Genomic DNA, 56608 nt, shown 5'->3' on the forward strand with positions numbered 1-56608 from the left:
CCGCTGCCGGGAGTCGGCCGGGCGCCGTCCCGCCAGGGGGTCGGCGATGTGACCGGTGTCGCTGACGTCGAAGACGATCCGGCGGTCCTCGGTCCAGATCCGCGCGACCCCGGAGCCTCCGCCGTGTTCGAGGCTGTTGGCGGCCAGCTCGCTGGCGATCAGCCTCAGGTCCTCCAGCCGCTCCCCGGCCAGGCCGATCCCGTCCGCGTACGCCACGGCGAAGGCGCGCACCCGCCACAGGTCGTCCGCGCCGAAGGCCAGGGTCTCGGCGCCGGCCGGCTCGGGCAGCGGCCCGCCGCAGTCCCGGATGACCCGCTCGGGCGCGTACCCGGTGCTGGCGCGCGTGTCCGTACCGTCGATGATGACCGGGTGGGTCTCCTCGGCGTGCCGGATGATCTCAGGGTCCAGCCCGTCGGCGTCGTACGGGCACAGGATGGTGACGTCCCGCCCGGAGAAGGCCAGGTTGATCAGCGCCTCGTGCTGCAGGCAGGCCACGTACTCGGTCGGCGAGCGGTCGGGCCAGATGGGCTCGCCGACGACGCGGACCCTGCGTCCCGGGTGCAGGTCGGTGAACGCCCACAGCACGGCGGGGATGATGCGTCCCGGGTTGCGGCCGGCCTGCTCCATGTCGACGAAGAGCACCTCGGCGTCCTGCGGCGCGACCTCGCCCAGCTCGTCCCGGATCAGCGCGAGGTTCCGCGCCGGGACGGCGACCGCGACCGGCTCGCCGGCCTTCAGCCCTTCCAGGATGAAGGGGACGGTGCCCTCCAGGTAGTCCCGGTCGCCGCGGTAGAACAGCGCGGGATGGACGAAGGGTTCCGTCTCGGCGGTCGTCACGCTCATTTGGTCTTCACTTCGATCGACACCGAATCCGATCCGATCAGGGCCAGCACGGATCTCAGGCAGTAGGGCGCGCTGTGCAGGAAGAGCCTGCCGCCACCGACGAGGGCCCGCGCGGACTGCTCCAGCAGCCAGGCTCCGCGGACGTCGATGAACGTCAGACCGGACAGGTACAGGTGGCGGTCGCCGCCTCCCGACACCAGCTCGCTCAGCGCCTCCTGCCAGAGGCGCCTGGTGGTGCGGTCGACCTCACCGCTCACCTGCAGGCCGGGCGGCGGCCCGAGCGCGTCGATCCGGAGACCACCCCCGCGGGGCGGGTCGCCGTCGTGCTCGGAGCAGGGATCGAGAGGTCCCGTCTGTGGCGAGATCGACACGCTGACCGTCCTGAAATAGACGCTTGACTCCCATAACGTACCTGCTCGTCACTCTCGGCAGGCACGCGCGGGACCGCCGGACCGGGTGGATCGCGGGCCGGAGCCGACGGGTGGGCACCGCCACCTGGGGCGGCGACAATGACGGGCATGCGAATTCTCATCGTCGGCGGTACCAGGTTCGTCGGCAGGCACATCACCGAGGCGGCGCTCGCGGCCGGCCACGAGGTCTCCCTGCTGCACCGGGGCAGGACCGGGGCGGAGCTGTTCCCGGGCGTCGAGCGCCTTACGGCCGACCGCGACGGCGACCTGTCCGTCCTGCACGGCCGGAGCTGGGACGCGACCGTCGACGTCAGCGCCTACTTCCCCGGCCAGGTCACCGCGCTGTCCGGGGCGCTGTCGACCGGCCGGTACGCCCTCGTCTCCACCACCGCGGTCTACCGGGTGCCCGTGGCGCCGGGGTTCACCGAGGACGCGCCACTGGCCGAGCTCCGCGAGCTCCGCGAGCTCCGCGAGCTCGACGGGCCGGTCCCCGAAAGCGTGACGGACGAGACGTACGGGCCGCTGAAGGTGCTCTGCGAGCGGGCCGCGGCGGACGCGTTCGGGTCCTCGACGCTGGTCGTGCGGCCCACGTACGTCATCGGCCCGCACGACCACACCGGCCGCTTCACCTACTGGGTCAACCGGATCGCCCGGGGCGGGGAGGTCCTGGCCCCCGGCGACCCGGACGACCCCATCCAGGTCGTCGACGCCCGCGACCTGGCCACCTGGATCGTCTCCATGGTCGAGGAGACGCGGCCGGGCGCCTTCCACGCGGCCACCCCCGCCCCGCCGTTCTCCTTCGGCGACCTGCTGGAGACGATCGCGGCCGAGGTCGCGCCCCCCGGCACCACCCTGACCTGGGCGGGGCAGGACTTCCTGCTCGCCGAGGGCGAGACCGGCCGGTCGCTGCCGCTGTGGTCGGAGGGGGACCCGCTCATGGCGATCAACGCCGCCGACCCCTCCGCCGCCCTCGCCGCGGGGCTCGACCCGCGCCCGCTACGGCGGTCGATCCGCGAGGTCCGCGAGGCGGAGTCGTCCTTCTCCACCCCGGGGGCCGTCGACGCGGGCAGGGAGGCCGAGCTGCTCTCCCGCTGGGCCGCGCGCTCCTGAGGGCCCCGCTCCCCGGCCGGAAGACCGCTCTGCGAGGCGCCGCCCGTCAGAGAGCCGCTCTCCGGACGCCGCCTCCAGGAAAGCCGCGCCGCGGGGCGCCTTTCCTGGAGGGCGGTGCCCTCAGAAGGGGTTGTCGGCGGTGAAGCGCACGCCGGAGAACCGGCTCCGCCACGCGGTGACCTCCGGCGCCACGGTGACCGGGTCGCTCCCCTCGTCCAGGCCGCGGGCGATGAACGAGGCCAGGGCGGGCATGTCCGCCTCGGTCATGCCGAGCCTGACGATCTCCGGGGTGCCCAGGCGCAGGCCGTTGACGTCCCCCTCGATGGGTTCCGTCGGCAGGCCGATGCCGCAGGCGAGCAGGTTGGCCTCGCGCAGCCGGCGGGCGGCCCGCTGCCCCCCGCCGTAGCGGTGGGCCGGGACGGCGAACTGGTGGGAGCGGGTGCACCCGCGCTCGGCGGCGAAGACCGGGACGCCGAGGGCGAGCAGCTCGTCGGCCAGGCGCCGCGCGGTCGCGGCCATCGTCCGCGCGTAGGCGGGTCCGGCCGCCTTCCAGTCGAGCATGGTCATGGCCAGCGCCGCGGTCTTGCCCGCGTCGAAGTTGGCGGTCAGCCCGGGGTAGGCGATCGCGTCGAGCCGTTCGGCCAGCTCGGCGTCGTCGGTCACGATGAGCCCGCCCGCCGGGCCGCCCAGGCTCTTGTAGGTGCTCATGGTGATCAGGTGGGCACCCTCCTCCAGCGGCCGCGGCCAGACCCCACCGGCGATCATGCCGCACAGGTGCGCGGCGTCGAAGAGCACCTTGGCGCCGACCGTGTCGGCGATCTCGCGGATCCGCGCCACCGGGTGCGGGAACAGGTTGAGGCTGCCGCCGACCGTGATCAGCGCCGGGCGTACCGTCGCGGCGAGCTCGGCCAGCGCGTCGACGTCCACCGTGTACCCGTCCGCGGTGACCGGGGCGGGGACGGTGTTCAGGCCGTACAGGCCCGCGGCGCCGGGGCCGTGGTGGGTGACGTGGCCGCCGATGCTGGCCGGCGGGGCGATGATCGTGTCCCCGGGCCTGCAGACGGCCATGAACGTGTAGAGGTTCGCGAGCGCCCCGGAGCCGACGCGGACCTCGGCGTAGGTGGCGCCGAAGACCTCGGCGGCCAGCTCGGCGGCGATGATCTCGATCTGCTCGATCGCCTCCAGGCCCATCTCGTACTTCTCCCCCGGGTGGCCCAGCGAGGGCCGCGACCCGAGACCGGCGGAGAGCAGCGCCTCGGCCCGCGGGTTCATGACGTTGGTGGCCGGGTTCAGGTTGACCGACTCGACGTCGTGGATGCGGTGGTTCTCGGCGACCAGTCGTTCGATCTCTCCCTGCACCCGGGATGGCGTCCGGTCCGTCACGGCCTTCAGGACGAACCGAACACGATCCTCGGTGACGGCGGGCACCCAGGGACGCTGGGCGAGGGTACGGGGCATCGGGTGATCTCCTGACCGGCAGGCAGACGGCTGCCGGGTGAGGCGGGGACGGTTCGTCTGCCACACGACGGTAGATCGAAGGTGACGCCCGGCGCATCGGGTGAAAGACGGGGTTTTCAATGCGCTTTTCCTACATCTGTTGCAAAAAACGGATGAAAGAAGGAACAAGGTGACACACCCGTCACACGGGTCACGGAGGCCACCGGACCGCGAGGGCCGTTCCGGGGCGGGTCCCCCGCCCGCCGAATAAGTGAGTGAGTAACTCACTCATTCGCTGTAGGGTTCCCCGGTGACCTCGATCCCGCCGCGGGCCGCGCCCCTCCCGCCGGACGAGCGGCGTGCGGCGCTCATCGCGTCCACCCTCTCGCTCGTGCTCGCCCACGGTCCCGACGTGAGCACCCGGCAGATCGCCCAGGCGGCGGGCGTCGCCGAAGGAACGATCTTCCGCGTCTTCGCCACCAAGGACGAGCTGGTGAACGCCGCCGTGTCCAGTGCCTTCGACCCCGCGCCGGTCCTCGCCGAGCTCAGGGACATCGACGGCACGGCCCCGCTGGAGGACCGGCTCGTCGCGGCGGTCGAGATCATGCAGCGCCACACCAGGCGCATCTTCCGCTTGATGAACGCGCTCGGAGCGGCGGGGGCCGCCGGGGCCGAACGCACCCACCGGCAGCGCACGGAGCACGCGGAGCTCACCCACCGGGCGATCGTGGACCTGATCGTCCCCGACCGTGACCGGCTGCGCTGCGAGCCGGCCGGCGCGGCACAGCGGCTGAAGCTGCTCACCATCGCCTCCGGCCATCCCGCGTTCGTCGGATGCGACCCGATGTCCCCGTCGGAGATCGTCTCCCTGCTGCTCGACGGAATCCGCCGGCGTCCCGACCCTGGCCCGCAGCCTTGACCTCAACAAAGGTTCATGTCGGACGCTGATCCCACCATCTCCCCTCGAAAGAGACCGCTCATGATTCTGGCCAACGGGGCGCCAGAGCAGGCCGGCCGGTACGCGGCCCCCCTGCACGACGTCCTCCTCCCCTCCGCCCGCGGCGCGGTGCCGCCGTGCTGACCCGCCTGCTCCGTACCTATCTGCGCCCCTACACGGGCGCGCTGGCCGCCGTGGTGGTGCTGCAGCTGGTCGGCACCATCGCCTCGCTCTACCTGCCAAGCCTGAACGCCGACATCATCGACCGGGGCGTGGCGGTCGGCGACACCGGATACATCCTGTCCGCCGGCGTCTGGATGCTGGTCGTCTCCCTGGTGCAGATCGCCTGCTCGGTCGCGGCGGTCTACTACGGCGCCCACGCCGCCATGGGGTTCGGGCGCGACGTCCGCTCCGCCGTCTTCCACCGGGTCGGCGGGTTCTCCGCCCGCGAGGTCTCCCAGTTCGGGGCCCCCTCGCTGATCACCCGGGGCACCAACGACGTGCAGCAGGTCCAGATGCTCGTCGTGATGACCTGCACCATGCTGGTCGCCGCACCGATCATGGGCATCGGCGGCATCGTGATGGCGCTCCGCCAGGACCTCGGCCTGTCCTGGCTGATGCTGGTCTGCGTACCGGCGCTGCTGATCTCGATCGGCCTGATCATCTCCCGCATGGTGCCCCAGTTCCGCGCCATGCAGACCCGCATCGACCTGGTCAACCGGGTGCTGCGCGAGCAGCTCACCGGCATCCGCGTGGTGCGCGCCTTCGTCCGCGAGCGCGAGGAGACGCGCAGGTTCGCCGAGGCCAACGAGGCGCTGACCGGGACGGCGCTGCGGGTGGGACGGCTCACCGCGCTCATCTTCCCCGTCGTGATGCTCATCCTGAACGCCTCCAGCATCGCCGTGCTCTGGTTCGGCGCCTGGCGGGTGGACGGCGGCGACATGCAGATCGGCGCCCTCACCGCGTTCCTCATGTACCTGATGCAGATCCTGACCTCGATGATGATGGCCACCTTCATCTCGATGATGATCCCGCGCGCCGCGGTCTGCGCCGAGCGGATCGCCGAGGTGCTCGACACCGACTCGTCGGTGGTCCCGCCCGCCGACCCGGTCCGCGAGGTACGCGGCCACGGCGAGCTGGAGATGCGCGACGTCGAGTTCCGCTACCCGGGCGCGGCCGCACCGGTGCTGTCGGGCATCACGTTCCGCGCGACCGCCGGGCAGACCGTCGCCGTCATCGGCAGCACCGGCTCGGGCAAGACCACGCTGCTGTCGCTGATCCCCCGGCTGTTCGACGCCACCGGCGGGACGGTCCTGGTCGACGGCGTCGACGTGCGCGAGCTCGACCCCCAGACGCTCTGGAAGCGCATCGGCCTGGTGCCGCAGAAGCCGTACCTGTTCAGCGGCACGGTCGCGAGCAACCTGCGCTACGGCAACCCCGACGCGAGCGACGAGGAGCTGTGGGAGGCGCTGGAGGTCGCCCAGGCCCGCGACTTCGTCGAGGAGATGCCCGGCGGCCTGGACGCGCCCATCGCGCAGGGCGGCACCAACGTCTCCGGCGGCCAGCGCCAGCGGCTCTCCATCGCCAGGGCGCTGGTCAGCAAGCCCGAGATCTACCTGTTCGACGACTCGTTCTCGGCCCTGGACCTGGCCACCGACGCCCGGCTGCGCGCCGCCCTGCGCCCGCACACCGCGCGGGCGGCCGTGGTCATCGTCGGCCAGCGCGTCTCCACCATCGCCGACGCCGACCAGATCGTCGTCCTGGACGACGGGGTGATCGTCGGCCTCGGGACCCACGACGAGCTGCTGGAGTCCTGCCCGACGTACATCGAGATCGTCGAGTCCCAACTAGCCGCGGAGACCGCAGCATGAGCGACCGGCCCACGACCACGACGCCCCCGGCCGGGCCTCCGGCGGCCTCTGCGCCCGCGACGCCCGCGACGCCCTCGGCGACCCCGGCGGCCCCGGCCGCCCCGACCCCGCGGCCCCCGGTGGGCGGCGGCCCCTTCGGGCGCGGCCCCATGGGCGGGATGGGCATGCCCGCCGAGAAGGCCATGAACTTCGGGCCGTCCACCCGCCGGCTGATGCGGCGGCTGAGCCCGGAGCGCCCGAGACTCCTGCTGGTGATCGCCCTGGCCGTCGTCAGCGTGGTGTTCTCCGTCATCGGGCCCAAGGTCCTCGGGTACGCGACGGACCTGATCTTCACCGGCGTGATCGGCAGGCAGCTCCCGGCCGGGACGACCGCCGAGCAGGCGGTCGCCGCGGCCCGCGCCGCGGGCAACGACAACTTCGCCGACCTGCTCGCCCGGATGGACGTCGTCCCGGGCCGGGGCATCGACTTCGGCGCGCTGGGCACGGTCCTGCTCTGGGTCCTGGCCCTGTACGTCGCGGCCTCGCTCTTCGCCTGGCTGCAGGGGTACATCCTCAACGACGTGGTGCAGCGGACCGTCTACCGGCTGCGCGAGGACGCCGAGGAGAAGATCAACCGGCTCCCGCTGCGGTTCTTCGACGGCCAGCCGCGCGGCGAGCTGCTCAGCCGGGTCACCAACGACATCGACAACGTCTCGCAGACCCTGCAGCAGACGCTGAGCCAGCTCCTGGTCTCGCTGCTGACCGTGATCGGCGTGCTGGCGATGATGTTCGTGATCTCGCCGCTGCTCGCCCTGATCGCCCTGGTGACCATCCCGGTCTCGATGGTCGTCACGGGCATGATCGCCAAGCGCTCACAGCGGCACTTCGTCGCACAGTGGGCCCACACCGGCACCCTGAACGCCCACATCGAGGAGGCGTTCACCGGCCACGAGCTGGTGAAGGTCTTCGGCCGCCGCCCCGAGGTGGAGGAGGTGTTCCGGCAGCGCAACGAGGAGCTGTACAAGGCCAGCTTCGGCGCGCAGTTCGTCTCCGGGATCATCATGCCGATGATGATGTTCATCGGGAACCTCAACTACGTCGCGATCGCGGTCGTCGGCGGCCTGCGGGTCGCCACCGGCACGATGAGCCTGGGCGACGTTCAGGCGTTCATCCAGTACTCGCGGCAGTTCACCCAGCCGCTCACCCAGGTCGCCTCGATGGCCAACCTGCTGCAGTCGGGGGTCGCCTCGGCCGAGCGGGTCTTCGAGCTGCTCGACGCCGTCGAGCAGGACCCGGACCCGGCCGACCCGGTCCCGCCCACCGTCCGGCAGGGCCGCGTCGAGTTCGAGCGGGTCTCCTTCAGCTACGACCCCGAGCGGCCCCTCATCGAGGACCTGTCGCTGGTGGCCGAACCCGGCCACACGGTCGCGATCGTCGGCCCCACCGGCGCGGGCAAGACCACCCTGGTCAACCTCGTCATGCGCTTCTACGAGCTGGACGCGGGAAGGATCACCCTCGACGGCGTGGACATCACCGCGATGCGCCGCGAGGACCTGCGCTCGCACATCGGCATGGTGCTCCAGGACACCTGGTTGTTCGGCGGGACCATCCGGGAGAACATCGCCTACGGCAACCCGGAGGCCACCGAGGAGCAGATCCTCGCCGCCGCGCGGGCCACGTTCGTCGACCGCTTCGTCCGGACCCTGCCCGACGGGTACGACACCGTGATCGACGAGGAGGGCGGCAACGTCAGCGCCGGCGAGAAGCAGCTGCTGACCATCGCCCGCGCCTTCCTCGCCGACCCGTCGCTGCTCATCCTGGACGAGGCGACCAGCTCGGTCGACACCCGTACCGAGGTCCTGGTGCAGCACGCGATGGCCGCGCTGCGCTCGGACCGGACCAGCTTCGTCATCGCGCACCGGCTCTCCACGATCCGCGACGCCGACCTCATCCTGGTGATGGAGGAGGGCAGGATCGTCGAGCACGGCACCCACGAGGAGCTGCTCGCCGCCCGGGGCGCCTACCACCGCCTGTACTCGGCCCAGTTCAGCGGCGCCCTCGTCGAGGCGGAGGAGGAACTCGTCGAGAAGTGAGGCCGGGCCGGGCGGCGGCCGGCCGGGAAGACGGCCGGGTCAGGAGAACCGGGTCGAGAAGACGGCCGGGTTCTGCGCCATGCTCTCGGCGGTGGAGTCCGCGGAGTTCTCGGTGCTCCGCGAGACCCTCGCGGTCAGCGACTCGGTGCTGAGCAAGCACGTCAAGGTCCTGCAGACGGAAGGGTACGTGGAGGTGACCAAGACCTCGGGCAAGGCCGCCAGGAGCACCTGGATCGCACTCACCGCCGAGGGCCGGCAGGCACTGGCCGGGCACCTGGCCGAACTCCACCGCCTCAGCGACCTGGCGAACGTCGACGGCGGATGACCCCCGGCACGTCCCGCCCGGCCCCGGGGCGGCGGTCCGGGGGCGTTCCCCGTCCGGTCAGCAGGTCGTCCCCGCGGCCGGCAGCACACGGTCGGCCAGGTAGCGGTCGATGTGGCCGCGGGCGCAGGGGTTGCTCACGTACAGCGTGTGCCCCGGCCCCTCGTGGCGGACGACGGTGCTTCCCGGGACCTGGGCGACCACCCGCTGGACGGCGTCGGACTCGCCCCAGGCGCCCGCGCCGAGCAGCGGCGGCAGCCCCTTGGGCAGCGGGGCCGGCGGGTTGGTGACCGGGACCGGCCAGCCGACGCAGCCCAGGGTCCCGGTCGCCAGCGTGTTGGCCGTCCCCGCGTCGGGCGCGGCCCTGCGCAGCCGGGCGATCGTCGCGTCGAGCTCGGCCCGGTTCGCCGGACGGGGCCAGTCGAGGCACTCGGTGACGCCCGTGGACTGGTCGGGGTAGCGGGCGCCCCGCTCGGGCAGGAAGCCGGAGGCGTCACCGGCGAGCGCCCCGCGGACGTCCCTGGCCAGCTCGGGCCATGCCGTCTCGCCGTCCCGGGCCGCGCCGAGCGCGAACGCCTGCAGGTCGCGGCCGTCGTAGGCGATCCCGGCCCGCTTGGCGGGGATCGGCGTACGGTCGGCCCTGGCGACCAGCCCGCGCCACCGGGCGCGCACGTCGCGGCACTTCCCCTCGGCCGCACACCAGTCGAAGAACCGGCCGAGGGCCTCGTCGTTGCTCCTGGCCATCTTCTCCATCTCGGCGCCCCAGTCGGCGGTGGCGTGGTTCCAGGTGCCGTCGAGCACCATCGTGCGCACCTTGGAGGGGAAGAGGCGGGCGTAGTCCTGCCCGTAGAACCCGGCGTAGGAGGCGCCGTAGTAGTTGAGCCCGGCGCTGCCGAGCGCCTTCCTGATCGCCTCCATGTCCCTGGCGTTGTCGGCGGAGCTCATGTTCGCGAAGAACTCGGGATCCTTGTTCCGGCAGGCCTCGGCGTAGCCCCGGTTGGTGTCGGAGAGCCGCCCGAAGTCGGCGTCGTCCCGCGGGAACTCCGGCAGCGGGACGCGGGTCCAGGTGCACGGCAGGCCGGTGCTGAGGCCGCCGAACTGCTCGCCGTAGCCCCGGGTGTCCCAGGTGACGATGTCCATGCGCTTGCGCAGCCCGGCCCACCAGTTCCCCGACCGGGTGATCGAGATCCCCGGCCCGCCCGGCCCGCCGTAGGCCACCAGGGCGGAGCCCTCGGAGACGCCGGTGGCCTTGAGCCGGCCCAGCCTCAGTGTGATCCTGCGGCCGTCTGGCTTGCTCCAGTCGACCGGGACGCGCAGGTCTGCGCATTCCATCCCGCTCGTGTCCTTCGGGCAGGGGGCCCAGTCCAGGGGCTCGGCCCGCCCCGCCTGCCCCGCCTGTACGCCGGAGCCCAGCAGGCTCAGGGCGACCACGATCGATGTCATCATGCGGCCACGATCTCCGAACGGGCGCCCCGGCCGCGTCGGCCCCCGGTCCGATCCGCGGAGGGCGGATCATCCCGGGGGATGTCATCCCGGCGCGCGACCGGGCGTCCCGTCCCGAGGGCCGGGACGGGTCACCCCGCGTCACCCGTGACACCTCGCGTCACCCGGCGTCGTCCGGCGACGTTCCCCGGAAGGATCCCGGAAAGTGCCGCGACGGGCCACCGCGGAACGTTCCAGGAAAGGGGCCGGGGACGTACCCGGGCCGGTCAGGAGGAGGCGCCGCCCTCCCCGTCCGCGAGGAGGATGTTCCGCAGCCGCAGGACGCTCGTCCTCCACAGGTCACCGGCCCCCTCCGCCGACCACAGCTCCAGCAGCTCCGAGGGCTCGGCCATGACCCGGTCGAGCGCCTGGACGGCGAGGCCCCCCAGCTCGGCCGGGAGCACCGGCAGGGGCTTCTTGGGGCCGTACGGGCTCAGCACGGCCTCCCCGCCGGGACGCTGCGCGGCGACCAGCGCGGCCGCGGCCAGGGCCTCGGCCGCGTCGTCGGAGTCGAGATAGTCGGTGGTGCCGGCCGCGCGGGCGAGCGCCTCGCGGATGAGCTTCTCCCGCTCGTCCTCGTCGGCCTTGTCCAGCCTTCCGGAGAAGTCGGCCGCCGTGTCGTTGTCGAAGGGGCCGAGGTCCCAGGTGCCCATGTACGTCTCCAGGTCGTCGTGGTGCGCGGGTACCCGGACATCGTGGCAGGACGCACCGACAGACCGGGCACCGGCTCCTCGCCACCCCCCTGCCCACCTCGTCCCCGGCCTGCCACGGCCTCCCCGGGCGTCGCCCCGGCCCGGTCCCGGCGCCGGTGCGGGACGCCGGTGCCGACCGGTCCGCGGGGTGAGGCAGCATGGAGGGGTGAACGAGGATGCGAACGCACTGGCGAAAATGCTGGCCGCGGGCGGCGTCGTGGTGCTGAGCGGTGCCGGCCTGTCGACGGAGTCGGGGATCCCGGACTACCGGGGGCCGAGCGGCGCCCTGAGGCGGCACAGCCCGATGACCTACCAGGCGTTCCTGTCCGGCCCGGTGGCCAGGCGGCGCTACTGGGCCCGCAGTTACGTCGGGTGGCGGGCGATGGCCGGGGCGAGGCCGAACAGCGGCCACCGGGCGGTCGCGGACCTGCAGCGGCGGGGCCTGGTGACCGGCGTCGTCACGCAGAACGTCGACGGCCTGCACCAGGAGGGCGGCGCCCGGGACGTCATCGAGCTGCACGGCAGCCTGCACCGCGTGATCTGCCTGAACTGCGGCGACCTGACCTCCCGGGAGGAGCTGGACGCCCGCCTGACCCTGGCGAACCCCGGGTTCGCCGCCCGCGCCGTCGCGGTCAACCCCGACGGTGACGCCGAGCTCGGGGACGAGGAGATCGACGGGTTCGAGGTGGTCGGATGCCGGGCCTGCCCGGAGGGGATCCTCAAGCCCGACGTCGTCTTCTTCGGGGAGAGCGTCCCGGCCGGCCGGGTGGGCGAGTGCTTCGCCCTGGTGGAGGGGGCGCGCCTGCTCCTGATCCTGGGGTCGTCGCTGACGGTGATGTCCGGCCGCCGGTTCGTCCTGCGCGCCGCGAAGCTCGGCATCCCCGTGGCGATCGTCAACCAGGGCCCGACCCGGGGGGACGAGCACGCGGCGCTCACCGTCGACGCCCCCCTGGGCGAGATCCTTCCCGCGCTGGTCGACCTCACCGGCCCCCGGGCCGCGACCGCGCGGTGATCAGCGGCCGCTCCACCTGATCTCGTACGGCCCGAGGGCGAACTCCCTGCCGTCCACGGTCGCGGTGACCTTCGCCCCGGTGGTGTTGACCATGACCATCTGCTGCGGCTGGGCCAGCACCCGGACCCCGGGGACGGAGGAGGTGACCGCCTCCAGCCTGGCACCGGCCGGGAACCACCGGGTGAAGTCGGCCATCAGCCGTCCGGTCGGCTGCTCGGCCCCGGTCCGCGGATCCCACATGCAGGGCAGGCAGGTCCCCTGCTTGACCTGCGGGTTCCAGTACAGCGCCGTGGCGGCGCCGCTCTCGGCGAACTCGATCATCGAGGCGGCCTGGACGGCGAGCCGCATGGGCTCGGGCCACACGGTCTTGTCCTCGGGGACGAAGTACCACTCCGACCACCAGACCGGCAGGTCGGTCTTCTCCCGCAGCCAGGTGGTGACCGCGCTGAACTTGCCCAGTGCCCCGAACGCGTCGGGCAGCAGCTCGTGGGCGTCGGTCACCGAGGCGCCGTCCACCACGACGAAGTCGGCGCCCTTCTTGTTCTCGAACCAGTACTCGAAGGCGTCCAGGGCGTTCTGGTTGACGACCCCCCACGGGCCCCGCAGCTCGGAGTTCCCGGTCCTGTTGCTGTCGAAGCCGAGGTAGGGTCCGCCGACCTGCGCGTCGGGCCTGGCCGCCTTCACCGCGTCGTAGACCTTGTTGTACATCGCGGTGTAGCCCTTGTAGTCCGCCGGTTTGGAGTGGTCCTTCCAAAAGCCCTTGAACTCGTTCCAGACCATGAAGTACTTGACGTCGCGGTACTTCGTGGCGACGGCCGCCGACAGCCTGGCGAAGTCGTCGAAGTGCTTGGGGTAGGGGGCGTCCTCCAGGTGCTCGGCCCAGGCCGAGTCCTGGGTCGGCCCCTCGGGTCCCCCCTTCATCCAGTCGGGGGCGCAGCAGAGCGTGATGATCTGCGTTCCACCGGACCGCCTCATGAGGTTCGTCCGGCTGTCGAGGTCCTCCCAGTAGAACTCCCGCGGGCGGGGCTGGGGGTTGAGCGCGCCGAACCCCATGATGTGCTGGTTCTGCAGCATCGGGGTCTGGGCCAGCCGCTGGGCCACGGTCTGCTCGAACTGCGGGGTGACGTTGTTGGCGCTGACCCCGGTGTGGGTGAACCCCCAGCGGGGCCAGGCAGGGTCGACCTCCGGGGGCTCCTTGATGTCCGCGGTGGGCGCCGCGGACGGGACGACGGCGGGCCGGCCGTCCTGGGCCGCCCGGTCCACGCTCTCCCCCGAGGAGCAGCCCGCGACGACCAGTGCCATCGCGACCATCGCCGCCCCGGAGACGACCCTCCGGCCGGGACGCCGCCACATCGATCCCCATCCGAGCGCTGACACCTGAAATCTCACCCGATCCTCACCGTTCGCCGTGCCCCGAGCGTTCCACGAGCCGTGTAAGGACGGCATACAGGAGTACGGTCCACGGGCGGGCGTCATGCGCCCGCGTGTCGGGGAGCGGGACGACACCCGGGCCGGCGCCCCGGACGGCGTGGCCGACCGGACGGCGTGGTCGATCGGACGGCGTGGTCGATCGGACGGCGTGGTCGATCGGACGGCGTGGTCGGCCGGACGGTCCGTCACGTCGCCTGACATCGCCCGCCGGCGCCTACCGCTCGCCGACCGCCCGGTCCGTCACGCCGAGGACGGCCCGTACGACCGTCTCGGTGTCGGTGAGGTCCTCCAGCACCAGTTCCGGACCGGCCGCGTCGAGGACGGCGGCGTCGTTGAAGCCCGTCGCGACCGCGATCACCCGCGCCCCGCCCTCGTGACCGGCACGGACGTCGTTGGGCGTGTCCCCCACCAGCACGGTGTCGCGCGCGCCGAACGGCCGCCCGTACTTGCCCGCGGCGCGCTCCTGCGCCAGCGCCACCAGCGCCGCCCGGTCCTCGTGGTCGGTGCCGTACGCGCCCACCTCGAAGTCCACGAAGCCCTCCAGTCCGAACACGGTGAGCTTGCCCACCGAGACCGGCTCGGTGTTCCCGGTCAGCACCGACTGCACCACGTCCGGGCGCTCCCCCAGCGCCGTGAGCACCTCGCGCACCCCGGCCAGGGCCCGCCCGCGCTCGCGCATGACGGCCTCGCGCACGACGAACGCCTCGGCGAGCGCCACGTAGAAGGAGTCCAGCAGCCGATCGGAGACCTCCACCCGGTGGGCCCGGAGGATCTCGGTGACGATCGCCCGTTCGGTCCGGCCGGCCACCTCCACGGCGTGCTCCATCCGCCGGCCGGTGACGGCGTGCAGCGCGTGGTCGTAGGTGTCGGCGGTGACGCCACCGGCGTCGATCAGCGTGTGGTCGATGTCCCACAGGACGAGCGTCATCGGAGAACTCACCGGCCGAGCATAACGAGACCGCCTCGGCGACGCGCCCCTCCCTCGGCCGTGAAACAGCGGGAAAGCATGGGAGCGTTCGTTTCGGATCGACGCCCCCTGGGCATCGAGATGCCGCGAGCGTCCCGTCGAAGCCGAAGAGACTCAGGAGCGATCATCGGTCTTCCGTTCCACGGCCGGAGCGAAAAAGGCTCACCTTGTGAATCGGGAGAGAATGATCGTCATGCGGTAATCTCCGTTTCCCGAATCGCGGCTCTGGCGTTCCGGCGGAGAACATTATTAGAGTCTTTCCGTCAGGATCCCGTACCGTCACGCGGCCCTACCCCGCAGAGAGCAGCGTCCAAGGGAGGTTCGGGGTGACCCCCGCCGATCTGGCCCAGTGCAGGGCGGACATGTCCGCGGTCACCACCGCGATGAACGAGATCCTCGAGGCACTGCGCGCCGTACCACCTCTGTTCGGCAAGGAGACCTGGCAGGGGTCTTCGGCCGACGCCTGGAGTGACGAGTGGAACGCCCGCCGCGCGCATCTCCTCTCACTGCTCGACGCGGTCGCCAAGGAACAGCAGGCGATCGTCACCCGGATCGAGAAAGCCGTGGAGGCAGGCGGGAACACCCGATAGGAAACCCGCTCCATACGTGGAACGTACCGAGAGGACGGCATGGGCGAATTCGTGGGCGTCGCTCCCGACAGGCTGGAGAAACTGACCGCTCAGCTCAAACGGCTCCACGAGATATTGGCCGACCGCGGTTCGGTGATCCAGCGGAAAATGGAGAAATGGGACGCGCAGGTCGGCTTCGGCGCCCTGCCCCGCCTGGTCGACACCGCGCGGGACGACGCCCGCGACATGGAGACCCGCACCGAACGGGCCTACGAACTGGCCCGCCTGAAAGGCTGGGACCCCAAGGCACCCGTCATGGGCATGCCTGGCCACGTCCCCGGCCCGATCCCTCCCCCCGTCGTGCCGCTGGACTGGAAGGCCACCGGCCGGAGCGGCTTCCAGGCGGAACGCGACGCCACCGCGCTGGTCACGGCCATGGACGGCGAGAACCCGGAGGGGAAACGCGCCGCACTGCGCGAGGCGGCCGAGAAGCTACGGCTGCATCCCAAGGACAACGACTACCTCAGGACCTTCCTGCAGATCGCGGGCCCGACCACGGCCCAGGCCGCCCGAGTGCTCAGCGACGGGGACCACTCCGAGGGCACGCTGTTCTCCTGCCAGGACCAGGGTGTCCTCACCGCCCTGGCGGGCGCCCTGGCCGCCGCCGGCAGCCTGCGCACCGGCAGCGGCAAGGACGCCAGGCCACTGATGTCCGACGCGACCCGGGCGGCGCTCACCAGGGCCAAGGACCCGTGGTCGGTGGGCATGCTCCTCAAGCACGGCCCGTCCGGCAAGAACTGGGACTCCCGGCTCCTGGCCGACATCACCCGCTCCCTGCTGGACGCGCGCAAGGCCGGCACGATCTCCTTTCCTCCCACGCGATCCGGCAACGGGTCGTCCGACCTGGGCGGGGACGTGTTCCGGTTCCAGAAGGTCCTGGCCGACCACGACCCGGTGATCGCCGCCCTGAACCGGTCGGCCGAGAACGGCAAGGCGGCCCGCCACGTCCTCGGCGACCCCGACAGGGGCCTGACCTACACCCGGATGCTGGTCGACGACTCCTGGCGGACCCCCGGGGCCGACTCGTTCCACCGGCGACCGGCACCGCCCGGCGGCATGACCGACCCTTCTCCCAAGATCGGCCAGGTCGACCTCTCCTCCCACGTCGGCACCTTCCTGGAGGCCGCCGCCTCCGCGAAGCGCGGCGGAGGCACCGACGCCAGGGAGTCGGCCTGGTCGGTGGTCAACATCGCCAAGGCCACGGCGGAGTTCTCCAGGTTGAACCCGGAGAAGGTGCTGCCGGCGGAGACGCGTAGGGCACTGAACTTCGCGATCGACCGCTACCTTCCGGACTTCGCCGCCTCGGCGCGTCTTGGGGTTCCTAGTGAAGCAGTTCTCAGCAAGCGCTCCGCGAACGGACTTTGGGTTTCCTATTTCTCTCACAGTGAGCTCAAAGGGCTTCTTAAGCAGGCGCTCCATGACGAAAAAGACCTGGGAAAGCTTCTGGGTTCCATGGACGCGAGGCTCAGTGGAGCCACAAAAGCTACCGTTCTAGACCCCTCCGATCAGAACTACCTTTCAGAGATGGCGGCACTCTACGGCTTTGTCTCCAAGATCGAAGCAGATCGGAATTTCACCGAGGCCGAGAAGAAGGACGCTCAGAACAAACGGGACGCCACCTTCCTGTCCATGATCAGCGGAGGTTTTGGGGCCCTGAACTTCACCAAAGCCGTAGGTCCGACGACCAGTGCTCAAGTCTTCACCTCCCTTGCCCAGCCACCTCTGAACCAGGCTCTTGACACCGACCACGCGACGGACGCCATGAAGAGCAACGCAGAGGTTTTCTACGACCGGGTCCTGCGCGTGAAAATCCCGGTGGTCCAAGGGCTGATCAATGCCGGTGCCATAGACGTGGAGCGCGATGCATCATGGTTCCGCGACGGAGTGCTCACTCCCAATGCGGAGTTCGCCAACTGGTACAGCATGAACGCACAGAAGAAGGTCGCCGGAAAGGAACTCGAGGAATGGGTCCGGATCACCGAGGCCGACATGCAGACCCAGCGAGGGATGACACCCTGATGAAGGCCACGGTAAGACTGGTCACTTTGATCATAATCTTCGCTGCTACGGCTTGTTCGGACAAGCCCTCCACTCCGCCTCAGAGCGAGCCGTGGGAGATACGAACAAGAGCCATACACAGCGTCGTCGAATGTCTTGCTGGGCATGAAAAAATTCCCGAAAAGGAGATCGAGGGAGCTTCTTGGTTCGTAGACGGTCGCATTCGTCCAAACGGAGAGTTCGCCGACTGGTCCAGCCTCCACGCGCAGACAGAGTATGCCGGGAAAGAACTTGAGGAGTGGACCGCGGAAGCCGAGAAGGCAGGCGGCTCCTGGAAGTGCCCGTTCGCCACCCCCTGATCCACCTCCCCCTCCACTCCCCGGCCCGGACCCACCCCCGGCGGTGCCGTGCTCTGCCGGACGGTGAGCGTGGTCGCGAGCTCGAAGCCGACCTGCGACATCTTCTCCGCACGCCCCAGGCCGAGCGCGGCCGCGTACCCCTCCTTGCGGGTGAGACCGGCGTGCACCACGAGGGAGGACTCGGCCGTCAGGCCGGCGGTGTCCATGGCCGAGTGGTAGCCGTCCAGCCTGGCGCGGCAGCACAGGACGCGGTCCGGGCCGCACCGAACGGAACGGCGAAGGATGCCGTACCTTGACAGCTTCCGTCGCGAAGCCCTGTAATGACGGGCATGTCGCGTGCCACCGGCCGGGAGGACGGCGGTGGCATGGAGGCGCCGTAGCAAGGGATGACGTCGTGAGTTCACACTTCACAGGCAGCGGCTGACCGCACAGCGCCCGCGCGCCGTCCCCGCGCCCGGTGGCACCGAACACCACCGTCACCCGCGAGCCCTCCCCGAATCCGGCGGGCTCGAATTCGACGGGTTCGCATCCGACGGGTCGATGACCGGCTGACGTCCCGCTGTTCTCGCGTGCTCATCGGGACCCCGCGTCCTTCAGACCCGCGGCCGGTTCGGCCCGCGACGGCTCCGCGCCGCCCGCACCACGGGCGACCACCACCGCGCGCGTACGCACCACCTACCACGACCGCGTGCGCCCGTGCCGCAAAGCACCGACCACCACCGCGCGTACGCACCACGGGCCACCGACCACCACCGCGCGCGTCCGGCGTCCTCACCGACGCCACCGTCGCGCGCGTCCACCGACCTCACCCGTGCCCGGAGCAGGCCCGGCACGCCGATGCCACCTGCCCGCCCACTCCCGGAAAGGGACCCCGCATCGTGAACGTCACACGCATCCCCAGCACACCCGGCGACAGCGCCGAGGCCCTGTCACGGCTCATGACCCTGCACACCAGCCCTCCGGCCCTGCCCGGCGACGCCCGCCTCACCCCCGTCCTGCCGCACACCGGCGGTGTTCCCGGCACGTGGGTCACCGCGGGCCCGGCCACGGTGGAGAAGGGAGTGACGGTCTATCTCCACGGAGGCGGATTCGAGTACACGAACCCCCACTCCGAGCGGCTCATGGCCCATCGCCTGTCACAGGTGACCGGTCGCCCCGTCCTGGCGGTGGACTACCGGCTCGCCCCGGCCCACCGTTATCCGGCCGCCCTCGACGACGCGGTGGCCGCCTACCGGAGCCTGCTCGGCCAGGGCGTGCCCGCGTCGCGGATCATCCTGGCGGGCGAGTCCGCCGGGGGCACGCTGCTGCTGTCGGCGCTGCTGGTCCTCAAGGAGGCGGGCGACCCGCTCCCCGCGGCGGCGCTGGCCGTCTCCCCGCAGACCGACCTCACCCTGTCCAGCCCGTCCATCGACGCCAACGACGGCCAGGACGTCGTCGGCCGGGCCGTCCTCGACCACGTCCGCACCCAGTACCTGGACGGGGAGCGACCGGACCGGGCACCCCAGTCCCCCCTGCACGGCGACCTGCGCGGGCTGCCGCCGCTCCTGCTCGCGGTGGGCTCGAAGGAGGTGATGCTCGACGACTCGCGGCGCTTCGCCGAAGCGGTGGCCACCGCGGGAGGGGACGTCCGGCTCGACATCTACGAGGGCATGCCCCACGCCTTCCACGCGACCGTGCTCCTGGCCGACCCGCCTCCGGTCGCCACCACCCTGCTGCGCCGCATCGCGGAATGGGCCGACGAGGTGGCCACGATGAGCGCGTAGGGTCGCCGGCATGGCACTGCGACCCGTTCAGGTGAACGTGAAGGCTCTCGACGCCTCGGCGGTCGGCCGCTTCTGGGCGGAGGCGCTCGGCTGGAGCGCCTACAGCCCCGGCGTGACCACCTACGTCGGACCCGTCGGCGGCCTGGTCTGGCCGGACCCGGTCGCCGTCGGCGTCGACGTCGTTCCCGTCCCCGAACCCGGGACGACGACGAAGAACCGCGTGCACCTCGATCTCGCCACCACCTCCGTGGCCCATCAGGCGGAGCTGGTCGAGCGCCTGAAGGGGCTCGGTGCGACGCCCGCCGACATCGGCCAGGGCGATGTGCCGTGGACGGTCCTGGCCGACCCGGAGGGCAACGAGTTCTGCGTGCTGGAGCCCCGGGAGATCTACCGGGACACCGGGCCGATCGCCGCGGTGGTCGTCGACTGCGCGGACCCGCGGGCCATGGCCCGGTTCTGGGGGGACGCGATCGACTGGACCCTGCACGAGGTCACCGACGACCACGCGGTGCTGCGCTCGGCCAGGGGCGTCGGCCCGTATCTGGAGTTCCTCCGTACGCCCGGTGTGAAGACCGTGCCGGACCGCGTCCATCTCGACCTGCTGCCGTATCCCGGTGACGACCAGGCTGCGGAGGTGGCCCGGCTGCGGGCGCTCGGGGCCACCGACCTCGACCTCGGCCAGGGCGATGTGCCGTGGACGTGCCTGACCGACCCGGAGGACCACGAGTTCTGCGTCCTCGTCCCGTCCTGACGCGGAGCCGCACCGACACCCCGACCCTTCCGGGGTCGCCTTCGGTCGCCCGAGCACCTCGTCCGGCGTATCCGGCTCGGCACCCGTGACCGCAGCCGATCGACGCCGAGCACCGGAAAATGTGGGCGATCAGTCGAATGCGCCCGCCTGGTACCTTCCTGGCTCATGCTCGTGCGCGGCGTACTGACCGCCGGTTCCGCCCTTCCCGTGCACCGGCTCCCGCTTCCCGCGGGAGAGGTCACCGTCGGGACGCAGATCTGCCGCGAGATCCGCTTCCCCGAGCAGTGGCAGCATCTCGCCCGTTGCGGCGCACAGATGCTCGTGTATCTGACGAATGCCGCCAACCTCACCGAGCCGTACGGGGTATGGCGTAGCCACCTGATCAGCCGGGCGGCCGAGAACCAGCGATGGGTATTGTCGGCCAACGTCGCAGATCCGGTCACCCACTGCCCGACGATGATCGTCTCCCCGAGGGGCGAGGTCGTCGCCGAAACGGCCGGCGGGGAACCTGCCGTACTGCGCGCGGTGATCGACATCGGCGACGCCGGTGACTGGTACCTCGGCCAGCGCCGCCACGACGTCATCGACGCCCGCTACCTTGGTCCGGTCTGACGAGCCGCGTCCAGGTCCATATTCCCAGGGAACTCTTTTTCCTATTCTCGTTCCATGGAAGTAGAGGAGATCCGCACCTACCCCCTCAGGTCCGCCAAAGGCATCCCTCGTTCGTCCGCTCACGTCCTGCCGTGGGGTCTGGAAGGCGACCGTCGCTGGGGAGTGGTAGGCCCGCTGGGAGAACTGATCTGGGTAGGCGAACACCCCCGGCTCCTCTCGGTCTCGGCCGTCGAAACCCCCGAAGGCGGTCTCCACCTGTCGGCGAAGGACATGGGCGAGCTCACGGTCCCCCCGGCCACCGGCGACATGCTCCCGCTCAGTTGCTCCACCCTCGACCGAGCCGTACTCGCCCACGCTGACGCCCATGAATGGTTCACCCGCCTGCTCGGCAAGCCCGCCCGCCTCATCTGGCTGGACGACCCCGGACGCCGGACCGTCACCGAGAAACACGGCGGCCTCTGGGACGGCCCCCTCCTGCTCGTCTCCAGGAGCTCGCTCCGGCGCCTGGACGACTGGATCACCGAAGTCGCCATGGAACACCAGGAACACCCCCCGGACCCCCTCGACATCGCCCGCTTCCGGCCCAACGTCGTCATCGACGGCGGGGAACCCTTCGCGGAGGACGCCTGGACGTCGGTCCGCATCGGCGAGGTCGACTTCCGCGTCTCGGTACTGTGCGACCGCTGTGCCGTCACCATCTGGGACCCGAACACCCAGGAGCGCGGCAAGGAACCCCTGAGGACCCTGGCGAAACACCGCCGCTGGGACGGACATACCTGGTTCGGCATCCGCCTGGTGCCCAGGAACCTGGGCGAACTGAGAGTCGGCGACGAGGTCCGGCCGGGCTGACCGGTCAGGGACCATCACCCTGAAACCGGAGTTCTTCACTGAGGCCCGGGGAAGACAAGGTCTGCGATACATCGAACGGCTCCGAGAGGTTTCAAGGAGACCTCGTAGCGCAAACCGAGCGCATGCACGGCACACCGCACCAACTGAGCAGCTTAGTGTTCTCAACCAGCACCGCCTGCCCCACATTCTGGCGGTCCTCAAATGCCGTGAGCATCTTGCCTGTTGGCAGAGTCCCTCCACGCTCCTACATGACGGCCTCATGAAGGCAGCGCAGCAACCCGATCTACCAAACACACCATCTAAGGCAAATCAGACATACACCTAATTTAGGATGAATGCTCACGTCACCTGAGATTTCAGTAAGCTCTTCGCAGGCTTGATTCCACCATTTTCACCATATGGTCACTGAGCTGCGGCTTCGCCTAGAGCAACCGGAGGTAGCGGTATGAGCGCTGACATCATCCACATTGACATGACCGGCAGCGAGGCAGAGGAAGAGCTGCGATCCTTTTATAGGTGGTTGCAGGACGACGAAGACGTTCGACGGCATGCACGGGTGTCCTTGCGGCAGAGCTCACCTCGAGAAAGTGAGATGGGTTCAGCTTTAGAGGCCATTGATCTGGTCCTCAGCAACGGCTTTGAGTTAGCTAATTTTACACTTGCATATATCGCTTGGAGGGCGACCCGCCGGCAGAAAACAAAGGTAACATTTAAGCGTGGAGACATCGAAGTTACCGTAAGTGACGCTGACGATCAAACTGTAAAAAATATCATTCAAACCCTTAACGAGAAGCCTGATGGATCAGAGGAATCCAAGTGAAGCTACCCGATCCTCGTTTATCTCGTGCTGTCCTTATAGGAACAAGCAAATACGAGTCTGAGAACTTACCGGACCTACCGACCGTCGCAAACAATCTTGCCGCCATAAAAGAAGCACTTTGCGATCACAGCATTTGGGGCCTTCCACCACAGCATTGCAGAGTCATTCGAGAACCAGCTCAATCTCCTCAGATGATCGATCCTGTTATAAAAGCATCAGAGGAAGCAACCGATACGCTAATTGTTTACTTCGCAGGACATGGGCTTGCTGACCCAGATCTCGGAGAACTATATCTAGCGCTGACTGGATCGGACGACGATCCGAGACGGGTCTCCTTTACGGCCGTTGCGTACGACCATATACGTCGAGCAATCGTGCACGGTGGCGCAAAACGGAAAATAGTGATCCTGGATTGCTGCTATAGCGGTCGCGCAATAAGAGCGATGTCTAGCACCGACAATATTTCCACACAGGCGAATATCGAAGGTACATGCGTAATAACTTCCGCCGCCAAAGATAAACTTGCACTAGCTCCCCCAGGTGAGCTGTATACAACCTTCACTGCCGAACTGGTTAACGTTCTTCAACATGGCATAGAAGGGCAGCCTAAGCGCCTTACCATAAATAATATATACAATCATATCCACTTGGCACTGAAGTCCAAGACAGCTCCCCTTCCTCAAATACAGAACCGCAACACTGCCGGACAGTTAGAGCTCATCAACAACCGCGCAGTTATTTCACAGAATGAAACCCCTCCTGGCTACGGCCCTGTTCCAGGCGTTGAAGTTGGGACAGAATTTCCGGACAGGAAGGCACTCCATAAGGCAAACGTACATAGGCCCCTACAGGCCGGGATTTGCGGTACGCAGCGCAATGGCGGTGCCGAGTCGATCGTGGTATCTGGCGGCTACAAAGACGACAGAGACTACGGAGACGTGATTATCTATACGGGCCATGGAGGAAGAGACCCAAACACAGGCCATCAAATTGCCGATCAGCATGAAAGCGACCCGGGAAACTCCGCTCTGATCGCTAGCCAGATGAGCCGATTGCCCGTACGGGTTATACGCGGAGCAGAGGCAGGCACAGAGCACTCCCCGTCTCAAGGGTACAGCTACGATGGCCTCTTTGTCGTTGCTGATCACTGGTCGACGATCGGGGAAGACAAGTTTCGCATTTTACAATTTCGCCTAGAGAAACTCAATGAAGACTCGGATGGAAACCTTCTGGACGAGGACGAAGCAGCGGGCTCTCGGAATATTCGAGCACACATAGCTCCGAATCGCTGGGAGCAGGTTTCTCGAGGCATTTATCAAGATCGAAAGCTTGTCGAGCACGTCAAGAAGGCCCACGATCACGAATGTCAAGTCTGCGGCATAGCGTTAGAAACGATTGGAGGCCTCAGATACGCGGAAACTAGCCACATCCGTGGCCTCGGCATACCTCATAACGGGCCAGATACGCGAGACAATATTCTATGCCTGTGTCCAAATCACCGTATGCTCTTCGAGTTTGGAGCGATCGTCGTAGACGAAAAACTTCAGGTTGTTGATCAAATAACCGGTGAGATTATCGACGATCTACGAATGAATAGTAAGCATCGAGTCAGTCAAGAGCACCTGAGATACCATCGGGAACTTCACCAGACAGCAAATTCTGGTCCGTAACGTCGCGCCTTATCATCTACAGATTTGCGACCTCTTCTTTCAAAGGATGTGCATTCGCACACCGAGCCGCCGGATCCGCTCCCGATACCCGTACCGCTCAAGTTCCAGCAACGTTCGTACGGCCTGCTGGGCCATCGGGTGGTTGCGGACGAGCATCGGAGCGACCTTCTCCGCGCGTTCGAGTTCCGTCAGGGCGTCGTCACGTTTACCGCACCACAGCAGCCCTCGGGCGTAGTCCAGATGGTGGTAACCGGCACGACTGGCAGGGAGGTCCTTGGGGAGGTGGACCGTCTGTGCCCGTTGTACGGCCTGCGGTCCGTCACCCAGTTCGACGGCTATGGCTACGCCGTGGATGTCGATGTTGGGCTGGTTGGTGGACAGCTCGTAGTAGTTGGTGCGCTGGTGTGCGCCAAGTCGGGTGACCGCCTCGGCCGCGAGTCTGTGTCGTGACCATGCCTCATCGGCGTCGTTCTTACGAGCTGCTGTGATCGCGGCCCTCAGTTGGAGTCCTCCCCAGACGGCCAGCGCCTCCGGATGACCCGCGGTGTACTCGCCCTCGATCTTCGTGCATGCCGTGTCGAGCACGGCGAGCGCGTCGTTCCATGACGTGCTGGCCCACAGGTTCCTGGTCCGTAGGTAGGCGAACAGCGCTTCACTGTAGACGTCTCCCCCTCGCTCTCCCGCCCAGTGAATTCGGTTGGTGGCGATCACCGAGAGATCGGCGTAGCCGAGGTTGTAGGCGACAGCGTCGGCTGCCCGATAGGCGATCGAGAGCAGTTGGTAGGCCTTCCTGCGATCGGCGTCAGGGCAGAGGTGGGTCGCCGCCTGAAGTTCGGCGATCAGCGCAGGAGTCCTGTCGGCCATGTCGGCATAGCGCGTCTCCCGACGTAACCACATGAGACGTTCGACCTCGGATCGCAGCTCGAGAATCGGGCGTACGTCACCGGACCATTCGGGGTCGAGGTCATAGCGTTCCAGTTGACGACGGATCTCCTGGATCGCCGAGTGCCCTCGATCCTCATCCGGCGTGTCGCCACGGTAGGGACGCGCGGTGAGTTCGTTGGGGTGGACGCGCAACACCCGGGAGAGGGTGTTGATCAACGCGATGGAGTCCAGCGGGATGCTGTCGTTCTCCACTCCGGACACCCAGGACTGCGCGCGGCCGATGCGTCGCGCCAGCTCGATCTGGGTGATGCCCGCGCGCTTACGAGCACGTCGTACGCGCCTTCCCACACTCTCCGCAGCCGGGTCAGAGTAGGCCATGGCCTCACGGTAACCCGCCGTACCGCGCTTGGCTCCCGTCCCCGCCAAAGTATCAACCGCACTGATGTCGCTGCCTCTCCGCATCAGTACCGTCGCTCTGCGTGAAGGAGCGACGGATACGGAAACGGCCGCCGATACGGGTGATCGGGCCACCTGGCCTCGATGACGAGGTGCCGCTTCCGACCGGCGCTTCCCGGAACGGAAGCTCGGTCACCGGCCACGGCGCGCGTGGTCGGTGACGTCGCAGAAGGCGGCTCTGCCAGGCGAATGAGGTCGCCGGGCAGAGCCTCGATCGCACAGTGGAGGTGCGACCTGTGTCCAACCATAGGGGAACCATCAAGATCGTCAGGGTCCGCTGGCATGCCGAGCGGCCGCCCTCGCCCCTCGGGTGTCGCTGGTGCGGTCATCCCCCGTACGCGCACGACGCCGCCAGTCTGCCGCACCGGCCCGGTCACCTGTGGGAGCAGCCCACCCCGGCGCAGGTCCGTACCCGCATGACGGCCCGTCGGCGTCTCGGGCTCTGCGGTCGGTTGCTCGCGCCCGTGACCGGCCACGTCACGCCGAACCCACTGACCACCGTGCCCCTGCGCGCATCGGTCCATCCCCCTACGAGCTCCCCCACAGGCAGGGGACGCCACGCGCGACCGGCCGCGATGGCCGCGCCGCCCCACGGGCAGGAGTCGCCACCGGGTGTACGGCCCCGGCCGGGCAGGCGCGAGTCGTACCGGAGAGGGGTTCAGGTATGAGTTCCCTTCTCGTCGGCGCCGTGGCCGGTGCACCGGCCGACGCCGGTACAGCGGACACGGTGGACGTGGCCGACACCGGGATCACCCGCGAAGGACGCGAAAGGGGACGGCTGGAATGACCGTGCGACTGCTGTCCGCGCTCGTCGGGGTGTTCGCCGACCGGTTCCGGACGACGACCGGCGACGCCACTCGACCGGTCCTCCCGGGAGCGATGTGGTCACCGCATCTGGGACGGATACCCGGATGGTCGGCGTCCCAGGCTCGTACGCCCGTCATCTCCCAGCGGTTCGCCGCCAGTCGTGACCAGGTCAGGCAGGCGCGGAACTTCGTCGCCGAGCTCCTGGGGGACGGTCACCCGCTCCTCGACGACGCCCTGCTCCTGACCAGCGAGCTCGCCACCAACGCCGTCGAGCACTCCGACTCCCGTACCGAGACCTACGGGCCCCACCTCGGCGAACTGGACGACCGGCTTCGGGAGTTCGTCGTCACCGTGGCGTTCACCGCTCACGGCGTGCTGGTCACCGTCCAGGATTCCGGAGCCTCCGGCGTTCCCTGTACGAGGGACTCCGGGCCGGCCGCCACGGGAGGTCGCGGGCTCGTGCTCGTCAACGAGATCGCCACCCGCTGGGGCTTCCACCGCGACTCCATCGGGACCGTCATCTGGTTCGAGCTGGGCTCATCCGGCGCGGAGGCCGAACGACCCGGTGCGCCGGTCCGGTGGACGGGGCCGTACGACCGCGACTGAGCCGGGCATGACGACGGCGCATCCCGGGTCGTTCCTTCCGTCGCGAAGCCAGGGATCTCGCCCGGGTCGGTGGCCGGGGACGCGAACGGCCACCGGGTGATCCGCGGCCGTCATGTCGACGGACGGGGACCACCCGGTGGCCGCGCGTCGTGCCCGGTCGTGCGGCGACGGTCGCCGTGCGGTGGCGGGCAGGTGGTCAGCAGTCGCAGATGAACCCGTAGGTGCCCCAGTCGGCCTTGATGGTCAGCTGGTACTTCTTGCCGTAGAGGCCGTTGACCGCACCGCGGAAGCTCTTGTTCGGGCTGACCGTGCCGCGGCCCACCCGTACGCCGGTCTCGCGGTCCCAGACCTCCCAGGTGGCGATGGAGGTGGTGTCCAGGCCGATCCACACGCGGTGCAGGTCGGTCCTGGCGGGGGTGTAGCCGCTGGCGCACTTGTTGGTCAGGTAGGACGGCCGGCAGGTGTGGCGCGTCTCGGCGGCTGCGGGCTGCGCGAAGACGACGGATGCGGCGACGACACTGAGCGCGACGAGGGCTGATTTGAGGGATTTGCGCATTGAATCGGTCTCCCTGATCAAGGTTTTGGGCGCGGCCAGTATGGCATTCGCGTGATCAGCCCATAAGACCCAATTCGGGAGCTTTTTCGTACGAGGGGACGATCGAATACGCATTTTTCGCCCGGGACCTGGTCTCCTCGGGGGGGAGGGGCGGAGCGACATCGTTCGGAACGGCCGTGCCGGGACGGGGCGACAGCGTTCAGGCCGACAGGTGCGGTGCCGAAGCGAGCACCGTTCAGGACGACGGTGCCGGGCCGATGCCCTTCAGGACGACGCTGAGCAGCTCGTCGACGAATCCCGGGGGGATCTCCAGCGCGGTCGTCGTACCGCCGCCGAGCAGGTGGGGCAGGACCAGCTCGTGGCAGGCACCGATGATCATCGTGGCGGCGGCCTCGGTGTTGGCGTCCGGGGCGAGGCGGCCGAGGTCCCGCTCGGCGCGCAGGTAGGCGGCCAGGTCCGCCCGCAGTCCCCGCCCGCCCGCCACGGGGTTGGGCAGGCTCGCGAACCGGACCAGGACCTCGGGCCGGCCGAGCAGGCCCGCGAAGGAGGGCAGGATCGCGGCGTGCAGCGCCAGCCCCTGGGTGATGTAGGCGCGCAGGTTGTCCTCGACCGTCCCGCTCCCGGCCGTGGTGGGCCGCTCGCCCAGCTCGCGCTCGACGGTCCGGACATGGGCGTGCAGGGCGAGCGCGAGGAGCTCTTCCTTGCCCTCGAAGTGGTTGTACAGCACGCCGTCGGCGACCTGCGCCTCGCGGGCGATGTCGCGTACGGTGAGCCCGGCCGTGCCGCGCCGGGCCATGAGGCGTCCGGCCGCGGCGATCAGGTGCTCGCGCAGGCTCCGGTCGCCCTCGCCGTCACGCAGGGCGGCTGCTTTTCTGGGTGACATCGCATCACATCGTAGTGACCGCCCGGGGCCGCGCCGAGGCGGAACGGTCAGGTACGGGTGGCGGTGATCAGCCAGGCGGCGCCGCGCAGCCGTACGGCGTCGGGCTCCTCGTAGGGGCGCAGCGCCTCGGTGAGCGCGTCACGGGCGCGGGCCGCGGTGGCCTCGTCGACCTGGTCGAGCAGGAAGCGGACCGGCCCCCACGCTCCGAGGAACCGGCCTGCGTCCTCGGCGTCCCGGCCCCACACCTGGGGCGCGTCGACGGGCGTGGAGGTCACCTGCTCGAAGCCCGCGCCCGTGAGCACCTCGCGGATGCGGTCCGGGTCGGCCAGCGACTCCGGTCCGGGAGCGCCCGGGTCGGCCGGGGCGGGGTTCGGCGGCAGGTGCTCCGCCATCGCCCCGAAGACCGCGCCCAGCTCGTTGTCGCCCATCCCCCGCAGGGACAGCAGGGCCAGGCGTCCTTGCGGCCGCAGGGCGCGTCCGATGTTGGCGAACGCGGCGACCGGATCGGCGAAGAACATGATGCCGAACCGGCTCACGGCCACGTCGAAGCTCGCGGCGGCGAAGGGGTGGACCTGGGCGTCGCCCCTGGTGAAGGTCACGTTGGCGCCCCCCTCGCCGGTCGCGGTGGCCCGTGCCCGCGCCAGCATCGGTTCCGACAGGTCGATCCCGGTGGCGTGCCCGAGCCGCGCGCGGCGGGCGGCCAGCCGGGTCAGCTGCCCGTTGCCGCATCCGACGTCGAGCACGTGGTCGTGGTCGCCGATGGCGGCCGCCGCCAGCAGGTGGTCGTTGAAGCCGCTGTTCACGGCGTCGTACCTGTCCTGGTGATCGGCCCAGTGGTTGCCCTCGTAGCCGTTCCAGGCCTCTGCCTGCTCGGTGTTGACGATGGAGGACATCGAATCCCTTCCGTGGATCTCGCCGGACGGCGTGACCGACCCCCGTCTCCGGTACGGTCACGACGCCCACGTTGTGAACACTCGTTCATGAATGTGTGTTCATAATGAGAGCAGGGGAAGGGAGATGTCAACCGTCACGCGGGTTGACCTTGTCACGGTGACAGGGCCTTCACTGTGGCCGAGGAGGTGGTTCCATGACCACGATCTACAAGTCCGAGGCCGGTGAGCGCGAGCTCCGCGACACCTACCGGCGGGTGCTGGACGCCTGGCCGGTCCCCGCCGAGCACCTGCGGGTGCCGACCCGTGAGGGCGAGACCTTCGTCCTCGCCTCCGGCCCCCGGGACGCGCCGCCCCTGGTGCTGCTGCACGGCTCGGGCGCGAACACGTCGATGTGGCGGGAGGACGTCGCCACCTGGTCCCGGCACTTCCGCACGTACGCCGTCGACCTCGTCGGCGAGCCGGGGCTGAGCGCGCCCTCGCGTCCCGCCCTGGACTCCGACGCCGTGTCCCTCTGGCTGGACGACGTACTCGACGGGCTCGGGATCACCGGTGCCGCGTTCGTCGGCGCGTCCCTCGGCGGCTGGACGGCCCTGGACTACGCGATCCGCCGCCCGGAGCGGGTGACCCGCCTGGCCCTGCTGTGCCCCGGCGGCGTGGGACGGCAGAGGGTCGGCTGGATCCTCCAGGCCCTGCTGACCCGCCCGTTCCGGCGCGGCGGGCTGCGCGAGTCGGCGATGGCCGTGGCGGGACTGGACGGGGAGCGGGACCGGGAGGTGCTCGACGCCGTCGTCCTGACGTTCACGCACTTCAACCCGCGCAGGGAGAGGCTGCCGGTGTTCTCCGACGAGGCGTTGCGCGGCCTGGACATGCCCGTGCTCGTCATCGTCGGCGGCCGGGACGCCATGCTGGACTCCCGCGGGACCGCGCGGCGCGTCCGTGAGTGCGTCCCGCACTCGACCGTGAACCTGCTCCCCGAGGCCGGTCACGCCATCCTCGGCCAGACCGGGCCGATCAACGCGTTCCTCCGGGCCTGAGGGTCAGCCCATGCCGCTGATCTTCTCCGGCTCGATGATGAACATCACGCGGACCTGGTCACGGCCCCCGTACCAGGGGTAGGGGGTGCCGAGGTAGCGCTGGGCGAGCATCTCGATGTGGTCGGCCGCGCCTTCGGTGACGACCTTGAGCACCCTGCCCCGTACCTGGAAGTAGCGCGAGGGGTCGGCGGGGTCGGAGACGGCGACGGCCACGCGCGGGTCCCGCTCGATGTTCCTGGTCTTCAGGTGACTCTGCACGCTGTTGATGATCACGTGCTCGCCGTCGGTGTCGACCCAGGTCTGGGTCAGCTGCGGCGAGCCGTCGGCCATCGAGGTGGCGAGATAGCAGGTGCTCGGCCGGCGCAGCAGCGCGAGCAGTTCTTCGGTGAGTTTCACGGCGATCTCTCGGCCAGTCGGGTGCGACACTGTCCTGGCAGCTCAGCACGGTCGTGACGAGCCTACTCACCGTCTGCCGGCCCGGGGTCGGGGCGGGTCCGCGACGGCCCCGGGCCGGCTCACGCCGAGCGCGGGCCACGGCCCAGGACCGGCTCACGCCGAGCGCAGGTCGCCGTCGAAGACCTTGTCCAGGAAGCCCTCCAGGTTGGTGACGGCCCGCGTGATCCGCTCCTCGGTGGTGAGCGTCTCGAACCGCACGCCGGGCTCGGACCTCTTGATGTCCCGTACGTACAGGGAGCAGGCCAGGTCGGCGCACATGTAGGTGCCGACCGTGTTGCCCTGGCGGCCCGCGGCGCCGACCCGGGGCGCGACGAACAGGGAGACCCCGGTGCCGGGGTGCGGGGTGACGCAGACCGAGCAGACGGTGCTCTTGGTGAAGCTCCTGCGGACCTCCTGCGCGACGCGCAGACAGACGCCGACCAGCTCGCCCCGATGCCCGGCGACCAGGTAGCCGCGGTCCGGTGCGCCGGGGTCGCGCCAGCCCAGGAAGTCGAGATCGGCCCAGGGCAGCTCGGGCAGGGCCCTGGGCAGGTTGATCCTGCGCGCCTCCCCCTTGGAGCAGTTGACGAAGGATCCGCGGATCTCTTTCTCGCCGATCGGGTCCATGGTTCACCTACCGTTGTGAATGATCTTCCGCGTGCCCCCGTCCCGGCGCTCACGGCCGGTCGTTCCAGGTCGGGGGGAGAACGGGGTGACGGACGCGGCCGGAGGGCGGCCCCTGCGGGTATGGCCGGTGGCCAGTTTTCCAGGGTGGTTCCTGCCGTGTCGACCGGTTTTCCGGCCCGTGGCCATCGGTCCCCGCGGGCTCCCGGGGCAGGGAGATCCCCCGGGACGCGGGATCGGGGCGCTGGCACAATACGGGCATGCGATGCACCCAGTGTGACGGCACGGACCTGGAGCCGGGATTCGTCGAGGACGGCGGGGAGCACTCCCACGGCTACGCCCGCTGGATCGCGGGTCCGCTGGAGCGCGGCATCTTCGGCGGCGTGAAGCGCTTCGGGAAGACCCGCTGGGACGTCGAGGCCTTCCGCTGCACCCGGTGCTTCCATCTCGAACTGTTCGCCCGCACGCCGGACTGAACGACGCGGGAGACCCGCGTGCCGTCACGGCCTGGACCGGCCGGGGGCGCGGACATGCGAGTCTCGCATCCCCGTACGACAGGATCGGGCGGGGTGGCTACCCTCGATGTCATGATCGTCTGGTTGAACGGCACATTCGGCGCGGGCAAGACGACGACCGCGCGGGAGCTCGTCTCGATCATCCCCGAGGCCCGGCTCTTCGATCCGGAGCAGGTCGGCGTCATGCTGCGGCACGTCCCGGACCTGCCGCCGGTCGAGGACTTCCAGGACTGGCCACCGTGGCGGGGCCTGGTCGTGGAGACCGCCCGGCGGCTGCTCGCGTACGTCGGAGGGGTTCTCGTGGTCCCGCAGACGGTCCTCGTCGAGAAGTACTGGACGGAGATCCGGGCCCGGCTGGAGCGGTCCCGCATCCCCGTCCACCATGTCGTGCTCCACACCGACCAGGCCACCCTGACCCGGCGGATCGAGGAGGACACCATCGACCCCGAGGCCCGGCAGTGGCGGCTGGACCACCTCCCGGACTACCTCGACGCCCTGCCCTGGCTGATCCGCGAGGGGAAGGTCGTCGACACGACGCAGCTGACGCCGTCGCAGGTCGCGCACGCCGTGGGCCTTCAGGTCGAGGGCGGCGGGCACCGCCCGGCCGCCAGGACGCCGGGCGCGGCGCCGGTCGCCCCGCCCGCCAGGACCGGCGTACGGCGGGCCGGCGGCCGGGTACGGCGAGCCCCCGCCGAGCGGATCCTCCCGGGGCCCTCCGCCCCCGGTGAGCTTCCCTGAGGGTTCCCGGAGGACGTGCCGCGGGGCCTCCACTTCCGGTCGTCCGGTCCCGGCCATCGGGGCCGGGCCCGTGCCGTCCACTTCGATGCCCGTGGCGCACTACGCTCGGTATATGTCCGACCAGCCTGTTTGTCACTGTCTGCTGTGTGTCCGGAGCGAGGTGGAGCTCGACGAGGCGGATCTGCGGACGATACGGAACGTACGGGACCGGGGGTGGGCGGTCGTCATGGTCCCCGAGGACGAGGACGGGCCGGGCTGGGCGTTCACCGTCGGGCTCTGGCACACGCTCCGCTCCCCCGAGGTGGCCATGTTCGGCCTGCGGGTGGACGTGATGGGCAACTGCCTCAGCACGCTGGCCGACGGGATCGCCGCCGGGCACCACCTGGCCGAGGGCCGCGAGCGGGACGACGTGATCAGGAACTACCCGGTCGTCGCCAAGCCGGTGGACACGAGCTGGTACCGGTCGCTCTTCGGCACGGCGCTGCACTTCTACCAGCGGCCCCCGCTGCCCTTCATGGAGATCGTCTGGCCCGACGCCGCGGGCCGTTTCCCCTGGAACGACGGCTGCGACCCGAGGCTGCGCGAGCTCCAGCCCGCCCTGTGGATCCCCAAGGACGATCACGCCCCGGGCCCCTGGACCAAGCTGCCCTGACGGGCGGGACGGCGGGCCTGACCGATCCCGGTCAGACACCCGAACCCCCGTGGTGGCCTACGATTCCATGCGATCGTTGACATTGTTCACTCACGGGGGGAGGCGATCCGTGTCACGGGCGACGTTCCGGGAACGGCTGCGCTACTGGTTCGACAACACCATGTCGCGTGGTACGACGGCCCTCATCGGGTGGCTCGCCCTCATCTCGTTCAGCCTGATCGTGCTGGTGACGGCGGCGAGCCTGTGGCTGACCCCGCGCGAGGCCGCCGAGCACCACGGCGCCGCGGGCATGCTGTGGACGACCCTGATGCGCACGCTGAGCCCCGGCAAGGTGGCCACCGACACCGGGAGCGCGCCGTTCGTCGCCCTGATGTTCATCGCGTCACTGGGCGGGATCTTCATCGTCAGCGCGCTGGTCGGCATCCTCGCCAACGGGCTCATGGGCAGGTTCGAGAAGCTGCGCAAGGGCAGGTCCCGCATCATCGAGACCGGTCACATCGTGGTCCTGGGCTGGTCGGAGCAGGTGTTCACCATCATCAGCGAGCTGGTCCAGGCCCACGCGAGCGACCGCAAGTCGGTCATCGCGATCCTCGCCGACAAGGACAAGCTCGCCATGGAGGACGAGATCCGGCAGTTCGTGGGCGACACCCGCAGGACCCGGCTGGTCTGCCGGACCGGCCGCCCCTCCGAGCCGACCGACCTCGACCTGATGAACCTGGGCTCGGCCCGCTCGGTGGTCGTCCTGTCCCCGCAGGGGGAGAATCCCGACGCGCACGTCATCAAGACGCTGCTCGCCCTGGCCAGGCGCGACGGTGACCACCCCCCGGTGGTCGCCGCCATCGCCGAGAGCTCCAACATGGCCGCCGCCCGCCTGGCCGGTGGCCCGGACGTCCACCTCGTCGACTCCGACGACACCGCCTCCCGGCTCATCGTGCAGTCGTCGCGGCAGTCGGGCGTCTCGGTGGTCTGCATGGACCTGCTCGACTTCACCGGCGGCGAGATCTACCTGCGCTCGGATCCGCACTTCACCGGCATGACGTACGGCTCGGCGCTCCCGGCCTACCAGACCGCCACGGTGATCGGGCTGCGCCGGGCGGACGGGATCGCGCTGAACCCGCCCATGGACACCGTGATCTCCGCCTCGGACGAGATCATCGTCATCGCCCAGGACGACTCGATGATCCATCTGGCCGACGGCATGCCCGGCGCCCGGGAGGAGGCGATCGTCTCCTACGAGCGCACCGGGCCGAGCCCCGAGCGCACGCTGGTCCTCAACTGGAACGGCCGGGGCCGCCAGATCGTCCGCTACCTGGACGCCTACGTCGCGCCGGGCTCCATGCTGGACATCGCCTCCGACCACCCGGGGGCGACGGCCGTCCTCGACGGGCTGAAGAACCTCACGGTGAACGTCAAGGAGTGCGACACCTCCGACCGCTACGCGCTGGAGTCGCTGGGCCTGGGCCTCTACCAGCACGTGATCGTGCTCTCCGACGACCGCTTCGACCCCGGACACGCGGACATCCGCACCCTGACGACGCTGCTCCACCTGCGCGACATGCAGACCATCCTGCACGAGCGCTACTCGATCGTCAGCGAGATGCACGACGAGCACAACCGGGGCCTGGCCGAGGTGACCGAGGCCGACGACATCGTGATCAGCGACACGGTGATCGGCCTGCTGCTGGCGCAGCTCGCCGAGAACCGGCACCTGGCCGAGGTGTTCGGCTGCCTCTTCGACTCCCGGGGCTCGGAGATCTACCCGCGTCCGGCCGAACGGTACGTCCGGCCGGGGGCGCCGGTCGACTTCGCCTCGGTGATCGAGTCGGCCCGCCGCCGGGGCGAGACCGCGATCGGCTACCGCCTGGCGGATCGGCAGAACGAGGCGCCGCACTTCGGCGTCGTCCTCAACCCGGACAAGTCACGTCCGCTCCGGCTCGGCCCCGGCGACTCGGTGATCGTCCTGGCCGAACGCTGATCCTCGCGCCCCGGCCCGCCGCGTGCCCTTCGAGGGTACGCGGCGGGCCGGGGTCGCGACGGGGATCAGGCAGTGATCATGAAGGCGAGCCCCAGCAGCACGGCGACGGGGATCAGCCAGACCACGGCCTCGATCGCGAACTCCTTGTACACGGTGGGCTCTCCTCGGGTGCTGCGCGGACGCCGCGCGGAAAAACGACGAGAGGCAGCATATGAGCATCGGCCGACTCTTCGTAACCGGGGACCTCACCGGGAGCGGCCCCTCCCCGGTGGAGGGGCCGCCTCGCCGTGCTCGTCACGCGGGGTGGCCCACGCGCCGCTCGTCACGCGGGGCGCGTCACGCGCCGGGGGTCCATAGGACCAGGCCCAGGCACATCTCGTCACTGGTGCCCTCGCCCCAGACGACGTAGCGCGGGGCCGAGCCCTTCAGCGCGGGCAGCATCGTGCGCAGGCCCGCGTCGTGGGTGCAGGTGACCCGCAGGCGGTCGCCCTTCTTGACCGCGACGGGCTCGGCCAGCGGCCGGATGGCCTGCTCGTCGAAGTCGTACTTCGGGATGTCGAGAAGGGCCCGTTCGCCGGAGCGGCCGTGGTTGAGCTCGACCTTGATCGAGCGGCCCAGCAGGTGCATGTGCCCGGCCAGGGCGTAGATCGTGCCGTCGACGGGCAGCGGCAGCTCGCAGTGCTGGGTGTCGCCCGGCGGCAGCGGCTGCCCCTTGTTGCACATCCCGGCGAGCCAGTTCGGGGCCTGGCTCGACTGCTCGCCGAAGCGCCGGCCCAGGTCCTTGACGGCGGCGTCACGGTCGCACAGCGGGCCCGACTCCTGCGGGGTGCAGGGCAGCTCCACGGGAGCGGGAAGCTGGGTGGTCTCCAATGCGGTGATCTTGGAGTCTCCGTCGGCGAACCGGAGCCGGATGCCCGACCGGTCGCTGCCGGTCTTCCCCTGGGTGGCGAGCAGGTTGTAGTGGACCTGCAGGACGAGCCGGCTGCCGGCCGCCACCGGGTGGCCGACCTTCTGGGTGAGCAACGTCTCGTCGGCGCCCGGCGCCCAGTGGCCGATCCACTTGCCCTTCTCGATCCCGGCGTCGCCGAAGCAGGTCCAGCCGTCGCCCGGGGTGCTCGCGTCGAGGGCATCGGCCTTCTCGGCCGCGTCCTTCTCGACCGCGTAGACGATCGCGTGGTGCACGAGGTCGGTGTTCTGCGGCAGGAACTGGTTGCCGGTGAGGAACGCCGGGGCGGTCAGGCCGGGGTCGAGCAGGAAGCACCGGTACTCGTCGGTCGCTCCGGGGGGCGCGTCCGGGGTGTAGGGCCTGGGCAGCGCCAGGTTGACGAAGCGTTCCCCGGCCCGCAGCGGCGCGGCCGGTGGCGGAGCCGCCTTCGTCCCGTGGCCGGAGTGCGCGGCCGCACTCGGGGAGCCGGGGGACGCGGCGGGGGGATGCGCGGTGCTCGCGTCCCGCCCGCATGACGTGACGACAAGGGTGCCCGCCAGCGCGAGGACGGCGGCACCCGCCCATCGTGTCGTTTTCATGTCTCCAGCGTCCCCGCTCGCGCCGGTTTTCTCATCGGTCCAGGAGCCCGACCTTCTCATCCTGAGGTCGGAAGGAATTCCGGGGGTCACCAGCACTGAAGATGATGATGCGCTTCATCCGGCCGCCGTGACCGGGCCGGTCGTCCGGCCACGGCAAGGCGCCCGCCCGCCGGGGGACCGGCGGACGGGCGCGGATGCTCGGACGATGGTGATCAGGCGGAGCTGCAGGTCACCGTCGGCGCGGTGCCGGGCGTGCCGGACATGAGTACTCCGAACGTCGTCGCGGCTCCGGCGGCGAGCGAACCGTTGTACGCGGCGTTGCGCGCCGTCACGGTGGATCCGCTGGTCGTCAGCGTCGCATTCCACGACGAGTTGATCGTCTGCCCGCTGGCGAGCGTCCATCCGGCCGTCCAGCCGGAGATCGCGGCCGAGCCGGCGACGACGCGGACCTCGGCCTGGTAGCCGCCGCCCCAGGTGGAGACGACCCGGTACGTGGCCGAGCAGCCCTGGCCGGGGCCGGGGGTGGGAGTCGGCGTCGGGGTCGGGGTGGGAGTCGGCGTCGGGGTGGGGGTCGGGGTGGGCGTGGGGGTCGGGGTGGGGCCGGGGTTCGAGCCCGTGAAGTTCACGTCGCTGCAGAAGTAGTACGACTGGTCCGAGTGGCTGGCCTGCCAGATCGTGAACACGATGTGGTGACCGGAACGGCCCGGGGCGTTCACCTCGACGGGGGTCGTGGCGCCCGTGGCGATGCGGCCCGTCTGGCCGACCAGTTCCAGGTCACCCCAGCCCAGCCGTTGTGTCTTCGGATCGAAGCCCTGTTTGGTCGCGTACACACGGATGTAGTCCGCGCCGTGTATGGCCTGGTCGAGGAGGTTGAGGGTGAAGCGGGCGGGCTTGTCGACCGTCTTCCAGGCCCCGGGGACGTCCATCGCGGCGTAGCGGCCGCCCTCGGTCCTGCCGCCGCTGCACAGCTGGCCGTCGGGGATGGCCGCCTGGTGGTTGCCTGCCACGCCCTCGCGGTACAGGCCGTTCCAGTTCCACATGGCCTGCACGTTGGCCTGCCACGCCTGCCAGCACATGGGGTCCTGGGTGGCCATCTGCGGGTTCTGGAAGTCGCTGCCCCAGCGCTGCCAGCAGCCGTAGTTACGGGTCGGGGGGTCGCTCACCGAGCCGTGCGCCGACGCGGGCACGACCAGTGCGGTCACGAGCAGCATCGCGGCGCCCGCGATCGCGAGCAGACTTCGAAGCAATGTGCGGGAGAGCGTCTGCACGGGTCTCCTTCTGAGATTCAAGGGTGCATCCGGGGGCCCACCATCTCCTAACCGACGGTCAGGAACAACGGTTATGCTCCGCCGGGAACCGGTGACCTGGACATTCGCCGCAGGAACGATGAAACATTCAAATTCCGCCTGCGCACGCGCCGCTCCGGGCGGGCGGGAACGCGCGGGAACGCTCGGTCCCGCCATGGGAGCGGGCGCGGGTCAGGTCCCGTCGTGACGGACCGCGCGGGGACCCTCCGGGGCGTGAGGACGGGCCCGCTCCTGCCGTGGGAGCGGGTACGGGTCCGTCCTCGCCGTCGCGGACCGCGCGGGGACCCTACGGGGTCACGCGTTCAGGTAGTGGAACGTCGGCTTCGGGTGCATCAGGAAGTCGTGGTGGGAGATGTTCCAGGCGTAGGCGCCGGCCATGGCGAACTCCACCCGGTCCCCGGGCTTCAGGGCGACGGGCACCCTGCGGGCCAGCACGTCCTTGGGGGTGCAGAGCTGGCCGACGATCGTGACCGGCTCGCCGGGCCGCGACACGAGCACCGGCTGGTCGTGGCCCTTGGTGGCGGGGGTGCGCAGGTGGTGGGTCCCGCCCGCCACGACCGCGAACAGCTCGCCGTGCACCCGCTTGACGTCGATGACGTACGTCACGTAGCGCCCGCAGTAGACGGTCAGCGACCGGCCCGGCTCGATCCGGAGCGTCTCCCCGGGACGGCGGAGAGCGGCCAGGCCCCGGCCGTAGGCCGGCCAGTCGAACCGGTCGGCCGGGTCGGCGTAGGAGACGGCCATGCCGCCGCCGAGGTTGATCTCGGTGACGTCCAGCGTCCGCGCGTAGTCCAGGATCGTCGCCGCCAGTTCCAGCATCCGGGGGGCGTCGAGGCCGCTGGCCAGGTGGGCGTGGATCCCGCGCAGCCGTACGGCCTCCTGGGCGCGGAGCAGCGCGACGCACTCGTCGACGCCGGCCGGGTCCATCCCGAACGGGGTGGCGCCGCCGCCCATCGCCAGCGCGGCCCCCTCGATGGAGACGTCCAGGTTCACCCGGAGCAGCACGTCGGCGGGGCGGCCGGAGGCGAGCAGCCGGCGCAGCTCGCCGGGACTCTCCACGTGCAGCCGGGTGACGTCGGCCAGCAGCTCGGCGTCGGTCTTGCCGGGCCCGCCCAGCGCGACCGGCACGTGCGGGAAGTGCTCCCTGACGTGCGCGAGCTCCCCGCCCGAGGCCACCTCGAAGCCGTCCACGTACGGGACGAGCGTGCGCAGCAGTTCGGGGTCGGGGTTGGCCTTCACCGCGTAGTACAGCTCGACGTCCTCCAGCGCGGCGCGGACGGCACGGGCGTGGGCGTCCAGCTCGGCCAGGTCGTAGACGTAGGCGGGCGGCGACCCCGGTCCCGGGGTCGGGACCCGAGCCGGGGCCTGAGTCGGGGCCGCGACAGGGACCGCGACAGGGACCGGGGGTGCGGGACGGGTGGAGCTCATGGTCTCCAGCATGACCGAGAGAACACCCGACACGCCCGGCCGCCGTCACCGCGGGAGGCGGTCGGGGGCCGGGCGGTCAGGGGTCACACGGTCGAAGGTCGTACGGCCGCACGGTCGTGCGGCCGAGGTCGTGCGGTCGGGAGCGGGGAGCGTCAGCTCTTGGCCGAGGTCTGGTCCGGGGCCGCGTCCCGGACGGAGGCGCGGAACCAGCGCGTCCCGTACGGCTCCAGGGTGAACGTCACCTTGCCGTCGGCGGGCAGATCGACCACGCCGTCGACCAGTAGGTCCACCAGGACCTCGAAGTCGCCGAGCCCCTCCAGCACGAGCTCCACCTCCGCCTTGCGGCCGGCGAAGTTGTGGACGGCGACCACGGTGCCGCCCTCGGCGTCGGCCCGGTGGGCCAGCACGGCCGTGTCCCCCGCGTCCAGGATGGTGTACTCGCCCCAGGCCAGCTCGGGCGACTCGCGGTAGCGCTCGATCAGCAGCATGACCCAGCGGAGCATCGAGTCGGGGTCGCGGCGCTGGTCCTCGACGTTGACGTTCTGCGGGCCGAACTCACCGGTGGGAGAGGCCACCCGCGTCTTCGGGTCCGGTGAGAAACCACCGCGGGACGACCACTGCATGGGGATGCGGACCGCCATCCGCCCCTCGGCCTCCAGGTTCTCGCCCAGGCCGATCTCCTCGCCGTAGAAGAGCACCGGCGTGCCCGGCAGCGAGAACAGCACGCTGTAGGCGAGCTTGAGCCGGCGCATGTCGCCGCCGAGCATCGGCGGCAGCCTGCGGCGCAGTCCCCGGTCGTAGACCTGCATGTCCTTGTCCGGGCCGAAGGCGTCGAAGACCTCCTGTTTCTGCGCCTCGGTGAGCTTGTCCAGCGTCAGCTCGTCGTGGTTGCGGACGAACATCGCCCACTGGGAGTCGTCGGGCGGCTTGGGCCGGTCGCGCAGGGCGTCGGCGAGGATCTCCGGGTTCTCGCGGGCCATCGCCAGGTGGAACCGCTGCATGGCGATGAAGTCGAAGCACATGGTGATCTCGTCGCCGTTGCCGGCGTCGCCGAAGAACTTCATCAGGTCCGGGTAGGGCAGGTTCACCTCGCCCAGCAGGATCGAGGAGCCGTCGCGGCGGTTCATGAAGGCCCGCAGGTCGGCGAGGAACTCGTGCGGGTCGCCGCCGATGCCCTCGATCAGGAACGGCACCGCGTCCACCCGGAAGCCGGACAGGCCGAGCTCCATCCAGAAGCCGAGAACGCGGGCGATCTCGTCGCGGACCTCGGGGTTGCCGGTGTTCAGGTCGGGCTGGAACTTGTAGAAGCTGTGGTAGTAGTACTGGCCGGTCTTCTTGTCCAGCTCCCAGAGGCTGTCCTCCTTGTCGGGGAAGACGATCGCCTTGGGGTCGACGGGGCCGGGCTCGTCCTGCCAGATGTACCAGTCGCGCTTGGCCGACTTCTTGCTCGCGCGGGCCTCCTTGAACCAGGGGTGCTCGTCGGAGGTGTGGTTGACCACCAGGTCGGCGATCACCCGCATGCCGCGGTCCCTGGCGGTACGCATGAACTCCACGAAGTCACCCAGGGTGCCCAGGCGCGGGTCGACCGAGTAGAAGTCACTGATGTCGTAGCCGTCGTCGCGGCTCGGGCTGGGGAAGAACGGCATCAGCCAGATGCAGGTCACCCCCAGCCGGTCGAGGTGATCGATCTGCTGGGTCAGGCCCCGGAAGTCCCCGATGCCGTCACCGTTCCCGTCCTTGTACGTCTCGACGTCCAGGCAGTAGACGACGGCGTTCTTCCACCAGAGATCGGCCGTGTAGGTCAGTCGCATAGGTCCGCACTACCCCAGGCTGAGGCGTTTATGAGCCCTGTCCCTGGGTGAGGCTCGACGATCACTTCTGGCGGGTCGGAGGAGGAACCGCGCCACGGCGGTCCGCCGACCGGTTACCGTGGACGGGACGGCCGGGAGGGATCATGCGACAGCCACGGCGCGGCGCGCCCTTGGGCTGGCTGCTCGCACTGCTGCTGCCGCTGCTCGTCTCCGGTGGAGCGGGAGGCGTCGCCGCCGCCCCGTCGCGGCAGCCCACCGCCTCCCACCTCTCCGGTGACCACCGTTCCCTCTCCCGCCCGGTCTCCGACACCGGCCGCGGTGCCCTGGTCACCGCCCTGGCCGGGCTCGGGATCGGCCTGGGCGGCGGAAGCGGCACCCCGTCCGCGGCTCCACCGGCCGATCCGTGGCATCCCTCCGTCCCGGCCGGGCCGGGCTCCCGTCCGGCCGGTGACGAGGGCACCCGCTCGCTCGCGGCCCTGCTCGTCAGGCCGGGCCGCGCACCACCCGCCTCCACAGCGACGAGCTGAGACACCCCGGCGTCGCCCGGGGTGCCTTCGCCGTACCGGAACCCGCACCCGAAGTCGCCCCCGAAGCCGTACCCGGATTCGCGCCCGGACCCGAACCGGGCCGCGCTCGAACCGCGCCCGGTGACGTTCCCAGGACGTCCCCGAGCCGTGTCCGAAGCCGTGCTCGAAGCCGTCCGCGAAGCCGTCCCCGACGTCCAAGCCTGTGGAGGCTCCCATGTCGCGTGCCCCGGTGGTACGCGCGGTGACCGCGCTCGCCGTCATCGCCGCCTCGCTCTTCATCGCCCTCAGCATGTCGCCGCGCCTCGGTCTCGACCTGCGCGGCGGCACCCAGCTCGTCCTGGAGACCAGGGACTCACCGACCGTCAAGGCCGACGCCGCGGCCACCGACCGCACCCTTGAGGTGCTCCGCCGCCGGGCCGACGCCCTGGGCGTGGCGGACGCGCCGCTGGCCCGCTCCGGCGAGCGGCGCATCATCGTGGAACTGCCCGGCGTGCAGGACCCGACCAAGGCCGCCGAGGTCATCGGCAAGACCGCGCAGCTCACCTTCCATCCCGTGCTCGCCGCCCCCGACCCGGCGTCCGGGACCAAGCCGGGCAAGGGCGAGCAGATCCTGCCCGACGACCGCGGCCTTCCGGTGCAGATCGGGCCCGCGGCCCTGACCGGCGACGGCGTCGGCGACGCCGCGGCCGGGATCGACCCGCAGCAGGGCACCGCGTGGTTCGTCACCGTCGACTTCCGCGACAGCGGCCGTGCCGCGTGGGCGAAGCTGACCGGCGAGGCCGCCTGCGCCCAGCCGGGCGACCCCAAGCGCAGGGTCGCCATCGTGCTCGACAACAAGGTCATCGTCTCGCCGCAGGTGAACGAGGACGTGGCCTGCAACGTCGGCCTGCCCGGTGGCTCCACCCAGATCACCGGCGACTTCACCGCCGAGGAGGCCGGCGACCTGGCCCTGCTGATCAAGGGCGGTTCGCTGCCGGTGCCCGTGGAGATCATCGAGCAGCGGACCGTCGGCCCGACGCTCGGCTCCGCCGCGATCGCGGCCAGCGCCCAGGCCGCGGTCATCGGCATCGCGCTCACCGCGCTGTTCATCATCGTGACGTACCGCCTGGTGGGTCTCATCGCCGCCGCCGCGCTGGCCTGCTACGCCCTCATCTCGTACGCGGCGCTGGTGGGGCTGGGCGCGACGCTCACCCTGCCGGGACTCGCGGGTTTCGTGCTCGCCATCGGCATGGCGGTGGACGCCAACGTGCTGGTCTTCGAGCGGGCCCGCGAGGAGTACGCGGCCGAGCCGGTGTTCCGCAGCGCGCTGGAGAAGGGGTTCCGCAACGCGTGGAGCGCGGTGGCCGACTCCAACATCACCACCCTGCTCGCCGCGGGGCTGCTGTTCATGCTGGCGTCGGGCCCGGTACGCGGTTTCGGTGTCACGCTGAGCATCGGCGTGATCGCCTCGCTGATCACGGCCATGGTCATCACGCGCGTCCTGGCCCAGTGGGCGGTGAGCCTGCCCGCCGTGACCGCCCGGCCCGGCATCACCGGCCTGTCCGGCATCGGGCGCGTCCGCACCTGGCTGAACACGCACCGGCCCGACCTGATGGGCCGCCGCGCCGTGTACTACGCGGTGGCCGGCGTGCTGGTGGCCGCCTCCATGGCCGGGGTCGCGGTACGCGGGCTCGACTTCGGCGTGGAGTTCACCGGCGGCCGGCTCGTGGAGTACACGACGAGCACCCCGATGACCGCCGACGCCGCCCGCGAGCTGGTCGGCCGGGCCGGTTTCCCCAACGCGGTGGTGCAGTCCTCCGACGACGGCATCTCGGTGCGGACCGGCCAGATCAGCCCCGCCGAGGTGGTGAGGATCGAGAACGCGCTGGAGAGCGAGGGCGCCCAGGTCGTCAAGGAGCGTGACGAGCTCATCGGGCCGAGCCTGGGAGAGGAGCTGCGCCGCAACGCGCTGATCGCGCTGGGGGTGGCGCTCCTGGCGCAGCTGAGCTATCTCGCCTTCCGGTTCCGCTGGACGTTCGGCCTGGCGACCGTGCTGGCGCTGGTCGCCGACGTGGCCGTGGTGATCGGCGCGTTCGCGTGGCTGGGCAAGCCGATCGACGGGGTGTTCCTGGCCGCGATGCTCACCGTGGTCGGTTACTCGGTCAACGACAAGGTCGTGGTCTTCGACCGGGTCCGCGAGCTGTGGGGGGCGCGGCCGAAGGCGCCGTTCGGCGAGGTGGTCAACACCGCGATCCTGCAGACCGTGCCCCGCACGGTCAACACCGGGCTGGGCGCGCTGTTCATCCTGGCCGCGCTGGCGGTGCTCGGCGGCGACTCGCTGACCGACTTCGCGGTGGCGCTGCTGATCGGGATCGTCGTCGGCACGCTCTCCTCGGCGCTGGTCGCGGGCCCGCTGGCGATCGAGCTGGAGCGCCGCAGGCCGGGTACGCCTCCCCGGCCCAAGGGCCGCAGGCCGGCCCGCCCGCGTGAGGGGTCGGGCGCGGTGGTCTGACGGGCTCTCCGCTCGTGACCGGTTCCGGGTGGGTCTGACGTTCCGTTCACGGCCGTCAGGGCGGGCCCGAGGTTCCGCTCGTGACCGGTCCGGGTGGGCCTGAGGTCCCCCCGCGGCCGGTCCCGGGCGGTGATCGTGCCGCGGGTGGGAGAAACCTCCGGCCTGCGGCCGGTGGGTCTCGTGGATCCCGCTAGTGTGCGTGGCGTCTGATTTTCCTGCTGCCGGAAGGCGGATGCAATCGTGGCGGACGACTACACGACAACGTTCCAGATCGTCGATGTCGATGGTGACGGCCTCATCTCGGTCCCCGAGCTGACCCGCCTCATGGAGGTGCTCGGCGAGCCGATCACCCCGGAGGCGGCCGCGGCGGCCGTCGCGAAGATCGATCTGGACGGCGACGGCCTGATCTCCCTGGAGGAGTTCGCCGGCTACCTCAGCCGGCACCGGGCGGGCTGAGCCTCCCGCCGGATCCCGGCGGCTCCCACGGCCTCGAAGGGCCCCGGCGGACCCGGCCCGGACATCCGGGCCGGGTCCGTCACCATGTCCGCGGGCGCGTACGGCGCGATGAGACCCGGCCCTGCGGGAAGCGTGAGTCCTGCCGGTCGTTCCCGGTGATCCTGCCTGCCCTTGGGACCGCGGGACCCGGGTGCGCCGTCGCCGTCGTCATGACGGAAAGTTGACTCTCCGTTCACCGGACAATAACTTTGGGTAGTCACATCAGCACCCGGTGTGACGGGGGATGTGCGCCGCGAACGCTCCGCAGGGGCGGGCCCGGCCTGCTCCGGAGGCGGTTCCGGGTCTCGCACCCCGGGTCGTCCGCCGCGCCGCGACCCGTGTCTTCGCCGTGTCCCGCCGGATTCCGGCCGGAAGGTGATCCGGCCGCTCTCCACCCGACCACACCGGGGACCGCCCGCGTCCGGACCCGGCCATGCCGGGCGGGCACGGCGGCGCACTCACAGGGGAAGAGGCCCAGCAGTCGATGAGGAGAGCATCCAGCGGCCGGTCCGGGGGCCTGCCGCGCGGGGCCCGGCATCCGGTGACCGTCATGGCCGAGCAGATGACCGACGTCCTGCTCGACCTCGGATACCGCGTCACCGAGGGGCCCGAGGTCGAGGCGGAATGGTTCACCCTCGTCTCCGCCGACGCCCTCGGCCCACCCGGAGTCGCCGATCTCCTCACGACCACCGACCCTCCCGGCCCCCCCGTCCCCGCCGATCGTCCCGTCCTTCCCGGCGGCCCTGACGACCCCGACGGCCCGGACGGCCGTCGCCCCGGCCGGGTCCTGCGCGTGCGGGATCCCACGGACCCCGACGGGCACCGGCGCGGTTCGGGGCTGGTGCTGCGCTCCCACAGCGCGTCGCTGCGGGTGCGGGCGATGCTCGCCACCCCCCCGCCGCTCCGCGCGGTCTGCGCGGGCCGCCTGTTCCGGCCGGAGGCGGCCGGCACCGTCCACGGCCCGGTGTTCCACGAGGTCGGGGGCGTCGCCGTCGACCTGGGCCTCACCGCGGTCGATCTGGGGAAGACCCTCGACCACTTCGCCGCCTCGGTGTTCGGAGCCGGCACGGCGATCCGGCTCCGTCCCCGGCGGCCGGTGCGCGCCGGGCCACCGGCGGAGACGGACGTGGAGGTGGAGTGCCCGGCCTGCCACGGCACCGCGCCCTGCGAGGACTCCCCCGCGGGGACGTACGACGGGACCGGTGCGGGCCCGTGCGGGACGTGCGGCGGCACGGGGTGGGCGCGATGGGGGCGGTGCGGCCCGGTCCACCACCGGGTGCTGGCCGCCTGCGGCGTCGACCCGCACCGGTACGGCGCGTTCGCCTTCGGCCTGGGCGTCGAGCGCACGCTGATGCTCCGGCACGGGCTGCGGGACGTGCGCGACCTCGTCGACGGCGACGTCCGGCCCCTGCTGCGGATGGACGGCCTGCGGGCGGACGATCCCCCGCCCTCGGGCACACCGCGGCACCGGCCCCGCCCCCGGAGCGCTCCGGGCGTGCGGACGACGCCGGGCCCGCGGGCCACGCCCGTCCCGGCGGCCGTACCGGCCGCGCGGGCCGTACCGGAGATGGAGACCATTCCCCTGACGCGCGGTGGTCTCGGCGCGAGGGGGGCGCCGGGCAGAGGGGCACGTGACGGGCTCCCGCGGTCGCGGAGCCTTGAGCGGCGGATCGGTCACGCCCTCGCGGACGCCGGGTACGTCGAGACACCGCGTCTCCCGTTCGTCTGCGACGCCGCGTGGGAAGCCTTCGACCTGGCGCCCGGCGATCCGCGCCGCGCCGCGCCCGTGCTCGCGAACCCGATCGACCCGCGCGAGCGGTCGCTGCGCACCACGCTCCTCCCCGGGTTGCTGGCCGCACTGGCCCTCAACCTCACCCGGGGGAACCGCGACCCCGCGCTCTTCGAGCAGGGAACGGTCTTCACGTCCCTGCCGGGCACCGGCCCGCCGCCCGTCCCTCCGACGGGCCGGCGCCCCACCGACGACCAGCTCGCCGCGCTGGACGCCGCCGTCCCGGCCCAGCCCCGTCACCTCGCCGTCGCCCTGACCGGTGAGTCGTCGTGGGCCCGCGCGGTCGACGCCGCGCGCACGGCCGCCCACGTCATGGGGGCGGGCCTGGTCACCCGCCCCGCCGCGTACGCGCCCTGGCTGACCGGACGCTGCCTGGAGCTGCTCGCCGACGGGACCGTGCTGGGCCACGCGGGCGAGCTGCGCGCCGGTACGGTCCGGGCGCTGGGCCTGCCCCCGGGAACGAGCGCGATGGAACTCGACCTCACCGCGATGGAACGCCTCACCGACGGCCGGTGCGGATGACGCGGCGGTGACGGCCTGTCAGCCGGTGGTGAGGTAGACCTGCCCGACGATCTCGGAGAGCCGCTTGAGGTCGGCGGCCACGTCCTTCTCGGGGGTGGCCGGGTTGTAGACGGCCGCCAGGCGGCGCTGGATCGGGGTGAGCTTCTTCAGCTGCTCCCAGGCGGTCAGCCGGTTCACGGCGCCGTCGGCGTTCTTCACCCGGGTCCAGACGTTCACCTGCTGGGCGCCGCCGTCCTTGACGGGCGTCCCGAGTCGGGTGGCGATCTGGGCGTCGCTGACCTGGCCGACGAGGCCGGTCTCCTCCGCGGCGACCTGGGCCAGCACGTCCCACGAGCGGGCGCGGACCTGGATCCACTGGTTGCGGTGGGCCTGGTCGGCGTCGATCTTCCAGGTGGCGTAGCCGCCGTAGAGCAGGCCGCTGTCCAGGGAGAGCTGGTCGACGCGGCCCGCGATCAGGTGCGACTCGACCTTCTCGGGGGCGAGCAGCGGGTGGCGCTTGCGCATCTCGGTCTTGCAGGCGTCGTTCGCGCCGCAGGCCAGCTCGGGCACGACCGTGTGGACGCCCAGCCGCTTGCCCGGCGCGACCTGGCGCAGGGCGTCGGAGGCGGCGGTGACGAACGCGGTGACGTCGGCCTCCGTGCCGAACGTGGTGTTGTAGCCGAGCTGGGAGGTGAACCGGATGCCCGCCACCTCGGGGCGCGCGGCGAGCGCGCCGATGCGCTTGACCGCGGCGGTGAAGGCCACGGTGCCCGCCTTCCAGTCGTCGGCCAGCTCGGTGTCGATCCAGACCCTCAGCCGTACGTCCTTCGCGGCGGTGATCGCCTGTCCTGCGGGGCTCTGCGCGGCCGCCGTCGCGGCGGCGGGGTCCTGCGCGAACGCGGACGCGGGTGCCGCGGACGGCGTCGGGGTGGGGGTGCCGACGGGGGTGGTGGCACCGGTGTTCTCGGACCCGTTGTCCGTACCGTCGCCGCCCTCGCCGTGCCCGTCGACCGAGCACTGCCCGCCGGCCTCGCATTCGGGCGTGCCGCCGTCCTCGCCGCCGGGCAGGGGGGAGTTCTCGTCGCCCTCGACGGAGTCCTCGCCCGGTGCCGGGCAGAAGGAACCGGAGGCCGAGCAGTCGATGAACTTGCCGTCCGAGGGGGTGGCCTCCTTCAGGTGGGCCGCGTCGTCACTCCCCCAGAACAGCGCCACACCGAGGGCCTCCTCGGGCTTGGCCAGCCAGGTGCAGACCATGAACGCCGGGGCGTCGGCGCCCAGCAGGTCGGAACAGTCACGGGGATCGTCCTGCGAGTACGCCGCGCTCGGCGTCATCACACCGACGAGCGCGAGGGCGGCACCGACGGCGAGAGCCCGGCGCAGAGTAGGTCGCATATCCGAAACTCCCCGGTGAATACCGTCAAAACGATCGATTCGCACTTTACCCAGATCACCCTGACCTCAACAGCCCCGGTCAGGAAATCGACGGCCCGCCGTAACCTTCCGTTGGATTCGCGCAGGCAGGCTCGCGACGTTCCCGGCATACCGAAAGGGTCATAGCCCCATGCCGTCCCCGGCGCGCACCGGGATTCTTGCCGAAGCCCTGCACGTTCCCGGCCGCCGGTCATTACCGGCATGACAGGGTCACGGCGATAATCGGGGCATGGTTCCAGCCCGGCGGGCGTCCTAGATGGCGGCCGAATCCTCGCAGACCCTGGAGCGCGGCCTGCGGCTGCTGCGGCTGCTCGCCGACGGCCGACGGGGCCGTACCCCCACGGAGCTGGCCACGGAGCTGGGGCTCAGCCGCCCGGCGGTGTACCGGCTGCTCACCACCCTGCAGAACCAGGGCTTCGTCCGCAGGGACGGCGGCGGCCGGGTCCACCTGGGCTTCGGCGTCCTGGTCCTGGCCCGCGCGGTGCAACCGCTGCTGCGCGAGGACGCCCTGCCCACCCTGCGCAAGCTCGCCGAGGAGGTCGGGGCGACCGCGCACCTGACGGTGGCCGAGGGCGACGAGGGCCTGGCGGTCGCGGTGGTCGAACCCTCCTGGACGAACATGCACGTCGCCTACCGCGAGGGGTCGCGCCACCCGCTCACCCGGGGCGCCGCCGGGCTGGCCATCCTCGCCCTGCGCGAGGGCCGCACCGGTTACCTGGCCTCCGAGGGACAGCTCCAGGAGGGCGCGCGGGGCGTCGCCGCCCCCGTACCCGGCCTTCCCTGGCTGGAGGCGTCGGTGGGCGTGGTCGCCTTCACCGCCCTGGACCCCGACGTCGTCGGCCCCCGCGTCGCCGTCGCGGCGGCCGAGCTGTCCGGCTCGCTGACCTGAGAACGTCGCTGCCAGAGGAGGAGCGGGAAGGCGGTGCGGGTGCCGCAGGGAGAACCGGGTGCCGCGGGGAAACGGGGTGCCCGGCCGATCTGTGATCGTTACCGTGAGGTCGGACTCTGTGACCGTCCTGGAGGGTGCGGATGAACCACGTCCTGACGACCGGCCGGCTGGTGCTGCGGCCGGTGGGCACCCGTGACCTGGAAGAGCTGCGCGCGCACTGGACCTCCCCGGAGGTACGGCGGTTCCTGTTCGACGGGGACGTCCTGCCCGCGGCGGAGATCGCGGAGATCGTCGAGACGAGTGAGCGGGACTTCGCCGCGTCGGGGTACGGCGTGTGGACCGTCCGGAGACGTGAAGGGATCGGGCAGGGAGCCGAACCGCAGGGGGCCGGGCTGCTCGGGACGGCGGGTCTGCGGTCCCTGGAGGGGGCCGGGGTCGAGGTGGTCTACAGCCTGGCACCGTCCGCCTGGGGGTACGGCTACGCGACCGAGGCGGCGCGGGCCGTGGTCGAGCACGCGCTGGACACCCTGGGCCTGCCCGAGGTGCTGGCCGAGGTCGACGAGGGCAACGCCGCGTCCGTCGCCGTCGCCGAGCGCCTCGGCATGACCCCCTTCGAGACGATCCCGGGCCTGCTCGGCCCGATGACCCGCTACCGCCGGACCCGCTGACGCGCGCGCCGGAGACCGGCCGCCGAATCCCGTTCACCGGCCGCCGCCCACACCCAGCGCGCACCCCTGGGTACGGCCCTCACCGGCATGTTTGACATCTCTCCCACCCTGACCGATCGTTGTACGTATAAAGGACGTATGCGTCCGATAAGCGGACAGAGCGGGAGAAGCGGATGCCGTACTACCGGGTCGTGGGAGAGATCCCCCGCAAGCGGCACGTGCAGTTCCGGCGGCCCGACGGCGGGCTGTACGCGGAGGAGCTGATGGGTGAGGAGGGGTTCTCCAGCGACTCGTCGCTGCTGTACCACCGCCACCTCCCCACGGCGATCATCAAGGCCGAGGCCGTCGCGCCCGACGAGACCGGCAGGCTGGTGCCCAACCTGCCGCTCTCCCCGCGTCACCTGCGCACCCAGGACCTTCCCGACGGGGGCGACCTGGTCACCGGCCGCGGCCTGCTGGCGGGCAACGCCGACGTCCGCCTCTCGTACGCCGCCACCGACGTCGCCAGCGGCCTCTACCGCAACTCCATGGGCGACGAGTGCGTCTACATCGCGAGCGGGCGGGTCAGGTTCGAGTCGACGTACGGGGTGATCGAGGCCGGGGAGGGTGACTACGTGGTCGTCCCCACCGGGACGATCCACCGGTGGGTGCCGCAGGGCCGGGTCACCGCGTTCACCGTCGAGGCGTCCGGGCACATCCGGCCCCCCAAGCGCTACCTGTCGAAGTACGGCCAGTTCCTGGAGCACGCCCCCTACTGCGAGCGCGACCTGCGGACCCCGCAGGAGCCGCTGGTCGTCGAGGGCCAGGAGGTGCCGGTGCTGGTCCGCACGCGCGGCGGCCTCACCCGGCTGGTCTACCGCGAGCACCCGTTCGACGTGGTCGGCTGGGACGGCTGCCTCTACCCGTACGCGTTCAACATCAACGACTTCGAGCCGATCGTGAAGCGCACCCACGCCCCGCCGCCGGTGCACCAGACCTTCGAGGGCCCGAACTTCGTGATCTGCTCGTTCTGCCCCCGGCCGCTGGACTTCCACCCGGACGCGATCCCGATCCCGTACAACCACCACAACGTCGACTCCGACGAGCTGATGTTCTACGCGGGCGGCGACTACACCGCGCGCCGGGGCTCGGGCATCGACGTCGGCTCGGTCTCGCTGCACCCCGCCGGGTTCACCCACGGCCCGCAGCCGGGTGCCGTCGAGGCGGTCATCGAGGCGGTACGGCAGGGGCACACGGAGACGACCGAGCTGGCCGTGATGGTCGACACCTTCCGCCCCCTCGACCTGGGCCCGGCCGGGCTGTCGGTGGAGGACCCCGGCTACGCGTGGACATGGGCCCGGTGACGAGCGCGGGCCCCCGTACGAGCGGGGGCCCGTCGGCCGGCACCGGCCCGGCGGCCGCCGCCGCGGAGCCGGCCGGCAGCGGCCCGGCGGTGAACGCGAGCACGGTCACACCCGCGGGCACGGTCATGCGCCCGCGGGTGGGTAGGGACAGGCCATGAGCGCAGACGCGAGCACGCACGCCGACGGGGCCACGGGGACGAGAGCGGGCGCCGGGACCGCCCCCCTGTTCCGCGGGCTCGTCGACGACGCCGGGCTCTTCCCGCCGACCGCACTGCCGATGTCCAAGGCGCTGGAACGGCACAGGAACGACCTGGCGGGCGGCGATCCGGTGCTCACCCACCGGTTCCTCTGCCCGGCCGGCCGCCTGGACGAGCTCCGGGAGCGGGTGACCTTCCCGATCCGGCTCGGCCTGATCCTGGACGTGCCCGACCTCCCCCCGCTGGACGACCTCACCGTGGAACTGGTCGAGGTACGGCAGGGACCGGGCGAGACGCCCGGGGACGTGGCCGAGCGGCTGGCCGACCGGATGCCCGCCGGAGCCAGGCTCTTCGTCGAGGTCGTCCCCGGCGACCCGGCGTCCCTGCCGCGCGACGCCTCCGGGCCCGGCCTGAAGGTCCGCTGCGGCGGGCCGGCCGCCGACGCCTTCCCCCGCGCCGAGGACCTGGGGGCCCTGATCGCGCACTGCGCCGAGCACGGCGTGCCGTTCAAGGCGACGGCGGGGCTGCACAACGCGGTCCGCCACTTCGATCCCGCCTTGGGCGTGGACCGGCACGGCTTCCTCAACCTGGTCCTCGCGGTGTGCGCGGCCGTACAGGGGCGCGACCCGGTGGCCGTGCTGAAGCTGACCGACGTCGGCGGGCTGGTGCGGACGGCCCAGGCCGTACCCGAGGAGATCGCCACGCGCGCCCGGGAGCTGCTGGTCTCCTACGGGTCGTGCAGCACGGGCACCCCGATCGACGACCTGGTCGCCCTGGGCCTGATCGCGCACCGCCCGCCCTCCGCCGGGACCGGCCCCGGCCCCGTGCCCGGTACGACGTTCGACACAGCAGAGGAGATCGCGTGATGTCTTGGGGTCCGGAGAACCTGCCCTACGGAGTCTTCTCCCGCCAGGAGGGGCAGACCCCCCGGGTCGGCGTCCGGTACGGCGACCACGTTCTCGACCTCGCCGAAGCCCTGCACGACGAGGTGTTCGCCACCGGCTCGCTCAACGCCTTCATGTCCAGGGGCCCGGCCGCGTGGCGGGACACCCGGGCGCTGATCCAGAACAAGCTGAGCACCGACCGCGCGGTGGTCGAGCGGCACCTCGTCCCGCTGGACCAGGTCACCCTGCACCTGCCGTTCGAGGTGGCCGACTACGTCGACTTCTACTGCTCGCTGGAGCACGCCTCCAACCTGGGCCGGATGTTCCGCCCGGACGGCGAGCCGCTGATGCCCAACTGGCGGCACCTGCCGGTCGGCTACCACGGCAGGGCCGGGACGGTCGTCCCCTCCGGCACCCCGATCGTCCGGCCGGCCGGGCAGCGCGGCGCCGGGGTCTTCGGCCCGTCCGCCAAGCTGGACATCGAGGCGGAGCTGGGGTTCGTGGTGGGCGTCCCGACGGCCCTGGGCGACCGGGCCGGGCGGTTCGAGGACCACGTGTTCGGCGTGACGCTGGTCAACGACTGGAGCGCCCGCGACATCCAGGCCTGGGAGTACGTCCCGCTGGGCCCCTTCCTCGGCAAGTCCTTCGCCACCTCGGTCTCCCCGTGGATCACCCCGCTCGCGGCCCTGTTCGAGGCCCGCGTCGAGGGACGTCGCCAGGACCCCGAACCGCCCGCCTACCTGCGCAGGCAGGAGCCGTGGGGACTGGACGTGCGGCTGGAGGTCGCGGTGAACGGCGAGGTGGTCTCCCGGCCGCCGTACCGGGACATGTACTGGACGCCCGACCAGATGCTCGCCCACATGACCGTCAACGGCGCGTCCCTGCGCACCGGCGACCTCTACGCCAGCGGCACGGTCTCCGGCGCCGAGCAGGCCGAACGCGGCTCGCTCATCGAGCTGAGCTGGAACGGGACCGAGCCGTTCAAGCTCCCCGACGGCTCGACGCGGAGCTTCCTGGAGGACGGGGACGTCGTCACGATCACCGCCACCGCTCCCGGGCCCGGCGGCGCTGTGATCTCCCTGGGCGAGGTCTCGGGGAGGATCGAGCCCGCGCGCTAGGCCCCCGGACGCCTTTCCCGGCCCCCTCCCCGGACGCCTTTCCCGGCCGTCTCTCCGGCGGCCGGGGAAGGCGTCCCCTGACAGCACTCGTACGAAGACATACGGTGGAGAAGGAACCTCCCGGACATCCGTCCCGTTGTACGAGTAGGAGGGCCGGAGCATGGACTATTGGGTCATCTGGCTGATCGTGGCCGTCGTTCTGGGGATCGCCGAGATCTTCACCCTGACCACCGCCCTCGGCCTGCTCGGAGGCGCCGCCCTGTTCGGTGCCGTCGCCGCCGTCCTCGGGCTGCCGGTGCCGCTCCAGCTGGTGGCCTTCACGGTCGCCCTGGGCGCGGGGGTGACCGTGGTGCGGCCCATCGCCAAGCGGCATCTGGCCCAGCGGTCCCGGAGTGAGCGGTTCGGGATCCAGGCACTCGTGGGCAAGACCGCCTACGTGCTCCGCGAGGTGACCGGCCGGGACGGCCGGGTGCGGATCGGCGGTGAGGAGTGGTCGGCCAGGGCCTACGACGAGACCCTGGTGATCCCCGCCGGCGCGACCGTCGACGTGATCGAGATCGAGGGCGCGACCGCGCTCGTGTATCCCCGGGAGTGACACATGGACGCTCTACTCATAGCCGGACTCCTCGTCGTCCTGTTGGCGGTCTTCACCGTGATCCGTTCGGTGCGCATCGTCCCGCAGGCGCGGGCCCGCAACGTGGAACGGCTCGGCCGCTACCACAGCACCCTCGGGCCGGGTCTCAACTTCGTGATCCCGTACATCGACCGGGTCTATCCGATGATCGACCTGCGTGAGCAGGTCGTCTCCTTCAAGCCCCAGCCGGTGATCACCGAGGACAACCTCGTCGTCGAGATCGACACTGTGCTGTACTTCCAGGTCACCGACCCGCGGGCGGCGGCGTACGAGATCGCCAACTACATCCAGGCCGTGGAGCAGCTCACGGTCACCACGCTGCGCAACGTGGTCGGCTCGCTGGACCTGGAGATGACGCTGACCTCGCGTGACACGATCAACAGCCAGCTGCGCGGCGTGCTCGACGAGGCGACCGGCAAGTGGGGCATCCGGGTCAACCGGGTGGAGATCAAGGCCATCGACCCGCCCAAGAGCATCAAGGAGGCGATGGAGAAGCAGATGCGCGCCGAGCGGGACAAGCGCGCCGCGATCCTCAACGCCGAGGGCCAGCGGCAGTCGCAGATCCTCACCGCCGAGGGTGACAAGCAGAGCGCGATCCTGCGGGCCGAGGGTGACCGGAGCGCCGCGATCCTCAAGGCCGAGGGCCAGTCGCAGGCCATCGACGAGGTCTTCCAGGCGGTGCACCGCAACGACCCCGACCCCAAGCTGCTGGCCTACCAGTACCTCCAGGTCCTGCCCGAGCTGGCCAAGGGCCCGAACAACACGTTCTGGGTGATCCCCAGCGAGGTCACCTCCGCCATCCAGGGCGTCTCCAAGGCGTTCACCGAGGCGCTGCCGCAGTCGTCGGCCGTCAACGAGACCCCCCGGGTCAACGAGGCCGCGGCCGAGGAGCGGAAGCTGGCCGAGCAGGCCGCCGCGGAGGCGGTCGCCGAGGCGGCCGAGGCCGACCTGGGGCCGCGTCAGCTCAGCGCCGGCCCCTCGCGCCTGCCCGGTGACGGCCTCACCGACGGTCTCGCCGACGGCCGGCAGGAGCGTCCCCTCCACCAGGAGCGGAACAGCGGCACCACCTCGTGATCCCCTCACGGTGCGGCCCTACCCGGACACCCGGCGGGCCGGAAGCGTAGTGACCGGCGTCGCCGTGACCGAACCGACCCTGCCAGGGGTCGCACTGGCCACGGCCACCGGGGTCCTGACCACGCTGCGCCAGGAGGGGACGGTGGAGACCCGACCCCGCGGCCCCGGCACCCCGCACGACCGGCGCGCCCGCCTCGAGCGGGCGCGCGGGCGCTGTGAAGCCGCCATCCCTTGCCGGCGCACATCGGCCCGCTCCATCGGCCGCTGACGGTGCCGAGCCTGCTGGTGTACGCCGAGTGGGCACTGAGCGCCCTCGACGGCCACGACCTCGACCCGGACGAGCTGTTCGAGTTCGGCCTCGGGCCACTGCTCGACGGCGTCGCGGCGCTCATCGAGGCCCGGTCCGGTCGGGGCTGACCAGGGTGGGAGCCGTCTACCTCCTGGTTCGCAGGCAGATGTCCGGGTACTCCTCTAGGACTCGGGAACCGGGTGTGAAGCAATGCCGTCGGTGGGATTAAGAAAACCGCGATGGACACCCCGAAGGCCACGGGGCACAGTGCGTAGGGTCGGAACGAGGGGAGATCCGCGATGAAGGCACTGGTCAAGGAACGGGCCGAGCCCGGCCTGTGGCTGGCGGACGTGCCGGAGCCGTCCATCGGCGCCGGGGAGGTGCTGATCAAGGTGCTGCGCACCGGCATCTGCGGCACCGACCTGCACATCCGGAGCTTCGACGCCTGGGCCCGGCAGACGCTGCGGACACCGCTGATCATCGGCCACGAGTTCTGCGGCCAGGTGGTCGAGGTGGCGCCCGGCGTGGAGGACATCGCCCCCGGCGACCTGGTCAGCGGGGAGGGGCACATCGTCTGCGGCAAGTGCCGCAACTGCATGGCAGGCCGGCGGCACCTGTGCCGCAACACGATCGGCCTGGGGGTGAACCGCGACGGCGCCTTCGCCGAGTACGTGACGCTCCCGGCCTCCAACGTCTGGGTGCACCGGACGCCGGTCGACCCGGACATCGCGGCGATCTTCGACCCTTTCGGCAACGCCGTGCACACCGCCCTGACCTTCCCCATGGTCGGCGAGGACGTGCTGATCACCGGTGCCGGGCCGATCGGGCTGATGGCCGCCGCGGTGGCCACGCACGTGGGCGCCCGCAACGTGGTCATCACCGACGTCAGCCCCGAACGGCTGGAGCTGGCCCGCAAGCTCGGCGTGACGCTGGCGCTGAACGTCGCCGAGACGCACGTCCAGGAGGGCATGCACGAGCTGGGCATGCGCGAGGGCTTCGACGTGGGCCTGGAGATGTCGGGCAACCCCCGGGCGCTCCGCGAGATGATCGCCAACATGTCGCACGGCGGGAAGATCGCCATGCTCGGCCTGCCCTCCTCCGAGTTCGCCGTC

The 56608-nt window shown here is 70.8% G+C and carries 53 protein-coding genes (2 of these 53 cut by a window edge); 35 read left to right on the plus strand and 18 right to left on the minus strand.

What is annotated here, in order from left to right; translation table 11 throughout:
- Together ACIBCT_RS28925 and ACIBCT_RS28930 are read right to left on the minus strand one after the other, a co-directional pair.
- Positions 1 to 843 carry the 5' portion of an anti-sigma factor RsbA family regulatory protein gene (locus tag ACIBCT_RS28925; RefSeq protein ID WP_399193827.1) on the minus strand. 102 nt of this gene lie to the left of the window's left edge, so only the first 843 of its 945 coding nucleotides appear in the window; its start codon is at positions 841 to 843; the stop codon falls past the left edge of the window.
- Positions 840 to 1214, minus strand: a complete 375-nt coding sequence (locus ACIBCT_RS28930; RefSeq protein ID WP_399193829.1) for an STAS domain-containing protein — start codon at positions 1212 to 1214, stop codon at positions 840 to 842. The genes ACIBCT_RS28925 and ACIBCT_RS28930 overlap by 4 nt, the downstream gene beginning before the upstream one ends.
- A gap of 147 nt (positions 1215 to 1361) precedes the next feature.
- Here ACIBCT_RS28930 and ACIBCT_RS28935 point away from each other — a divergent pair, with 147 nt between their 5' ends.
- Positions 1362 to 2363 carry an NAD-dependent epimerase/dehydratase family protein gene (locus ACIBCT_RS28935; RefSeq protein ID WP_399193831.1) on the plus strand — a complete coding sequence of 334 codons (1002 nt, stop codon included), beginning with the start codon at positions 1362 to 1364 and terminating at the stop codon, positions 2361 to 2363.
- 120 nt (positions 2364 to 2483) lie between these two features.
- Here ACIBCT_RS28935 and glyA read toward each other — a convergent pair whose 3' ends face one another.
- Positions 2484 to 3821, minus strand: coding sequence for a serine hydroxymethyltransferase (gene glyA / locus ACIBCT_RS28940; protein WP_399193833.1), 1338 nt, complete (start codon positions 3819 to 3821; stop codon positions 2484 to 2486).
- Between the two features lie 289 nt (positions 3822 to 4110).
- Between glyA and ACIBCT_RS28945 the strand changes: the two genes are divergently transcribed.
- The 4 genes from ACIBCT_RS28945 to ACIBCT_RS28960 all read left to right on the plus strand — a co-directional run bounded on the left by ACIBCT_RS28945 (position 4111) and on the right by ACIBCT_RS28960 (position 9005).
- Positions 4111 to 4719 (plus strand): TetR/AcrR family transcriptional regulator, encoded by a 609-nt coding sequence (locus ACIBCT_RS28945; protein WP_399193835.1) that lies wholly within the window; start codon positions 4111 to 4113, stop codon positions 4717 to 4719.
- Positions 4720 to 4874: 155 nt separating this feature from the next.
- Entirely contained in the window at positions 4875 to 6608 is a 1734-nt protein-coding gene (locus ACIBCT_RS28950) for an ABC transporter ATP-binding protein (RefSeq protein ID WP_399193837.1), read from the plus strand.
- Positions 6605 to 8680: an ABC transporter ATP-binding protein gene (locus ACIBCT_RS28955; protein ID WP_399193839.1), complete on the plus strand. Its 2076-nt coding sequence runs from the start codon at positions 6605 to 6607 to the stop codon at positions 8678 to 8680. The genes ACIBCT_RS28950 and ACIBCT_RS28955 overlap by 4 nt, the downstream gene beginning before the upstream one ends.
- Before the next feature lie 79 nt (positions 8681 to 8759).
- Entirely contained in the window at positions 8760 to 9005 is a 246-nt protein-coding gene (locus tag ACIBCT_RS28960; protein WP_399193841.1) for a transcriptional regulator, read from the plus strand.
- A 57-nt stretch (positions 9006 to 9062) separates the two neighbouring features.
- On the opposite strand, the gene ACIBCT_RS28965 is transcribed toward ACIBCT_RS28960, so the two are convergent.
- Together ACIBCT_RS28965 and ACIBCT_RS28970 are read right to left on the minus strand one after the other, a co-directional pair.
- Positions 9063 to 10448, minus strand: coding sequence for an alpha/beta fold hydrolase (locus tag ACIBCT_RS28965; protein WP_399193843.1), 1386 nt, complete (start codon positions 10446 to 10448; stop codon positions 9063 to 9065).
- Positions 10449 to 10711: 263 nt separating this feature from the next.
- Positions 10712 to 11137 carry a DUF4259 domain-containing protein gene (locus ACIBCT_RS28970; RefSeq protein ID WP_399193845.1) on the minus strand — a complete coding sequence of 142 codons (426 nt, stop codon included), beginning with the start codon at positions 11135 to 11137 and terminating at the stop codon, positions 10712 to 10714.
- 205 nt (positions 11138 to 11342) lie between these two features.
- Between ACIBCT_RS28970 and ACIBCT_RS28975 the strand changes: the two genes are divergently transcribed.
- Positions 11343 to 12188, plus strand: a complete 846-nt coding sequence (locus ACIBCT_RS28975; protein WP_399193847.1) for an NAD-dependent protein deacetylase — start codon at positions 11343 to 11345, stop codon at positions 12186 to 12188.
- Here the strand turns inward: ACIBCT_RS28975 and ACIBCT_RS28980 are convergent, their stop codons facing one another.
- Entirely contained in the window at positions 12189 to 13565 is a 1377-nt protein-coding gene (locus ACIBCT_RS28980; protein WP_399193849.1) for a xylan 1,4-beta-xylosidase, read from the minus strand.
- Between the two features lie 268 nt (positions 13566 to 13833).
- Positions 13834 to 14559: an HAD family hydrolase gene (locus tag ACIBCT_RS28985; protein ID WP_399193851.1), complete on the minus strand. Its 726-nt coding sequence runs from the start codon at positions 14557 to 14559 to the stop codon at positions 13834 to 13836.
- 353 nt (positions 14560 to 14912) lie between these two features.
- Here ACIBCT_RS28985 and ACIBCT_RS28990 point away from each other — a divergent pair, with 353 nt between their 5' ends.
- The 9 genes from ACIBCT_RS28990 (at position 14913) to ACIBCT_RS29030 (ending at position 24037) form a co-directional block, all read left to right on the plus strand.
- Complete coding sequence (locus ACIBCT_RS28990; RefSeq protein WP_399193853.1) at positions 14913 to 15176, plus strand: hypothetical protein; 264 nt, start codon at positions 14913 to 14915, stop codon at positions 15174 to 15176.
- Positions 15177 to 15215: 39 nt separating this feature from the next.
- Positions 15216 to 17234, plus strand: a complete 2019-nt coding sequence (locus tag ACIBCT_RS28995; protein ID WP_399193855.1) for a hypothetical protein — start codon at positions 15216 to 15218, stop codon at positions 17232 to 17234.
- Positions 17234 to 17572, plus strand: a complete 339-nt coding sequence (locus ACIBCT_RS29000) for a hypothetical protein (RefSeq protein ID WP_399193857.1) — start codon at positions 17234 to 17236, stop codon at positions 17570 to 17572. The genes ACIBCT_RS28995 and ACIBCT_RS29000 overlap by 1 nt, the downstream gene beginning before the upstream one ends.
- Positions 17573 to 18450: 878 nt before the next feature.
- The gene (locus ACIBCT_RS29005; protein ID WP_399193859.1) at positions 18451 to 19335 is read left to right on the plus strand and encodes an alpha/beta hydrolase; all 885 of its coding nucleotides are present in this window, start codon (positions 18451 to 18453) and stop codon (positions 19333 to 19335) included.
- A gap of 10 nt (positions 19336 to 19345) precedes the next feature.
- On the plus strand, positions 19346 to 20086 hold the full coding sequence (locus tag ACIBCT_RS29010; protein ID WP_399193861.1) for a VOC family protein: 741 nt from the start codon (positions 19346 to 19348) through the stop codon (positions 20084 to 20086).
- Positions 20087 to 20251: 165 nt separating this feature from the next.
- A complete protein-coding gene (locus ACIBCT_RS29015; RefSeq protein ID WP_399193863.1) occupies positions 20252 to 20698 on the plus strand; it encodes a carbon-nitrogen hydrolase family protein in 447 nt (148 codons plus the stop codon).
- Positions 20699 to 20752: 54 nt separating this feature from the next.
- The gene (locus tag ACIBCT_RS29020) at positions 20753 to 21547 is read left to right on the plus strand and encodes an MOSC domain-containing protein (RefSeq protein ID WP_399193865.1); all 795 of its coding nucleotides are present in this window, start codon (positions 20753 to 20755) and stop codon (positions 21545 to 21547) included.
- A 445-nt stretch (positions 21548 to 21992) separates the two neighbouring features.
- The gene (locus tag ACIBCT_RS29025) at positions 21993 to 22367 is read left to right on the plus strand and encodes a hypothetical protein (protein ID WP_399193867.1); all 375 of its coding nucleotides are present in this window, start codon (positions 21993 to 21995) and stop codon (positions 22365 to 22367) included.
- A complete protein-coding gene (locus ACIBCT_RS29030; protein ID WP_399193869.1) occupies positions 22364 to 24037 on the plus strand; it encodes a YDG/SRA domain-containing protein in 1674 nt (557 codons plus the stop codon). Before ACIBCT_RS29025 ends, ACIBCT_RS29030 begins: the two co-directional genes overlap by 4 nt.
- 39 nt (positions 24038 to 24076) lie before the next feature.
- On the opposite strand, the gene ACIBCT_RS29035 is transcribed toward ACIBCT_RS29030, so the two are convergent.
- Positions 24077 to 25300, minus strand: a complete 1224-nt coding sequence (locus ACIBCT_RS29035; RefSeq protein WP_399193871.1) for a helix-turn-helix domain-containing protein — start codon at positions 25298 to 25300, stop codon at positions 24077 to 24079.
- A gap of 742 nt (positions 25301 to 26042) precedes the next feature.
- Between ACIBCT_RS29035 and ACIBCT_RS29040 the strand changes: the two genes are divergently transcribed.
- Together ACIBCT_RS29040 and ACIBCT_RS29045 are read left to right on the plus strand one after the other, a co-directional pair.
- Positions 26043 to 26165, plus strand: coding sequence for a hypothetical protein (locus ACIBCT_RS29040; protein WP_399193873.1), 123 nt, complete (start codon positions 26043 to 26045; stop codon positions 26163 to 26165).
- Positions 26162 to 26791, plus strand: coding sequence for an ATP-binding protein (locus ACIBCT_RS29045; RefSeq protein WP_399193875.1), 630 nt, complete (start codon positions 26162 to 26164; stop codon positions 26789 to 26791). The genes ACIBCT_RS29040 and ACIBCT_RS29045 overlap by 4 nt, the downstream gene beginning before the upstream one ends.
- A 196-nt stretch (positions 26792 to 26987) precedes the next feature.
- On the opposite strand, the gene ACIBCT_RS29050 is transcribed toward ACIBCT_RS29045, so the two are convergent.
- From ACIBCT_RS29050 to ACIBCT_RS29060, 3 genes are all read right to left on the minus strand, one after another.
- On the minus strand, positions 26988 to 27347 hold the full coding sequence (locus ACIBCT_RS29050) for a hypothetical protein (RefSeq protein ID WP_399193877.1): 360 nt from the start codon (positions 27345 to 27347) through the stop codon (positions 26988 to 26990).
- 235 nt (positions 27348 to 27582) lie between these two features.
- Complete coding sequence (locus ACIBCT_RS29055; protein WP_399193879.1) at positions 27583 to 28230, minus strand: TetR/AcrR family transcriptional regulator; 648 nt, start codon at positions 28228 to 28230, stop codon at positions 27583 to 27585.
- A gap of 47 nt (positions 28231 to 28277) precedes the next feature.
- The gene (locus tag ACIBCT_RS29060) at positions 28278 to 29123 is read right to left on the minus strand and encodes a class I SAM-dependent methyltransferase (RefSeq protein ID WP_399193881.1); all 846 of its coding nucleotides are present in this window, start codon (positions 29121 to 29123) and stop codon (positions 28278 to 28280) included.
- Between the two features lie 194 nt (positions 29124 to 29317).
- Here ACIBCT_RS29060 and ACIBCT_RS29065 point away from each other — a divergent pair, with 194 nt between their 5' ends.
- Entirely contained in the window at positions 29318 to 30157 is an 840-nt protein-coding gene (locus tag ACIBCT_RS29065) for an alpha/beta fold hydrolase (RefSeq protein WP_399193883.1), read from the plus strand.
- 3 nt (positions 30158 to 30160) lie between these two features.
- On the opposite strand, the gene ACIBCT_RS29070 is transcribed toward ACIBCT_RS29065, so the two are convergent.
- Positions 30161 to 30553: a PPOX class F420-dependent oxidoreductase gene (locus tag ACIBCT_RS29070; RefSeq protein ID WP_399193885.1), complete on the minus strand. Its 393-nt coding sequence runs from the start codon at positions 30551 to 30553 to the stop codon at positions 30161 to 30163.
- Positions 30554 to 30706: 153 nt separating this feature from the next.
- On the minus strand, positions 30707 to 31219 hold the full coding sequence (locus tag ACIBCT_RS29075) for an FBP domain-containing protein (protein WP_399193887.1): 513 nt from the start codon (positions 31217 to 31219) through the stop codon (positions 30707 to 30709).
- Positions 31220 to 31476: 257 nt separating this feature from the next.
- On the opposite strand from ACIBCT_RS29075, the gene ACIBCT_RS29080 reads away from it, so the two are divergent.
- The 4 genes from ACIBCT_RS29080 to ACIBCT_RS29095 all read left to right on the plus strand — a co-directional run bounded on the left by ACIBCT_RS29080 (position 31477) and on the right by ACIBCT_RS29095 (position 35096).
- Positions 31477 to 31692: a hypothetical protein gene (locus ACIBCT_RS29080; RefSeq protein ID WP_399193889.1), complete on the plus strand. Its 216-nt coding sequence runs from the start codon at positions 31477 to 31479 to the stop codon at positions 31690 to 31692.
- Positions 31693 to 31803: 111 nt separating this feature from the next.
- The gene (locus ACIBCT_RS29085; RefSeq protein WP_399193891.1) at positions 31804 to 32469 is read left to right on the plus strand and encodes an AAA family ATPase; all 666 of its coding nucleotides are present in this window, start codon (positions 31804 to 31806) and stop codon (positions 32467 to 32469) included.
- Between the two features lie 160 nt (positions 32470 to 32629).
- Positions 32630 to 33121: a DUF4262 domain-containing protein gene (locus ACIBCT_RS29090; protein WP_399193893.1), complete on the plus strand. Its 492-nt coding sequence runs from the start codon at positions 32630 to 32632 to the stop codon at positions 33119 to 33121.
- A gap of 109 nt (positions 33122 to 33230) precedes the next feature.
- Entirely contained in the window at positions 33231 to 35096 is a 1866-nt protein-coding gene (locus tag ACIBCT_RS29095) for a potassium transporter TrkA (protein ID WP_399193895.1), read from the plus strand.
- Between the two features lie 336 nt (positions 35097 to 35432).
- Here ACIBCT_RS29095 and ACIBCT_RS29100 read toward each other — a convergent pair whose 3' ends face one another.
- From ACIBCT_RS29100 to ACIBCT_RS29115, 4 genes are all read right to left on the minus strand, one after another.
- On the minus strand, positions 35433 to 36620 hold the full coding sequence (locus tag ACIBCT_RS29100; RefSeq protein WP_399193896.1) for a monooxygenase: 1188 nt from the start codon (positions 36618 to 36620) through the stop codon (positions 35433 to 35435).
- A gap of 212 nt (positions 36621 to 36832) precedes the next feature.
- Entirely contained in the window at positions 36833 to 37888 is a 1056-nt protein-coding gene (locus ACIBCT_RS29105) for a lytic polysaccharide monooxygenase (protein WP_399193898.1), read from the minus strand.
- 333 nt (positions 37889 to 38221) lie between these two features.
- A complete protein-coding gene (locus ACIBCT_RS29110) occupies positions 38222 to 39367 on the minus strand; it encodes an alanine racemase (protein ID WP_399193900.1) in 1146 nt (381 codons plus the stop codon).
- Between the two features lie 140 nt (positions 39368 to 39507).
- Positions 39508 to 41166 (minus strand): alpha-amylase family protein, encoded by a 1659-nt coding sequence (locus ACIBCT_RS29115; RefSeq protein WP_399193902.1) that lies wholly within the window; start codon positions 41164 to 41166, stop codon positions 39508 to 39510.
- A gap of 143 nt (positions 41167 to 41309) precedes the next feature.
- On the opposite strand from ACIBCT_RS29115, the gene ACIBCT_RS29120 reads away from it, so the two are divergent.
- From ACIBCT_RS29120 to ACIBCT_RS29135, 4 genes are all read left to right on the plus strand, one after another.
- Positions 41310 to 41693: a hypothetical protein gene (locus ACIBCT_RS29120; protein ID WP_399193904.1), complete on the plus strand. Its 384-nt coding sequence runs from the start codon at positions 41310 to 41312 to the stop codon at positions 41691 to 41693.
- A gap of 214 nt (positions 41694 to 41907) precedes the next feature.
- Positions 41908 to 44184, plus strand: a complete 2277-nt coding sequence (gene secD / locus ACIBCT_RS29125) for a protein translocase subunit SecD (RefSeq protein WP_399193906.1) — start codon at positions 41908 to 41910, stop codon at positions 44182 to 44184.
- Positions 44185 to 44424: 240 nt separating this feature from the next.
- Positions 44425 to 44640 (plus strand): EF-hand domain-containing protein, encoded by a 216-nt coding sequence (locus ACIBCT_RS29130; protein WP_399193908.1) that lies wholly within the window; start codon positions 44425 to 44427, stop codon positions 44638 to 44640.
- A 523-nt stretch (positions 44641 to 45163) separates the two neighbouring features.
- Entirely contained in the window at positions 45164 to 46990 is a 1827-nt protein-coding gene (locus ACIBCT_RS29135) for a hypothetical protein (RefSeq protein WP_399193909.1), read from the plus strand.
- 18 nt (positions 46991 to 47008) lie between these two features.
- Here the strand turns inward: ACIBCT_RS29135 and ACIBCT_RS29140 are convergent, their stop codons facing one another.
- Complete coding sequence (locus tag ACIBCT_RS29140; protein WP_399193911.1) at positions 47009 to 48361, minus strand: hypothetical protein; 1353 nt, start codon at positions 48359 to 48361, stop codon at positions 47009 to 47011.
- A 295-nt stretch (positions 48362 to 48656) separates the two neighbouring features.
- Between ACIBCT_RS29140 and ACIBCT_RS29145 the strand changes: the two genes are divergently transcribed.
- The 9 genes from ACIBCT_RS29145 to tdh form a co-directional block, all read left to right on the plus strand.
- Positions 48657 to 49289 carry an IclR family transcriptional regulator gene (locus ACIBCT_RS29145; RefSeq protein ID WP_399193913.1) on the plus strand — a complete coding sequence of 211 codons (633 nt, stop codon included), beginning with the start codon at positions 48657 to 48659 and terminating at the stop codon, positions 49287 to 49289.
- A gap of 140 nt (positions 49290 to 49429) precedes the next feature.
- Complete coding sequence (locus ACIBCT_RS29150) at positions 49430 to 49957, plus strand: GNAT family N-acetyltransferase (RefSeq protein WP_399193915.1); 528 nt, start codon at positions 49430 to 49432, stop codon at positions 49955 to 49957.
- A gap of 173 nt (positions 49958 to 50130) precedes the next feature.
- Entirely contained in the window at positions 50131 to 51300 is a 1170-nt protein-coding gene (locus ACIBCT_RS29155; RefSeq protein WP_399193917.1) for a homogentisate 1,2-dioxygenase, read from the plus strand.
- A 154-nt stretch (positions 51301 to 51454) separates the two neighbouring features.
- Positions 51455 to 52363, plus strand: coding sequence for a hypothetical protein (locus ACIBCT_RS29160; RefSeq protein WP_399193919.1), 909 nt, complete (start codon positions 51455 to 51457; stop codon positions 52361 to 52363).
- A complete protein-coding gene (gene fahA / locus ACIBCT_RS29165) occupies positions 52363 to 53499 on the plus strand; it encodes a fumarylacetoacetase (protein WP_399193922.1) in 1137 nt (378 codons plus the stop codon). Before ACIBCT_RS29160 ends, fahA begins: the two co-directional genes overlap by 1 nt.
- A gap of 160 nt (positions 53500 to 53659) precedes the next feature.
- Positions 53660 to 54094: an NfeD family protein gene (locus ACIBCT_RS29170; RefSeq protein WP_399193924.1), complete on the plus strand. Its 435-nt coding sequence runs from the start codon at positions 53660 to 53662 to the stop codon at positions 54092 to 54094.
- A 3-nt stretch (positions 54095 to 54097) separates the two neighbouring features.
- On the plus strand, positions 54098 to 55207 hold the full coding sequence (locus tag ACIBCT_RS29175) for an SPFH domain-containing protein (protein WP_399193926.1): 1110 nt from the start codon (positions 54098 to 54100) through the stop codon (positions 55205 to 55207).
- A gap of 231 nt (positions 55208 to 55438) precedes the next feature.
- On the plus strand, positions 55439 to 55624 hold the full coding sequence (locus ACIBCT_RS29180; protein WP_399193928.1) for a hypothetical protein: 186 nt from the start codon (positions 55439 to 55441) through the stop codon (positions 55622 to 55624).
- 171 nt (positions 55625 to 55795) lie between these two features.
- Positions 55796 to 56608, plus strand: partial view of an L-threonine 3-dehydrogenase gene (gene tdh / locus ACIBCT_RS29185; protein WP_399193930.1) — the 5' portion only. The gene runs 216 nt beyond the window's last position; only the first 813 of its 1029 coding nucleotides appear in the window; it begins with the start codon at positions 55796 to 55798; its stop codon lies off the right edge, out of view.

Source organism: Streptosporangium sp. NPDC050855 (assembly GCF_044456585.1).
Taxonomy (GTDB): Bacteria; Actinomycetota; Actinomycetes; order Streptosporangiales; family Streptosporangiaceae; genus Streptosporangium; species Streptosporangium longisporum.

Coding starts and splice junctions, on each gene's coding strand:
- ACIBCT_RS28935 (WP_399193831.1), top strand. CDS start 1,362: ATGCGAATTCTCATCGTCGGCGGTACCAGGTTCGTCGGCAGGCACATC.
- glyA (WP_399193833.1), bottom strand. CDS start 3,821: ATGCCCCGTACCCTCGCCCAGCGTCCCTGGGTGCCCGCCGTCACCGAG.
- ACIBCT_RS28955 (WP_399193839.1), top strand. CDS start 6,605: ATGAGCGACCGGCCCACGACCACGACGCCCCCGGCCGGGCCTCCGGCG.
- ACIBCT_RS28960 (WP_399193841.1), top strand. CDS start 8,760: ATGCTCTCGGCGGTGGAGTCCGCGGAGTTCTCGGTGCTCCGCGAGACC.
- ACIBCT_RS28965 (WP_399193843.1), bottom strand. CDS start 10,448: ATGATGACATCGATCGTGGTCGCCCTGAGCCTGCTGGGCTCCGGCGTA.
- ACIBCT_RS28970 (WP_399193845.1), bottom strand. CDS start 11,137: ATGGGCACCTGGGACCTCGGCCCCTTCGACAACGACACGGCGGCCGAC.
- ACIBCT_RS28995 (WP_399193855.1), top strand. CDS start 15,216: ATGGGCGAATTCGTGGGCGTCGCTCCCGACAGGCTGGAGAAACTGACC.
- ACIBCT_RS29000 (WP_399193857.1), top strand. CDS start 17,234: ATGAAGGCCACGGTAAGACTGGTCACTTTGATCATAATCTTCGCTGCT.
- ACIBCT_RS29010 (WP_399193861.1), top strand. CDS start 19,346: ATGGCACTGCGACCCGTTCAGGTGAACGTGAAGGCTCTCGACGCCTCG.
- ACIBCT_RS29015 (WP_399193863.1), top strand. CDS start 20,252: ATGCTCGTGCGCGGCGTACTGACCGCCGGTTCCGCCCTTCCCGTGCAC.
- ACIBCT_RS29020 (WP_399193865.1), top strand. CDS start 20,753: ATGGAAGTAGAGGAGATCCGCACCTACCCCCTCAGGTCCGCCAAAGGC.
- ACIBCT_RS29025 (WP_399193867.1), top strand. CDS start 21,993: ATGAGCGCTGACATCATCCACATTGACATGACCGGCAGCGAGGCAGAG.
- ACIBCT_RS29035 (WP_399193871.1), bottom strand. CDS start 25,300: ATGGCCTACTCTGACCCGGCTGCGGAGAGTGTGGGAAGGCGCGTACGA.
- ACIBCT_RS29040 (WP_399193873.1), top strand. CDS start 26,043: ATGAGTTCCCTTCTCGTCGGCGCCGTGGCCGGTGCACCGGCCGACGCC.
- ACIBCT_RS29045 (WP_399193875.1), top strand. CDS start 26,162: ATGACCGTGCGACTGCTGTCCGCGCTCGTCGGGGTGTTCGCCGACCGG.
- ACIBCT_RS29050 (WP_399193877.1), bottom strand. CDS start 27,347: ATGCGCAAATCCCTCAAATCAGCCCTCGTCGCGCTCAGTGTCGTCGCC.
- ACIBCT_RS29055 (WP_399193879.1), bottom strand. CDS start 28,230: ATGTCACCCAGAAAAGCAGCCGCCCTGCGTGACGGCGAGGGCGACCGG.
- ACIBCT_RS29060 (WP_399193881.1), bottom strand. CDS start 29,123: ATGTCCTCCATCGTCAACACCGAGCAGGCAGAGGCCTGGAACGGCTAC.
- ACIBCT_RS29065 (WP_399193883.1), top strand. CDS start 29,318: ATGACCACGATCTACAAGTCCGAGGCCGGTGAGCGCGAGCTCCGCGAC.
- ACIBCT_RS29075 (WP_399193887.1), bottom strand. CDS start 31,219: ATGGACCCGATCGGCGAGAAAGAGATCCGCGGATCCTTCGTCAACTGC.
- ACIBCT_RS29080 (WP_399193889.1), top strand. CDS start 31,477: ATGCGATGCACCCAGTGTGACGGCACGGACCTGGAGCCGGGATTCGTC.
- ACIBCT_RS29085 (WP_399193891.1), top strand. CDS start 31,804: ATGATCGTCTGGTTGAACGGCACATTCGGCGCGGGCAAGACGACGACC.
- ACIBCT_RS29100 (WP_399193896.1), bottom strand. CDS start 36,620: ATGAAAACGACACGATGGGCGGGTGCCGCCGTCCTCGCGCTGGCGGGC.
- ACIBCT_RS29110 (WP_399193900.1), bottom strand. CDS start 39,367: ATGCTGGAGACCATGAGCTCCACCCGTCCCGCACCCCCGGTCCCTGTC.
- ACIBCT_RS29115 (WP_399193902.1), bottom strand. CDS start 41,166: ATGCGACTGACCTACACGGCCGATCTCTGGTGGAAGAACGCCGTCGTC.
- ACIBCT_RS29120 (WP_399193904.1), top strand. CDS start 41,310: ATGCGACAGCCACGGCGCGGCGCGCCCTTGGGCTGGCTGCTCGCACTG.
- secD (WP_399193906.1), top strand. CDS start 41,908: ATGTCGCGTGCCCCGGTGGTACGCGCGGTGACCGCGCTCGCCGTCATC.
- ACIBCT_RS29135 (WP_399193909.1), top strand. CDS start 45,164: ATGAGGAGAGCATCCAGCGGCCGGTCCGGGGGCCTGCCGCGCGGGGCC.
- ACIBCT_RS29140 (WP_399193911.1), bottom strand. CDS start 48,361: ATGCGACCTACTCTGCGCCGGGCTCTCGCCGTCGGTGCCGCCCTCGCG.
- ACIBCT_RS29145 (WP_399193913.1), top strand. CDS start 48,657: ATGGCGGCCGAATCCTCGCAGACCCTGGAGCGCGGCCTGCGGCTGCTG.
- ACIBCT_RS29150 (WP_399193915.1), top strand. CDS start 49,430: ATGAACCACGTCCTGACGACCGGCCGGCTGGTGCTGCGGCCGGTGGGC.
- ACIBCT_RS29155 (WP_399193917.1), top strand. CDS start 50,131: ATGCCGTACTACCGGGTCGTGGGAGAGATCCCCCGCAAGCGGCACGTG.
- ACIBCT_RS29160 (WP_399193919.1), top strand. CDS start 51,455: ATGAGCGCAGACGCGAGCACGCACGCCGACGGGGCCACGGGGACGAGA.
- fahA (WP_399193922.1), top strand. CDS start 52,363: ATGTCTTGGGGTCCGGAGAACCTGCCCTACGGAGTCTTCTCCCGCCAG.
- ACIBCT_RS29170 (WP_399193924.1), top strand. CDS start 53,660: ATGGACTATTGGGTCATCTGGCTGATCGTGGCCGTCGTTCTGGGGATC.
- ACIBCT_RS29175 (WP_399193926.1), top strand. CDS start 54,098: ATGGACGCTCTACTCATAGCCGGACTCCTCGTCGTCCTGTTGGCGGTC.